At 71.1% G+C, this 55,504-nt stretch carries 56 protein-coding genes and 3 pseudogenes (2 of these 59 only partly in view); 25 read left to right on the top strand and 34 right to left on the bottom strand.

The features are described 5' to 3' along the window. The 6 genes from ligA to OG972_RS07685 all read right to left on the bottom strand — a co-directional run. Window positions 1-144, bottom strand: the 5' portion of a protein-coding gene (gene ligA / locus OG972_RS07660) for an NAD-dependent DNA ligase LigA (protein WP_266990330.1). The gene continues 1,971 nt to the left of window position 1, outside the view; the window shows 144 of its 2,115 coding nt (coding positions 1-144); the start codon lies at window positions 142-144; its stop codon lies beyond the left edge, outside the window. 27 nt (window positions 145-171) lie between these two features. Beyond that, the gene (locus tag OG972_RS07665) at window positions 172-2,292 is read right to left on the bottom strand and encodes an alkaline phosphatase family protein (RefSeq protein ID WP_266979475.1); all 2,121 of its coding nucleotides are present in this window, start codon (window positions 2,290-2,292) and stop codon (window positions 172-174) included. A 98-nt stretch (window positions 2,293-2,390) separates the two neighbouring features. Next, window positions 2,391-2,795, bottom strand: coding sequence for a hypothetical protein (locus OG972_RS07670; protein ID WP_266979476.1), 405 nt, complete (start codon window positions 2,793-2,795; stop codon window positions 2,391-2,393). Window positions 2,796-2,950: 155 nt separating this feature from the next. Continuing rightward, window positions 2,951-4,390, bottom strand: coding sequence for a gamma-aminobutyraldehyde dehydrogenase (locus tag OG972_RS07675; RefSeq protein WP_266979477.1), 1,440 nt, complete (start codon window positions 4,388-4,390; stop codon window positions 2,951-2,953). Window positions 4,391-4,480: 90 nt separating this feature from the next. After that, the gene (locus OG972_RS07680) at window positions 4,481-4,891 is read right to left on the bottom strand and encodes a nuclear transport factor 2 family protein (protein ID WP_266979479.1); all 411 of its coding nucleotides are present in this window, start codon (window positions 4,889-4,891) and stop codon (window positions 4,481-4,483) included. Between the two features lie 32 nt (window positions 4,892-4,923). Further along, window positions 4,924-6,462 carry a cytosine permease gene (locus OG972_RS07685; RefSeq protein ID WP_266979481.1) on the bottom strand — a complete coding sequence of 513 codons (1,539 nt, stop codon included), beginning with the start codon at window positions 6,460-6,462 and terminating at the stop codon, window positions 4,924-4,926. A 103-nt stretch (window positions 6,463-6,565) separates the two neighbouring features. Between OG972_RS07685 and OG972_RS07690 the strand changes: the two genes are divergently transcribed. The 3 genes from OG972_RS07690 to OG972_RS07700 all read left to right on the top strand — a co-directional run bounded on the left by OG972_RS07690 (window position 6,566) and on the right by OG972_RS07700 (window position 9,523). Further along, on the top strand, window positions 6,566-8,017 hold the full coding sequence (locus tag OG972_RS07690; RefSeq protein ID WP_266979482.1) for a PucR family transcriptional regulator: 1,452 nt from the start codon (window positions 6,566-6,568) through the stop codon (window positions 8,015-8,017). Between the two features lie 106 nt (window positions 8,018-8,123). After that, the gene (locus OG972_RS07695) at window positions 8,124-8,906 is read left to right on the top strand and encodes an MBL fold metallo-hydrolase (protein WP_266979484.1); all 783 of its coding nucleotides are present in this window, start codon (window positions 8,124-8,126) and stop codon (window positions 8,904-8,906) included. Further along, window positions 8,903-9,523 carry a DedA family protein gene (locus tag OG972_RS07700; protein ID WP_266979485.1) on the top strand — a complete coding sequence of 207 codons (621 nt, stop codon included), beginning with the start codon at window positions 8,903-8,905 and terminating at the stop codon, window positions 9,521-9,523. The genes OG972_RS07695 and OG972_RS07700 overlap by 4 nt, the downstream gene beginning before the upstream one ends. Here OG972_RS07700 and OG972_RS07705 read toward each other — a convergent pair. Continuing rightward, a complete protein-coding gene (locus OG972_RS07705; protein ID WP_266979487.1) occupies window positions 9,513-10,610 on the bottom strand; it encodes an MBL fold metallo-hydrolase in 1,098 nt (365 codons plus the stop codon). The genes OG972_RS07700 and OG972_RS07705 overlap by 11 nt on opposite strands. 101 nt (window positions 10,611-10,711) lie before the next feature. Beyond that, window positions 10,712-11,980, bottom strand: a complete 1,269-nt coding sequence (locus tag OG972_RS07710; RefSeq protein WP_266979489.1) for an aminotransferase class I/II-fold pyridoxal phosphate-dependent enzyme — start codon at window positions 11,978-11,980, stop codon at window positions 10,712-10,714. Window positions 11,981-12,276: 296 nt separating this feature from the next. Between OG972_RS07710 and OG972_RS07715 the strand changes: the two genes are divergently transcribed. From OG972_RS07715 to OG972_RS07725, 3 genes are all read left to right on the top strand, one after another. Beyond that, window positions 12,277-13,431, top strand: coding sequence for a mandelate racemase/muconate lactonizing enzyme family protein (locus tag OG972_RS07715; RefSeq protein WP_266979491.1), 1,155 nt, complete (start codon window positions 12,277-12,279; stop codon window positions 13,429-13,431). Beyond that, window positions 13,428-14,450 carry a zinc-binding dehydrogenase gene (locus tag OG972_RS07720; RefSeq protein ID WP_266979493.1) on the top strand — a complete coding sequence of 341 codons (1,023 nt, stop codon included), beginning with the start codon at window positions 13,428-13,430 and terminating at the stop codon, window positions 14,448-14,450. The genes OG972_RS07715 and OG972_RS07720 overlap by 4 nt, the downstream gene beginning before the upstream one ends. 79 nt (window positions 14,451-14,529) lie before the next feature. Further along, complete coding sequence (locus tag OG972_RS07725; protein WP_266979495.1) at window positions 14,530-15,489, top strand: hypothetical protein; 960 nt, start codon at window positions 14,530-14,532, stop codon at window positions 15,487-15,489. A gap of 104 nt (window positions 15,490-15,593) precedes the next feature. Here OG972_RS07725 and OG972_RS07730 read toward each other — a convergent pair whose 3' ends face one another. The 3 genes from OG972_RS07730 to OG972_RS07740 form a co-directional block, all read right to left on the bottom strand. Further along, window positions 15,594-16,445: an SMP-30/gluconolactonase/LRE family protein gene (locus OG972_RS07730; protein ID WP_266979497.1), complete on the bottom strand. Its 852-nt coding sequence runs from the start codon at window positions 16,443-16,445 to the stop codon at window positions 15,594-15,596. After that, window positions 16,445-17,218, bottom strand: a complete 774-nt coding sequence (locus tag OG972_RS07735; RefSeq protein WP_266979499.1) for an IclR family transcriptional regulator — start codon at window positions 17,216-17,218, stop codon at window positions 16,445-16,447. Before OG972_RS07735 ends, OG972_RS07730 begins: the two co-directional genes overlap by 1 nt. A gap of 150 nt (window positions 17,219-17,368) precedes the next feature. After that, window positions 17,369-17,959 carry a TIGR03086 family metal-binding protein gene (locus OG972_RS07740; protein WP_266979501.1) on the bottom strand — a complete coding sequence of 197 codons (591 nt, stop codon included), beginning with the start codon at window positions 17,957-17,959 and terminating at the stop codon, window positions 17,369-17,371. Between the two features lie 81 nt (window positions 17,960-18,040). On the opposite strand from OG972_RS07740, the gene OG972_RS07745 reads away from it, so the two are divergent. From OG972_RS07745 to OG972_RS07755, 3 genes are all read left to right on the top strand, one after another. Continuing rightward, complete coding sequence (locus OG972_RS07745; RefSeq protein ID WP_266979502.1) at window positions 18,041-19,546, top strand: bifunctional phosphatase PAP2/diacylglycerol kinase family protein; 1,506 nt, start codon at window positions 18,041-18,043, stop codon at window positions 19,544-19,546. A gap of 114 nt (window positions 19,547-19,660) precedes the next feature. Then, window positions 19,661-20,470 carry a methyltransferase domain-containing protein gene (locus OG972_RS07750; RefSeq protein WP_266979503.1) on the top strand — a complete coding sequence of 270 codons (810 nt, stop codon included), beginning with the start codon at window positions 19,661-19,663 and terminating at the stop codon, window positions 20,468-20,470. Window positions 20,471-20,535: 65 nt separating this feature from the next. Further along, window positions 20,536-20,889, top strand: a complete 354-nt coding sequence (locus tag OG972_RS07755; RefSeq protein WP_266979504.1) for a VOC family protein — start codon at window positions 20,536-20,538, stop codon at window positions 20,887-20,889. A 27-nt stretch (window positions 20,890-20,916) separates the two neighbouring features. On the opposite strand, the gene OG972_RS07760 is transcribed toward OG972_RS07755, so the two are convergent. From OG972_RS07760 to OG972_RS07770, 3 genes and pseudogenes are all read right to left on the bottom strand, one after another. Continuing rightward, entirely contained in the window at window positions 20,917-21,123 is a 207-nt protein-coding gene (locus tag OG972_RS07760; protein WP_266979505.1) for a hypothetical protein, read from the bottom strand. Between the two features lie 28 nt (window positions 21,124-21,151). Next, window positions 21,152-23,122, bottom strand: a complete 1,971-nt coding sequence (locus OG972_RS07765) for a DUF5107 domain-containing protein (RefSeq protein WP_266979507.1) — start codon at window positions 23,120-23,122, stop codon at window positions 21,152-21,154. 96 nt (window positions 23,123-23,218) lie between these two features. Continuing rightward, window positions 23,219-23,497 (bottom strand): annotated as a pseudogene (locus OG972_RS07770) (arginase family protein); the annotation flags it as partial. 131 nt (window positions 23,498-23,628) lie between these two features. On the opposite strand from OG972_RS07770, the gene OG972_RS07775 reads away from it, so the two are divergent. Further along, a complete protein-coding gene (locus tag OG972_RS07775; RefSeq protein ID WP_266979509.1) occupies window positions 23,629-23,982 on the top strand; it encodes a DUF6204 family protein in 354 nt (117 codons plus the stop codon). Window positions 23,983-24,041: 59 nt separating this feature from the next. On the opposite strand, the gene OG972_RS07780 is transcribed toward OG972_RS07775, so the two are convergent. Beyond that, window positions 24,042-24,770, bottom strand: a complete 729-nt coding sequence (locus OG972_RS07780) for a hypothetical protein (RefSeq protein WP_266979511.1) — start codon at window positions 24,768-24,770, stop codon at window positions 24,042-24,044. A gap of 113 nt (window positions 24,771-24,883) precedes the next feature. Here OG972_RS07780 and OG972_RS07785 point away from each other — a divergent pair, with 113 nt between their 5' ends. Continuing rightward, window positions 24,884-25,336 carry a hypothetical protein gene (locus OG972_RS07785; protein WP_266979512.1) on the top strand — a complete coding sequence of 151 codons (453 nt, stop codon included), beginning with the start codon at window positions 24,884-24,886 and terminating at the stop codon, window positions 25,334-25,336. A gap of 205 nt (window positions 25,337-25,541) precedes the next feature. Here OG972_RS07785 and OG972_RS07790 read toward each other — a convergent pair whose 3' ends face one another. The 3 genes from OG972_RS07790 to OG972_RS07800 form a co-directional block, all read right to left on the bottom strand. Further along, a complete protein-coding gene (locus tag OG972_RS07790) occupies window positions 25,542-26,468 on the bottom strand; it encodes a hypothetical protein (protein WP_266979513.1) in 927 nt (308 codons plus the stop codon). Window positions 26,469-26,569: 101 nt separating this feature from the next. Then, entirely contained in the window at window positions 26,570-27,007 is a 438-nt protein-coding gene (locus tag OG972_RS07795) for a hypothetical protein (protein ID WP_266979514.1), read from the bottom strand. A gap of 156 nt (window positions 27,008-27,163) precedes the next feature. Beyond that, a complete protein-coding gene (locus OG972_RS07800) occupies window positions 27,164-28,264 on the bottom strand; it encodes a cation diffusion facilitator family transporter (RefSeq protein WP_266979515.1) in 1,101 nt (366 codons plus the stop codon). 62 nt (window positions 28,265-28,326) lie between these two features. On the opposite strand from OG972_RS07800, the gene OG972_RS07805 reads away from it, so the two are divergent. Further along, complete coding sequence (locus OG972_RS07805) at window positions 28,327-28,686, top strand: metalloregulator ArsR/SmtB family transcription factor (protein WP_266979516.1); 360 nt, start codon at window positions 28,327-28,329, stop codon at window positions 28,684-28,686. 21 nt (window positions 28,687-28,707) lie between these two features. Here the strand turns inward: OG972_RS07805 and OG972_RS07810 are convergent, their stop codons facing one another. The 3 genes from OG972_RS07810 to OG972_RS07820 all read right to left on the bottom strand — a co-directional run bounded on the left by OG972_RS07810 (window position 28,708) and on the right by OG972_RS07820 (window position 31,684). Next, the gene (locus OG972_RS07810; protein WP_266979517.1) at window positions 28,708-29,988 is read right to left on the bottom strand and encodes an MFS transporter; all 1,281 of its coding nucleotides are present in this window, start codon (window positions 29,986-29,988) and stop codon (window positions 28,708-28,710) included. Beyond that, window positions 29,985-31,121, bottom strand: a complete 1,137-nt coding sequence (locus OG972_RS07815) for a PLP-dependent cysteine synthase family protein (RefSeq protein ID WP_266979520.1) — start codon at window positions 31,119-31,121, stop codon at window positions 29,985-29,987. The genes OG972_RS07810 and OG972_RS07815 overlap by 4 nt, the downstream gene beginning before the upstream one ends. A gap of 131 nt (window positions 31,122-31,252) precedes the next feature. Beyond that, window positions 31,253-31,684, bottom strand: coding sequence for a hypothetical protein (locus OG972_RS07820; RefSeq protein ID WP_266979521.1), 432 nt, complete (start codon window positions 31,682-31,684; stop codon window positions 31,253-31,255). Between the two features lie 370 nt (window positions 31,685-32,054). On the opposite strand from OG972_RS07820, the gene OG972_RS07825 reads away from it, so the two are divergent. From OG972_RS07825 to OG972_RS07845, 5 genes are all read left to right on the top strand, one after another. After that, the gene (locus tag OG972_RS07825; RefSeq protein ID WP_266979523.1) at window positions 32,055-33,605 is read left to right on the top strand and encodes an FG-GAP-like repeat-containing protein; all 1,551 of its coding nucleotides are present in this window, start codon (window positions 32,055-32,057) and stop codon (window positions 33,603-33,605) included. Window positions 33,606-33,709: 104 nt separating this feature from the next. Further along, window positions 33,710-34,063 carry a hypothetical protein gene (locus OG972_RS07830; RefSeq protein ID WP_266979525.1) on the top strand — a complete coding sequence of 118 codons (354 nt, stop codon included), beginning with the start codon at window positions 33,710-33,712 and terminating at the stop codon, window positions 34,061-34,063. Between the two features lie 57 nt (window positions 34,064-34,120). Next, on the top strand, window positions 34,121-34,852 hold the full coding sequence (locus OG972_RS07835) for a sulfite exporter TauE/SafE family protein (protein ID WP_266979527.1): 732 nt from the start codon (window positions 34,121-34,123) through the stop codon (window positions 34,850-34,852). A gap of 138 nt (window positions 34,853-34,990) precedes the next feature. Next, complete coding sequence (locus tag OG972_RS07840) at window positions 34,991-37,213, top strand: NADP-dependent isocitrate dehydrogenase (protein ID WP_266979529.1); 2,223 nt, start codon at window positions 34,991-34,993, stop codon at window positions 37,211-37,213. A 158-nt stretch (window positions 37,214-37,371) separates the two neighbouring features. Beyond that, the gene (locus OG972_RS07845; protein WP_266979531.1) at window positions 37,372-37,506 is read left to right on the top strand and encodes a hypothetical protein; all 135 of its coding nucleotides are present in this window, start codon (window positions 37,372-37,374) and stop codon (window positions 37,504-37,506) included. A 12-nt stretch (window positions 37,507-37,518) separates the two neighbouring features. Here the strand turns inward: OG972_RS07845 and OG972_RS07850 are convergent, their stop codons facing one another. Both OG972_RS07850 and OG972_RS07855 read right to left on the bottom strand, forming a co-directional pair. After that, entirely contained in the window at window positions 37,519-38,364 is an 846-nt protein-coding gene (locus tag OG972_RS07850; protein ID WP_266979533.1) for an ABC transporter permease, read from the bottom strand. Continuing rightward, complete coding sequence (locus tag OG972_RS07855) at window positions 38,361-39,272, bottom strand: ABC transporter ATP-binding protein (protein WP_266979535.1); 912 nt, start codon at window positions 39,270-39,272, stop codon at window positions 38,361-38,363. Before OG972_RS07855 ends, OG972_RS07850 begins: the two co-directional genes overlap by 4 nt. Window positions 39,273-39,404: 132 nt before the next feature. On the opposite strand from OG972_RS07855, the gene OG972_RS07860 reads away from it, so the two are divergent. Both OG972_RS07860 and OG972_RS07865 read left to right on the top strand, forming a co-directional pair. Beyond that, window positions 39,405-40,622, top strand: coding sequence for a sensor histidine kinase (locus tag OG972_RS07860; RefSeq protein WP_266979537.1), 1,218 nt, complete (start codon window positions 39,405-39,407; stop codon window positions 40,620-40,622). Further along, window positions 40,622-41,284, top strand: a complete 663-nt coding sequence (locus tag OG972_RS07865) for a response regulator transcription factor (protein ID WP_266990332.1) — start codon at window positions 40,622-40,624, stop codon at window positions 41,282-41,284. The genes OG972_RS07860 and OG972_RS07865 overlap by 1 nt, the downstream gene beginning before the upstream one ends. Before the next feature lie 233 nt (window positions 41,285-41,517). On the opposite strand, the gene OG972_RS07870 is transcribed toward OG972_RS07865, so the two are convergent. Next, the gene (locus OG972_RS07870; protein ID WP_266979538.1) at window positions 41,518-41,997 is read right to left on the bottom strand and encodes a DUF2000 domain-containing protein; all 480 of its coding nucleotides are present in this window, start codon (window positions 41,995-41,997) and stop codon (window positions 41,518-41,520) included. On the opposite strand from OG972_RS07870, the gene OG972_RS07875 reads away from it, so the two are divergent. Next, window positions 41,996-42,850, top strand: a complete 855-nt coding sequence (locus tag OG972_RS07875; protein WP_266979539.1) for an AraC family transcriptional regulator — start codon at window positions 41,996-41,998, stop codon at window positions 42,848-42,850. The genes OG972_RS07870 and OG972_RS07875 overlap by 2 nt on opposite strands. A gap of 341 nt (window positions 42,851-43,191) precedes the next feature. Here OG972_RS07875 and OG972_RS49220 read toward each other — a convergent pair whose 3' ends face one another. Together OG972_RS49220 and OG972_RS07885 are read right to left on the bottom strand one after the other, a co-directional pair. Continuing rightward, entirely contained in the window at window positions 43,192-43,479 is a 288-nt protein-coding gene (locus OG972_RS49220) for a hypothetical protein (protein WP_323135855.1), read from the bottom strand. 562 nt (window positions 43,480-44,041) lie between these two features. Then, window positions 44,042-44,335 (bottom strand): hypothetical protein, encoded by a 294-nt coding sequence (locus tag OG972_RS07885; protein WP_266979540.1) that lies wholly within the window; start codon window positions 44,333-44,335, stop codon window positions 44,042-44,044. Between the two features lie 77 nt (window positions 44,336-44,412). Here OG972_RS07885 and OG972_RS07890 point away from each other — a divergent pair. After that, window positions 44,413-44,853, top strand: a pseudogene (locus OG972_RS07890) (GNAT family N-acetyltransferase); the annotation flags it as partial. Between the two features lie 214 nt (window positions 44,854-45,067). On the opposite strand, the gene OG972_RS07895 reads toward OG972_RS07890, so the two are convergent. Further along, window positions 45,068-45,619 carry a YciI family protein gene (locus OG972_RS07895; protein WP_266990334.1) on the bottom strand — a complete coding sequence of 184 codons (552 nt, stop codon included), beginning with the start codon at window positions 45,617-45,619 and terminating at the stop codon, window positions 45,068-45,070. Between the two features lie 308 nt (window positions 45,620-45,927). Here OG972_RS07895 and OG972_RS07900 point away from each other — a divergent pair, with 308 nt between their 5' ends. The 3 genes from OG972_RS07900 (at window position 45,928) to OG972_RS07910 (ending at window position 47,895) form a co-directional block, all read left to right on the top strand. Further along, on the top strand, window positions 45,928-46,620 hold the full coding sequence (locus tag OG972_RS07900) for a DUF2975 domain-containing protein (RefSeq protein ID WP_266979541.1): 693 nt from the start codon (window positions 45,928-45,930) through the stop codon (window positions 46,618-46,620). Next, window positions 46,620-46,883, top strand: coding sequence for a helix-turn-helix transcriptional regulator (locus OG972_RS07905; RefSeq protein WP_266979542.1), 264 nt, complete (start codon window positions 46,620-46,622; stop codon window positions 46,881-46,883). Before OG972_RS07900 ends, OG972_RS07905 begins: the two co-directional genes overlap by 1 nt. 289 nt (window positions 46,884-47,172) lie before the next feature. Then, the gene (locus tag OG972_RS07910; protein ID WP_266979543.1) at window positions 47,173-47,895 is read left to right on the top strand and encodes a carbon-nitrogen hydrolase family protein; all 723 of its coding nucleotides are present in this window, start codon (window positions 47,173-47,175) and stop codon (window positions 47,893-47,895) included. A 54-nt stretch (window positions 47,896-47,949) separates the two neighbouring features. Here OG972_RS07910 and OG972_RS07915 read toward each other — a convergent pair whose 3' ends face one another. The 7 genes and pseudogenes from OG972_RS07915 to OG972_RS07945 all read right to left on the bottom strand — a co-directional run bounded on the left by OG972_RS07915 (window position 47,950) and on the right by OG972_RS07945 (window position 54,539). Continuing rightward, the gene (locus OG972_RS07915) at window positions 47,950-48,531 is read right to left on the bottom strand and encodes a GNAT family N-acetyltransferase (RefSeq protein ID WP_266979545.1); all 582 of its coding nucleotides are present in this window, start codon (window positions 48,529-48,531) and stop codon (window positions 47,950-47,952) included. A gap of 27 nt (window positions 48,532-48,558) precedes the next feature. Then, window positions 48,559-48,798, bottom strand: a complete 240-nt coding sequence (locus OG972_RS07920; protein WP_266979547.1) for a LapA family protein — start codon at window positions 48,796-48,798, stop codon at window positions 48,559-48,561. Between the two features lie 125 nt (window positions 48,799-48,923). Continuing rightward, window positions 48,924-49,385: pseudogene (locus OG972_RS07925) on the bottom strand (CocE/NonD family hydrolase C-terminal non-catalytic domain-containing protein); the annotation flags it as partial. A gap of 34 nt (window positions 49,386-49,419) precedes the next feature. Beyond that, complete coding sequence (locus OG972_RS07930; protein WP_266979549.1) at window positions 49,420-50,364, bottom strand: LD-carboxypeptidase; 945 nt, start codon at window positions 50,362-50,364, stop codon at window positions 49,420-49,422. After that, on the bottom strand, window positions 50,361-52,349 hold the full coding sequence (locus tag OG972_RS07935; protein ID WP_266979551.1) for a prolyl oligopeptidase family serine peptidase: 1,989 nt from the start codon (window positions 52,347-52,349) through the stop codon (window positions 50,361-50,363). The genes OG972_RS07930 and OG972_RS07935 overlap by 4 nt, the downstream gene beginning before the upstream one ends. Before the next feature lie 20 nt (window positions 52,350-52,369). Beyond that, the gene (locus tag OG972_RS07940) at window positions 52,370-53,713 is read right to left on the bottom strand and encodes a M20/M25/M40 family metallo-hydrolase (RefSeq protein ID WP_266979553.1); all 1,344 of its coding nucleotides are present in this window, start codon (window positions 53,711-53,713) and stop codon (window positions 52,370-52,372) included. Then, the gene (locus OG972_RS07945; protein WP_266979554.1) at window positions 53,706-54,539 is read right to left on the bottom strand and encodes a M55 family metallopeptidase; all 834 of its coding nucleotides are present in this window, start codon (window positions 54,537-54,539) and stop codon (window positions 53,706-53,708) included. Before OG972_RS07945 ends, OG972_RS07940 begins: the two co-directional genes overlap by 8 nt. Window positions 54,540-55,027: 488 nt before the next feature. Here OG972_RS07945 and OG972_RS07950 point away from each other — a divergent pair, with 488 nt between their 5' ends. Next, window positions 55,028-55,504 carry the start of a transposase gene (locus tag OG972_RS07950; protein WP_266979556.1) on the top strand. Its footprint extends 1,182 nt past the window's final position, so the window shows 477 of its 1,659 coding nt (coding positions 1-477); its start codon is at window positions 55,028-55,030; its stop codon lies off the right edge, out of view.

A 55,504-nucleotide genomic window follows, 5' to 3' on the forward strand; every position in this document is an offset into this window, starting at 1 on the left:
CACCAGCCGGTCGTACGCGTCGTCGTCGAGCGTGCTCTCGCCCCCGGCGTAGTACGCGGCGGCGGCCGCCGACGCTTCTTCTACCGCGGCGGCGTAGGAGGCGGCATCGGCGAGCACAACAGCTGAGTTCGTCATGGACACCATCCTGCCGTCCACCACTGACAATGCTCCTCAGCCGGCTGCCGCCGCCGTCCCGTCCGCCCCGCCGGACTCATCGGTGTCGTCCGAAGTCAGCGGTACCTGTGGTCCGGAACACTCCCGCAGCCAGCGCCGCAGCACCTCGTGCACCTGCTCGGCCCCCACCAGCTCACCGTCCGCACCCGGCCCCGCCGATATGCGGGAGGCCATCGGCTCCGACATGGTGCGCGGGTGGAGCAGGAACGGCCGGGACTGCTCACCTCCCAGCCCGCCGTGGGAGCCGATCTGTTCCTCGAAGGCGTGCACACAGCCCGTGGTGGGGTCGTACATCGAGTTGACCATGACATCGGCGACATGCGGGAAGGTGTCGGTGCGCCGCACCGCGTCCGCCGCGCCCGGGCCGAACGGTTCCAGCAGGCCTTCCCCGTCCGCCAGTTCCGACACCGGTGTCTGTGCACCGCCACGCCCCAGCACCACCGATCCGTGCAGCTCGCTGCGGACCAGCAGGAAGCCGATGCCGGGGTGGTTGGCGAGGGTGCTCAGCAGCGCGGGATGGCGGCGGTCGAGCTGTTCGCGGGTCGCGCGCCCGTCGATGTCGGGGAAGGAGATCAGGCCAAGATTGCCGGAGGCGAGGACGACCGGGTCGGACGGGGCCGCGGCGGTGTCCGTCCCGCCTTCCTCGACGGGCCGGTGCAGGGCTGTCCGTACCGCGTCCCGTGCCTCCGAGCCGCTCTTCGTACGCTGCGCCCGCCGGGGCACGGGCAGCCCGCAGCCCGCCCGCACCAGGTCCTTGAGCGTCAGCCCGTACGCCCCGGCGAAGGTCTCCCCAGGGCTCTGTCCGTGGTCGGAGAGCAGCACGATCCGGTAGCGGCGCGGGGTGTGTTCGGCGACCTTGACGATCAGGGCGAGCGAACGGTCCAGGCGCGCGAGGACCTTCTCCGCGTCGCGGCTGTGCGGCCCGGAGTGGTGCGCGACTTCGTCGTACGCGACGAGGTCGGCGTAGACGGCGGTGCGTCCGGCGAACATGTCCCCGATGACCGCCGCGACCACCACGTCACGCTCGACGACGGTCGCGAAGGCCCGGATGAAGGGGTAGAGCCCGCCGCGCTTGATCCGGGGCGCGTCCTTCCGGATCCGCGCCCGGGTCGACTGGCTGATTTCCCGGCCGACCTCGGCGACGAACGACAGGGCGGTACGGACGGCGTTGGCCGGGTCGGAGAAGTAGGCGAAGTAACCGGCCCGGGAGCGGCGCCCCTTGCCACGCCGGGCAGCCATCGACAGGACGAGGGCGAGCTGGTCGGCGCCGCCGCTGAACAGGTTTCCGCGGCTGGCGCCGTCGAGGGTGAGCAGCCCGCCGTCGTGGGTGCGGACGATGGCGCGGCGCTGCAGTTCGAGGGCGCTCGCGGGTCTGCTGGAGACCACGACGTCGCCGGTCTCCTTCTCGTACCAGCGGAAGGCGGGGATGTCGAAGTTGCTGCCGTGCAGGATGCCCAGCTGGCTGGCGCCGGTCTGACTGGACCAGTCGGTGCGCCACGGAGTGAGCCGGTGGCCCGACCCATCGGCGAGCCAGTGCGCGACGGTGGGCATCAGACCGCCCTCGGCGGCCCGCGCGAGGACGTCGTGGCCGACGCCGTCGAGCTGGATGAAGACCGTGCCGGGCGGTCCGCTGCGGCCGCCGTCCGCGCCGCTGCGGCGGCGCCGTCGGTCGGCGAGGCGGGAGAGCCTGCGGCGGTAGGCGTTGTCGTCGCGGACGGCGAGCGCGGTGGAGGTCGCGGAGGCGACGGCGGACATCACGGCGGCGACGACGACCGCGGTCTCCGGGTTGGCGGCGCCGCGCCCGTCCGGGATGAGCCGCAGGGCGACGAGCAGCAGCGAGCCGTTGAGGAAGAAGACCAGCATCCCGAGGACGAGGGCGGGCACGATGAGCAGTGCCCGCACGAGGGCCGGCCAGACCAGCGCGGAGAGCAGACCGAACGCGCCGGCGCCCCAGGCAGCGGTGAACGCGATCTTGGTGACGCTGTCGCCGTTGTCCGACTGGAGCTGGAAGTCGGGCAGAATCCCGGCGAGCACCAGCATGGTGAGGGTCGAGACGGCCCACACCACGATCACCCGCATCAGGGCGCTGCCGGCCGTACGCCATCGCCCGTCACCCACGCCGTTCCCACCTCACCCGTCCGGGCCCTGCCGTTCCGGACCCGGCCCCAGCCTTTCACAGCAGGTTCGCACGGCACGGAGCCCGGGGAGTGCGACGGTCAGCAGCCGTCGTATCCGGCGGTCGGCATGGAGAGCCTGCGGTGCACACTCGCCTTCGTGCGGGAGCTGTACGACGGCTCGTCGAGACCGGCGAACTCCAGGCGTACGCCTCGCCGCTCGCACTCCGCGACGAACTCCGGCACCGAGGTGAGTGCCCGCGCGAGCACCCGGTCGTTGGGCGCCACGAAGAGTTGGACGTCACCGTCGTCGACATCCGCCCACAGGGCGCGGTGGTCGGGGCGCAGCCCGTAGAACCGCAACTGCCGCGTGACGACATAGCCCTTGTCGGCGGCCCAGCGGGCGCACATGGCGTGCTGGCTGCGCGTGTCGACGAGGAACGGGTCGCTGTCGAGCTCCTCCAACGGCGTGAGACTGGCGATGGCCGCCACCCGTACGTCCTCCATGGGCGTTCCCCCCGTGCTCGGCGTACGGGCGACCCTACCTCTCCGACTCCCGCACAAAAAGGCGTATGTCAGGACGGAAGAACTACATACAGGCACACACATGCGCCCCGGCGCCGGGGCGGGACCCGGGGCGGGGGCGCATGGAGGAGCAGGTGTCAGAGCGAGGTCATGACGTGCTTGATGCGCGTGTAGTCCTCGAAGCCGTACGCGGAGAGGTCCTTGCCGTAGCCCGACTGCTTGTAGCCGCCGTGCGGCATCTCGGCGACGAGCGCCATGTGCGTGTTGATCCAGACGCAGCCGAAGTCGAGGTTCTTGGACATCCGCATCGCCCGTGCGTGGTCCTTGGTCCAGACGGAGGAGGCGAGGGCGTAGTCGACGCCGTTCGCGTACTCCACGGCCTGGGCCTCGTCCGTGAACGACTGGACGGTCATGACGGGTCCGAAGACCTCGTTCTGGACGATCTCGTCGTCCTGCCGCAGACCGGAGACGACGGTCGGGGCGTAGAAGTAGCCCTTCTCACCGACCCGGTGGCCGCCCGCCTCGACCCTGGCGTGGTCGGGGAGGCGGTCGATGAAGCCGCTGACCTGGGCGAGCTGACCCGCGTTGTTGAGCGGGCCGTAGAGCACGTCCTCGTCGTCCGGCTGCCCGGTCCTGGTGTCGGCCGCGGCCTTGGCGAGGGCGGCGACGAACGCGTCGTGGACGGACTCCTGGACCAGGACGCGGGTCGCGGCGGTGCAGTCCTGGCCGGCGTTGAAGAAGCCGCCGACGATCAGGTCCTCGACCGCCTTCTCCAGGTCGGCGTCCTCGAAGACGACGGCCGGGGCCTTGCCACCGAGCTCCAGGTGGACGCGCTTGACGTCCTTGGCGGCGCTCTGCGCGACCTGGATGCCGGCCCGGACCGAACCGGTGATGGAGGCCATCGCCGGGGTGGGGTGCTCGACCATCATCCGGCCGGTCTCACGGTCGCCGCAGATCACGTTGAAGATGCCGCGGGGCAGCTCCAGCTCCTCCAGAACGCCGCCGATGATCTCGGCGATGAGCACGGTGGAGGCCGGGGTGGTGTCCGAGGGCTTGAGGACCACGGCGTTGCCCGCGGCGAGCGCGGGCGCGAACTTCCAGACCGCCATGAGGAGCGGGTAGTTCCAGGGTGCTACCTGGGCGCAGACGCCGACCGGCTCGCGGCGGATGATCGAGGTCATCCCCTCCATGTACTCGCCGGCCGAGCGGCCTTCGAGCATCCGCGCCGCACCCGCGAAGAAGCGGACCTGGTCGATGGCGGGGGCCAGTTCCTCGCTGCGGGTGAGGTGGAGCGGCTTGCCGGTGTCCCGGCTCTCCGCGGCGACGAGTTCGTCGGCGCGCGCCTCCATCGCGTCGGCGATCTTCAGCAGGGCCAGCTGGCGCACGGACGGGGTGGTGTCGCGCCAGACGGGGAACGCGGCAGCGGCGGCCGCCATCGCCGCGTCGACGTCCGCGGCGCCGGAGAGCGGGGAGGTGGCGTAGACCTCGCCGGTGCTGGGGTCCACGACATCGAGCGTGCGGCCGTCCGAGGCATCCGCGAAGGCGCCGTCGATGTAGTTGCGGAACGTGATGCTCATGGAACCGGTCTTTCTCATGGTCGGGCGGCGGTACGGGTGGTGCTCGTGGTCACCCGGTGGTGCGGGCGAACGTTCGGCGCGACGGTGCCGTCAGCCGGTGGTGCGGGCGGACAGGTGCTCGTGGACGGCGGGCCAGCTGCCGTCCTCGGCGCGGGCGAAGATGATCGTCTCCCGCTCGTGGACGGTCTCCTCGCCGGCCCGCGTGGCGATCCTGGTCTCGACGTCGTGGCTGAAGACGGCGGTGGAGCCGAGGTGCTGGATCAGCTGTCCGGTGGAGGTGCAGGCCAGGATCCGGAAGTCGTCCTCGGCCACCCACTGCTGCCACAGCGCTCGGTACTCGGCCGTGGAGGCGAGCCGCTGCGGGGTGGAGTGGAAGACGAAGGTGGCGTCCGGCGCGAAGGCACCGAAGTAGTCGTCGAGGCGTCCCTCGGCGAAGGCGGCGACGAGCGCGTCGGCGGCGGCCCGGATCTCCTGGACGGGGGTGTTCTCGGTCGTGCTCATGGGTGGCTCCTGGTGACGGGCGGGGCGAGCGCTCAGTGAGCGGCGGCGGGTTCGGCGACGGGGGACTCCTCCGTACCGCCGGTGATCGGCGGGACCTCGGTGTCCGACGCCCGTACGATTCGGGGTCCGTCCGGCCCGTACACCCCGCGCGGCTCCGGGAACACGGTGAGCAGGGTGAGGTAGAGCACGGCCGCCAGGGCGAGGCCGACCGGCAGGGAGATGTCCGCGCCGTTCGCGAGGTTGCCGAGCGGGCCGACGAACTGGCCGGGCAGGTTGGTGAAGAGGAGCGCCACGACGGCCGAGATGACCCAGGTGGACATGCCGCGCCAGTTCCAGCCGTGGTTGAACCAGTAGCGTCCACCGGTCTGGCGGCGGTTGAAGACCTGGAGGGCGTCCGCGTCGTACCAGCCGCGCCGGGTGAAGTAGCCGAGGGCCATGACGATCATCCACGGGGCCGTGCACGTGATGATCAGGGTGGCGAAGGTGGAGATGGACTGCGCGAGGTTGAGCGCAAACCGGCCGACGAAGATGAAGGCGATCGACAGGGCCCCGATGAAGAACGTCGACTGGACCCGGCTGAAGCGCGTGAACACGCTGGAGACGTCGAGCCCGGTGCCGTACAGCGCGGTCGTGCCGGTGGAGAGGCCACCGATCAGGGCGATCAGGCAGAGCGGCAGGAAGTACCAGCCGGGCGAGATGGCGAGCAGTCCGCCGACGTAGTTGGGGGCGGCCGGGTCGACGTACTTCGCGGCCTTGGCGGCGATGATCGAGGCTGTGGCCAGGCCGAAGAGGAACGGCAGCAGGGTGGCGACCTGGGCGAGGAACGCGGCGCCCATCACCCGGCGGCGCGGCGTAGCGGTCGGGATGTAGCGCGACCAGTCGCCGAGGAAGGCGCCGAACGAGACCGGGTTGGACAGGACGATCAGCGCGGAGCCGATGAAGGCCGGCCAGAAGAGCGGGTCGGCGGTCGAGGCGAAGGCTCCCGCGTACCCCGGGTCGAAGTCTCCGGCGAAGGCGAAGGCGCCGAGGACGAAGAGCGCCGAGGCCGCGAGAACCGCGATCTTGTTGACCAGCAGCATGAACCGGAAGCCGTAGACACAGACGACGAGCACCAGTCCGGCGAAGATCGCGTAGGCGACGCCGTAGCTCACGTCGGACTCGGGGAGACCGGCGAGCCGGTGGGCTCCGCCGACGAGTGCGTCACCCGAGGACCACACGGAGATCGAGAAGAACGCGACCGCGGTGAGCAGCGAGAGGAAGGAGCCGACGATCCTGCCGTGGACGCCCAGGTGAGCGGAGGAGGAGACGGCGTTGTTGGTGCCGTTGGTCGGGCCGAACAGCGCCATCGGGGCGAGCAGCAGGGCGCCGACGAGCAGCCCCAGCACGGTCGCCGCCAGCCCCTGCCAGAAGGACAGCCCGAACAGGATCGGGAACGCGCCGAGCACACAGGTGGCGAAGGTGTTGGCACCGCCGAAGGCGAGCCGGAAGAGGTCGAGGGGACGGGCGGTGCGGTCCGCTTCGGGTATCCGCTCGACCCCGTTGGTCTCGACTTCGGTGATCGAGGAAGTCACGGGCGCTCCACCTACTGTTCATGCGCGGGGACTGGCCCCTCAGTTTGTGGTCCCGAACCGTGCGCGGCAATTGTGAAAGTCACAAAGGGATAGGCTGTTGTCTGTGGCCAGCGACAAACTCACCGTTGAGGATCTTCTCTCGTACCCCGCGCTCCAGCTCACGGTGAAGGCGGGCAGCAGCGGTCTGGGCCGCTCGGTCTCCTGGGCGCACGCGAGCGAACTGGCCGATCCGACACCCTGGTTGCTCGGCGCCGAGGTCATCATGACGACGGGCCTGGCGGTCCCCAGGACCGCCGCCGGGCAGCGCGCGTATCTGGAGCGGCTGGACGACGCCGGGGTCTCCGCGCTGGCCCTCTCGGCGCAGCTGCACATGCCCCCGCTGCACGACGCGTTCTTCCGGGCGGCCGAGGAGCGGGGCTTCCCGGTCCTCGAGGTCCCGCTCGCCGTCCCCTTCATCGCGGTGGCCCAGGAGGTCGCCGCATCGGTCCAGGAGGATGCCCGGCACCGGCTCGGCGCCCAGCTGCAGGTCTTCGGTTCGCTGCGCTGGCTGGTCGCCGAGGACCTCGACACGCCAACGCTGCTGCGCCGTCTCGAACGCCTCTCGGGGTACGACGTGTACCTCTGCACGCCGCAGGGGCGCCCCCTCCTGCCGGGCGTACCGGTGCCTGATCCGGGCGTCCTGCCCGACTCGGTCGACGCCCCGCCGACCGTCCCCGGCGGATTCGTGCTGCCCGTGCCGGCGCCGGGCGGTCCGGCCGGGTTCCTTGTCGCGTACGAGCGGGAGGGCGCCCAGCCCGCCGGACTCGCCGTCGTCCAGCACATCGCCACGGTGGCGGCGCTGCGGGTCGCGATGGTGCGCAACGAGCGCGAGACGCTGCGCCGCGAGGGCGCGGAGACCCTTGCCGAGCTGCTGCAGGAGGTCCTCGACCCGGAAGCGGCACGGCGCAGGCTCGCCCGGCATGCGATCGAGGGCGACACCGTGCTGCTCGTGGTCCGGCAGACGACGGACGAGGCGCTGCTGCGCTGCCTCCAGGACCATCCGCACCTGCTGCTCACCCGGGGCGAGGACCGCTATGTCCTCGGGGTGCCGCAGCTGGCCGTGGAGATCGGCGGGCTGCCGGGCGTGGCGGCCGGGATGAGCCGCCCGTTCCTGCCGGGCGCTGCGCTGCGGGTCGCGCAGCGCGAGGCGCTCTGGGCGGTCTCGAAGGCCGTCGAGTCGGGCCGCCCGGTGATCCGTTACGGGGACGATTCCATGGGCCGCTGGCTGCCCGACGACCCGGCGGTCCTGACCGCGCTGGTCGAGCATGTCCTCGGTGAGGTGCTGCGCTACGACAAGGCGCACGATTCGCAGCTGCTGGTCTCCGCCCGCACCTGGATGGAGCGCGACCGCCGCACGGATGCGGCCGCGGCCGCGCTCCACATCCATCCGAACACTCTGACGTACCGGCTGCGGCGATTCGGTGCGCTGGCCGACCGCGATCTGGCGTCGACGGGGGCGCTGGCGGAGGTCTGGCTGGCGATCCAGGCGGCGGGGGCGCTGGGGCTGACGGACTAAGAGGAGCTCCCCTTCGGGTCAGCGGCCGGACGCATCCGCCCGCACCCGCTCCGGCACTACGCTCGAGGGACCGGAACAGAGAGCCACGGCGGACGGGAGACAGACGGTGCCGGTGGAAGTCACCTGGTGGGGTCATGCCACCTGCACCATCGAGGACTCCGGAGTCCGCGTCCTGACCGACCCCCTCCTCGTACGCCGCTTCGCGCATCTGCGTCGTCGCCGGGGTGCGCTTCCGGGCCCCGAGGCCACCGTCGCGGACGTCGTCCTCGTCTCCCATCTGCACTCCGACCACCTGCATCTGCCGTCGCTGGCCCGTCTCGCCCCCGGCACCCGGCTGATCGTGCCGGTGGGCGCCGTCCGTTCCGTACCGGGACTGCGGATGCTGCGCCGCGTGCGCGGGCTGCGGATCACCGAGGTGGCGGCGGGGGACGAGGTACGCGTGGGTGAGGTTCTGGTACGGGCCGTCCCCGCGCAGCACGACGGCCGGCGGCTCCCGGTGGGCCCGCACCGTTCCCCCGCGCTGGGCTATGTCGTCGAGGGCGAGGCCCGTACGTACTTCGCCGGGGACACCGGGCTGTTCGACGACATGGCGGAGGCGGTCGGCCCGGTGGATGTCGCGCTGCTGCCGGTCGGCGGCTGGGGCCCGTATCTCGGCCACAGTCATCTGGACGCGGGCCGGGCCGCGCAGGCGCTGACCCGGCTGGCGCCGCGCTCGGCCGTGCCGGTGCACTACGGCACGTACTGGCCGATCGGGATGGACGGGGTCCGGCCGCACGAGTTCCACTCACCGGGTGACGAGTTCGTCCGGCAGGCGGCGCTGCTGGCGCCGGACGTGGCGGTGCACCGGCTGACCCACGGCGAGCATGTGCGGCCGGAGGCCGCCAGGTGATCCTGCAGGTCGTGGGGCAGCTGCCCCCTGAGTCGACGCAGCAGGCCGTCGGCTATCCGTCCCTGTTCCTGCTGGTGGCGCTGGGTGCACTGGTGCCGGTGGTGCCGACGGGGGCGCTGGTGAGTTCGGCGGCCGTGGTGGCGTTCCACCAGACGGACCCGTTCGCGCTGCTCGTGGTATTCGGGGTGGCGGCGTCGGCGGCGTTCCTCGGGGACATCTGTCTGTACTGGCTGGGGCAGCGCGGGGTGCGGTCGAAGAACGGCTCGAAGTGGCTGCGGGCGATCAGCGACCGGGCGGCACCGGAGCGGCTTGTGCAGGCGCAGCAGAAGCTGGACGAGCACGGCGCGGTGGTGCTGGTGCTGTCGCGGCTGGTGCCGGCCGGGCGGATTCCGGTGATGCTGGCCTGTCTGCTCGGGCGCATGCCGATGCGGAGGTTCGCGCGCGGTGACATACCGGCCTGTCTGGCGTGGGCGGCGACGTATCAGCTGATCGGCATTCTGGGCGGTTCGCTGTTCCCGGAGCCGTGGCAGGGTGTCGTCGCGGCGGTCGGTCTGACGCTGCTGATCAGCGGTGCTCCCGCGGTGTGGCGCAGGATACGGGCCCGGTTCAGCCACTGATGCCCCGGGGCGCCCGGGGAGTGTGCGGGGTGTGGAGTGCCTGCGGGGCATGGGTCCCGTCCAGCAGCCGGGAGCCACCGATCGGCAGGTCCCACAGGCGTTCGCGCGGATGTCCGGCGTGCTGCCAGGCGGTACGGAGCCGGGTGAGCGGTTCGAGAACGGGCTCCGCGGAGAGCAGGAACGTCGCCCAGTGCATCGGCGCCATCGCGCGGGCGCCGAGATCCTCGTACGCCTGCACGGCCTCTTCCGGGTCGATGTGCACGTCGCCGAGCCACCAGCGCGGTTCGTACGCCCCGATCGGCAGCAGGGCCAGATCGATCCCGGGGTGGCGGCGGCCGATCTCCGTGAACCAGTGCCCGTAGCCGCTGTCCCCTGCGAAGTAGACCCGCGGTCCGTCGCCGCCACCGATGGCCTTGACGACCCAGCCGCCCCACAGGGAGCGGCAGGTGTCGGTGAGGGTGCGCTTGGACCAGTGGTGGGAGGGCACGAAGTCGAAACGGACGCCGCGCAGCACCGCCGACTCCCACCAGTCGAGCTCGGTGACGCAGGAGAAGCCGCGGCGACGGCACCACGGGCCGAGCCCGGCGGGTACGAACAGCGGCGTGTCGCGCGGCAGCCTGCGCAGGGTGGGGGCGTCGAGATGGTCGTAGTGGTTGTGGCTGATGACGACCGCGTCGACGGGCGGCAGGTCCTCCCAGCGGACACCGACGGGCGTGATCCTGGCGGGTGTGCCGAGGATGCGGCGGGACCAGACGGGGTCGGTGAGGATGGTCAGCCCGCCGGTGCGGATGATCCAGCTGGCATGCCCGGCCCAGGTGACGGAGGTGGTGCCCGCGTCGGTGGCGGGCAGCGGTTCGGGGGCGTACGGCAGTCGGTGGATGCCGCGCAGCCCCTCCGCGTTGGGCCGCATGGCGCGCTCACGGGCCAGTCTGGGCATGCCCCTGACACCCGGGAGCGGGGCGGTGAGCCGCTCGGCGAAGTCGGCGGGCCAGACCCGCACCTCACCGAGGGGGCGCGGCGGGACGATCTCGCCGAGGGGGGGCGAATGCGTGGCCCCGGCACCGGAGCGCTCGGTCTGTTCCGTCATCGAAGGACTCCCGTCCCGGAAAGCGTCGTCGGTACGTCAGTGCTCACGTATGCCGGCGCGTCGTCGGCACGTCGGTGCGTACGTCATCGGAGTTCGGTTCCTCATCGGAGTTCGTCGAGGGCTGTTCCGAAAATGCTCAGCGCTCGGGCGACATGCGGCAATTTCAGGGGCTCCACCGCAGTGAGGGACTCCATCTGCTGTTCGGGGGTTGATCCGAGCAGCGGTCCGGTGCCCAGCCGCACCCGCAGCGCGCCCAGTTCGTCCCCGAAGCGGTGGCCGCCGGGAGTGGGCGCGCCGAGGCGTTCGGTGAGGTACTCCTCCAGTTCCAGGGAGTCCGTGACGCCGCGGGTGGCCAGCCGGGCCCGGAGCGGCCCCAGGTCGGCGTAGAGATGGCGGCCCGCCTGCGGGGGCCGGGCCAGCGCGCCCGAGGCGAGCACCGCCCGGTGGGCCGCGGCGGCGACCTGCGCCTGCAGGGCGGCAGCCCGGCGGACCCGGGCCGTGACGGCCTCCGGTTCGGTCAGCGCGTGGGCGGCCGCTGCGGCGACCGGGCCCGCGACAAGGGCGCCCAGAGCGGTGAGGATGTCGAGGGTCCTGGCGTGCCGCACCGCCGCCCGTTCGGTGTCCGGGAATCTGGCGACCGCGACCGGCCAGGCGGACGGGGTCAGCGCCCCGGCCAGATCGCAGACGACCGTGACGTCGTCGGGGCACATCTCGGCGGGGCTGAGCAGGACCGTGTCGTGGGGGCGGTGGAGGGTGTCGCGCCAGGTCTCGTCGCTCACGATGTGCATCCCCTCGGCGACCGCTGCCTCGCACGCCTCACGGACGAGCTCCGGTGGGGCGACGGTGGCGGTCGGGTCGTCGACCACGGAGATCAGCAGCAGCCGGGGCCGGCCGCCTTCGGCACGCACCCTTCGTACGGTCTCCAGCAGTGCGTACGGGTCGGGCACGCCGCCGCACTCGGCCGGGGTCGGCACATGGTAGGCGGGCCTGCCGAGCAGCCGGGCCTGCGGGATCCAGGTGGCGGGACAGGGGCGCGGCGTGAGGACATCACCTCCGTGCGCGGCGATCAGGGCGAGCAGCAGCGGCGAGGCGCCGGGGGCGGCGGCGATGTACTCAGGTCCGCCGCGCAGCCCGCGCCGGGTCCAGTAGGCGGCGGCCGCCTCGCGCAGGGGTTCGCCGCCACCGGTCGGTTCGGGCGCGCTGCGCCCGGCTGCCGCGGCGAGCACACCGGCCAGCTCGGGCAGCACGGGCAGCCCCGGATCGGGGGCGGGCGGCCCGTAGCGTACGGGCCCCCGATCCTCCCGAGGGGTCCACGCGGCACGCCCGGCATCCCCGCCCGGCCCAGCCCGCTCCGTCCGCTCCCGCGCCATCCCGGGTCTCCTTCGCTGCCGCTCCGTCACCTGTCCGGCTCCGGCTCGCCCTGCCTTGTACCGTCTCGCTCCCAGGGCCCTTTATACGGAGGTTTGAGCGACACCGCCCGCCCGGCAGAGGCGCCCGTGCGTCTCCCCGGGGGCGCGGCCGGACTGTCCGAGCAGGAGTTCGGCCCCGGCGGGGAACCGAACCCGGACCCTGCGGCCCCATTGACACTCGCCCCGCAGCGTCATTACGGTCACGCCAGGATTTCGAACGCATGACGAAATATCGAACAAGTCGAGGGGCAACTCCCGTGCGCATCACCGGAATCAGCACACATGTCGTCGGCACGCCCTGGCGCAATCTCACCTACGTCCAGGTCCATACCGACGAGGGTCTCACCGGCGTCGGCGAGACCAGGATGCTCGGCCGTACCGATGCTCTCGTCGGCTATCTGCGCGAGGCGGAGGCCAACCACATCGCCGGCTCCGACCCCTTCGCCGTGGAGGACCTCGTACGCCGGATGAAGTACGGCGACTACGGGCGGGCCGGGGAGATCGTGATGTCCGGCATCGCGGTCGTCGAGATGGCCTGCTGGGACATCAAGGGAAAGGCGCTCGGCGTCCCGGTCTGGCAACTGCTCGGCGGAAAGGTCACCGACCGGGTCAAGGCGTACGCGAACGGCTGGTACACCACCGAGCGGACCCCGGAGGCGTACCACAAGGCGGCTCGGGCAGTCGTCGAGCGCGGCTACCGCGCCCTGAAGATCGACCCGTTCGGGACCGGTCATTTCGAACTGGGGCAGCAGGAGACCCGGTACGCGGTGTCGCTGATCGAGGCCGTACGCGACGCCATCGGCCCCGACGCCGAACTGATGCTGGAGATGCACGGGCGGTTCAGCCCGTCCACCGCCGTGCGGATCGCACACGAGATGGCGCCGTTCCGGCCGGCCTGGCTGGAGGAGCCGGTGCCGCCCGAGAACCTCAAGGCGCTCGGCAAGGTGGCCGACAAGGTCGACCTGCCGATCGCGACCGGTGAACGCATCCACGACCGGATCGAGTTCCGCGAGCTGTTCGAGTCGCAGGCGGCCGACATCATCCAGCCGGACCTCGGCCACATCGGCGGCATCCTGGAGACGCGCAAGCTCGCCGCGACCGCCGAGACCCACTACACACTCATCGCACCGCACAATGTGGGTGGCTCGGTACTGACCGCGGCCAGCCTCCAACTGGCGGGCTGCACACCCAACTTCAAAATCCTTGAACACTTCAATGACTTCGCGGACGCCGACATCAAGAAGGTCGTCAAGGGCGCACCGCAGGTCGACCCCGAAACCGGCTGCTTCGAGCTCTCCCATGCTCCGGGTCTCGGAGTTGAGCTCGATGTGGACGCCGCAGCCGAATTCCCCCAGCAGCAGGCCCGGTTCGACCTGTGGGCGGACGGCTGGGAGAAGAGGCAGCCCAAGTGAGCTCCACCCACTCGCGGGCGATCACGGTCGAACGGCCCGGCGAGCACACCCTGACCACCGGCCCCCTTCCGGAGCCCGGCCCCGGCGAGGTCCGGGTACAGGTCGCCGCGGCCGGGATCTGCATGAGCGACCGCGAGGTGTACGACGGCCATCGCGACCCGGGCTATGTCCGCTACCCGGTGGTGCCCGGCCATGAGTGGTCGGGCGTGGTCGACGCCCTGGGTGCGGGCGTCGATCCGGCGCTGCTCGGACGGCGGACGGTCGCCGAGGGCTTCCGGTCCTGCGGCAGTTGCGAGCGGTGCCGGAGCGGCGAAACCTCGCTCTGCACATCGGGGTACGACGAGACGGGCTTCACCCGGCCCGGGGCATTCGCCGACCATGTCGTGGTCCCCGCACGGCTGTTGCACCCCCTGTCCGACGATGCGGATCTGCGCGCCGCCGCCCTGCTGGAACCGGCCGCGGTGGTGGCGGCGGCGGTGCGAGCCGGGGCCCCTGAGCCGGGCGAGCGGGTCGCCGTGGTGGGCGCCGGGACGCTCGGGCTGCTTGCCGTGCAGCTGCTGTCCGCACTGTCCCCAGGCGAGCTGACAGTGATCGACCCCCGGAGCGAACGGGCAGGCCAGGCACTGTCGTTCGGGGCAGGTGAGGCCCGCACCCCCGAGGAGGCCACGGAGGTGAACGGCCGCTACGACCTGGTCGTGGAGACGGCCGGCGCGCCGCCCACCGCCGCCGACGCCTGTCTGCTGGCGCGGCGCGGCGGCCGGGTGGTGCTCACCGGCATGTTCGCGCCGGGAGCCGTCGGTATCGATCCGGTTCATCTGTCGCTGAGCCAGCTCACCGTGCGCAGCGTGTTCGGCGCGTCGTCGGCGGCCTGGTCGTATGCGGTACGGGCGTTCACCGCCGGACTGCTGGATCCGGCGGCGCTGATCACGCACGAGTTCCCCCTGGACCGGTTCGCGGAAGCCGTGGCTCTGGTCGGGGGCGGCGATCCCGGGACGGGCAAGGTGCTTCTTCGCCCGTAATCCCCCGTCACCGACCGGCAGTTGGCGCGCACCCCGGAACTCGAACCACGTCCGACATATCGAACATGAAGGGTCACTCATGACCTCATCCGACTCGTCCGTCCGTCGCCCCGGCGAACCCGCGCTCACCGCGCTCGGGATGGATGCGCCCGCCGCCGACCCGGCCGACACCTCTTCGTACGCCTTCCCCGACGGGGGCACCTGGCGGACCGAGATCCCGTCCGTCGAGGGTCCCGAGGCGCTCGCCGTCGTCCTGAAGGAGTCCTCGCGGCTCGATGTGCCGGTCCACCGGATCAGCCAGGGCAGCGGCATCTGGATGCTGAGCGACGCCGAGATCACCGAGATGGTGGAGGGCTGCGCGGAACGCGACATCGAACTCTGTCTCTTCACCGGGCCACGCGGCAGCTGGGACACCGGCGCCTCCACGCGTACCGACTCGGGCGGAGCGGGGCTGCGCGCCCGCGGACATGACGCACTGTCCGGATGTGTCGAAGACGCCCTGCGGGCATCGGAGTTGGGCGTCAAGTGTCTGCTCGTCGCGGACGAAGGGGTGCTCTGGACGCTGCACAGGCTACGAGTACGGGGCGTGCTGCCCGCCGATACGACCCTCAAGGTGTCGGCGCTCATCGGCCCGGCGAACCCCGCCTCGTACGCGGTCCATGAACAGCTCGGCGCCGACTCGATCAATATCCCGTCCGATCTGACACTTGCTCATCTCACCGAGATCCGGCGGGTGTCGGGCGCTCCGATGGACCTGTACATCGAGGCGCCGGACGACCTGGGCGGCTATGTGCGGATGTACGAGGCGGCGGAGTTGATCCGTCGCGGCGCGCCGATCTATCTCAAGTTCGGCCTGTCCAGGGCGCCCGGTATCTATCCGTACGGTGCACAGCTGCGCGACGCCGCCCTGAACACGGCCCGCGAGCGGGTGCGCCGGGGGCGGCTGGCCCTCGATCTGCTGGCCCGGCACGGCGCCGGCGGGAACATGTCCCCGCTCGGCTCCCGGCTGCCGGGAGCACTGCGCCGTTTCGCGGGTTAGTGCCGCGACCGGCCGTGTTTGCCCCACGAGGTCGGCAAAGCTCGCCAGGAGGGGCACCAGTAGCCCGGGACGGGGCGATTCCTTCGGAGATCGCCCCCTCCGCTTCAGCCCGCGAAGGCAGTCCCGGGGATTCCCTGTCCCACATCCGGCAGCACCAGCAGCGAACCGGACAGCGGATGCGGGGAGTCGATCCCCGTCCTGGCCGTGGAGATGTACAGGTCGCGCAGGTCAGCACCGCCGAACGCGCAGGCGGTCGGGCGCCGTACCGGCAGTTCGACGGTCCGGTCCAGTGCGCCGTCCGCCGTGTAGCGGCGCAGCGCTGCGCCGTCCCAGAGGGCGACCCAGACGCCTCCCTCGGCATCGACCGTCAGCCCGTCCGGGAAGCCCGCTCCCCCCTCGACGGTGGCGAACGTCCGCCGGTTCACGGCGTGTTCACCGTCGAAGTCGAAGACGTCGATCCGGCCCGTCGGGGTGTCGATGTAGTACATGAGCCGCCCGTCGGGGCTCCATCCGGTGCCGTTGCTGCACGTCACCACAGGCAGCACCGGAGTGACCGTGCCGTCGGGCGAGACGCGGGTGAGGCTGCCGCCGGTCTCCGCTTCGTTGTAGCGCATGGTGCCCGCCCACAGCGCGCCGTCGGGCGCGACAGCGGCGTCGTTGCCTCGCCGTCCGGGCTCGGGGTCGTGGACCAGCCAGCGGAACGAACCGTCGGGGTCGTACAGGCCGATGCCGTCGCGCAGATTGACCACAAGACCGCCGCCGGCCCGCGGCTTCGCCGCTCCGACGTGCTGTTCGGTGGCCATGACCGTACGGCGGCCGCTCACCGGGTCGTAGGTGTGGACGCGGGCCGAGAGGATGTCGACCCAGATCAGTCGCCCGGTGGCCGGATCCCAGGTGGGGCCCTCACCGAGCTCGGCGTGCTCGCGCACCGCCACCTCGGGGCGCGGGCCGCGCATCACTTCCCTCTCGCGTGGTGCCCGAGCCGACCGGAGAGGGCATCGGCGCCGTCGGCCGCGAGGACCGCCAACTCCTCCTCGCGCTGCTCGGTCCAGCGGATCATCGGCACGGAGATGGACAGCGCGGCGACGACCCGACCCGACCGGTCCCGCACCGGAGCTGCCACACAGCTCACATCAGGGTTGGACTCACGGTGTTCCACCGCGATGCCCCGCTCCCGGACAGCTGCGAGGACGGTCCGCAGCTCGGCAGGATCCGTGATGCTGTTGGGAGTCATTCCGGTCAGTTCGCGGCCGTCGAGCCGGGCGTCGAGCTCCCGGTCGGGCAGCGCGGCGAGCAACATCTTGCCGACGGAGGTGCAGTGGGCGGGCAGCCTGCGTCCGGCCGCGGAAACCATCCGGACCGCATGGGTGGAGTCCACCTTGGCGATATAGATGACGTCGGCGTCCTCCAGGATCGCCACATGGACCGTCTCGCCGCACGTCTCGGCGACCTCCCGGGCCACCTGCTGCCCCTCGGCGGCGAGGTCGAGCTGCTCGGCGTACCGGCTGCCGAGCTGGTAGGTACGGACGCCGAGGCGGTAACGGCCGGGCTGCTCCGGGACCGCCACCAGGTAGGAGCGGGCGGCGAGGGTGGTGAGCAGTTCGTGGACGGTGGTGCGCGGCAGCTGGAGCCTGCGGGTGACCTCGGGCGCGGAGAGTGTTCCGTCCCCGTGGAGGAAGAGTTCGAGTACGTCCAGGGCCCGCGTCACCGCAGGGACGAGTCGCCCCATGGTCGTGCACCCACCTCTCATGTTCGACACTCCGACCAGTGATCGGAATCGCGAACACAGGCTAATCGCAGCACACTTGCCACGGCAATGCCGCCGACCCGGTCCGATACCCTGCCGGTACGCCGATATGACCCGTTTACCGCCTTTTTGTCACACCCGTCGTCCGAGGAGCGCGAGCAACTGGGTCTGCGGGTCGGCGTCCTCCTCGGTCCCGACGGCCGGGGCGAACAGACCGGTATGCGAAAGCCCCTTCGCATACGGTGCGACCTCGCGCCGCGTGAACGCGACCAGATCCTCCGGCAGCCCCTCGTCCGCCCCGATCGCCCGGGCCAGGTCCCAGGAGTGCACCACCGCGTCGCTCACCATCTGCGCACAGTACGCGTCGGCGGCGGTGTCCCCGTACGACAGGTTCACGGTCCGACCGAACGCCCCCGGTGCCGCGAAGGCCTCGCGCGCCCCTGCCGCCGCACGGTCCCAGACGGCAACGGGGTCGTCGCCCAGCACATCACCGTCGTAGGCGTCACCGACCTCGGCGACCGTAAGCCCTTCCGTGACCAGCGGCGGAACCCACAGCTGCTCGGACGTGAGATGGGCGACCAGGTCGCGGACGGACCACTCGGTGCACGGCGTCGGCGCGGACCACTGGTCGTCGCGCACGGCGTGCACCCGGTCGGTGAAGAGCTGGAGCGCCTCGGCGTGGCGGTCGAGCAGGTCGCGGTCGGAAGAGGAGCGAGATGCCATGGGACCACTGTCTCCGTCCGGAGAGCCGCGCGCGAGCGCGCCTGCTGCTTCGACCCTGCCGAAAGGGGTATCCGCACTCCCATGTCGTCACCGAGCAGCGCATCCTCCGCCCCCTCCCCCACTGGACTCCGCACCTGGCTGCACCGGCGCGATCTCGCCGTCTTCCGGAGCGTCGCCGGCCGGCACTGGCCGGGCGCCGGCCCCGTGCTGCCACGACTCAGCCGCAGCGCCGATCACGGGCTGCTGTGGTTCGGCGCCGCGGCGGGCATGGCGGCCTTCGGCAGCAGCGCCCGGGCCCGGCGCGCCGCGCTCCGCGGGGTGGCCTCGCTGGCCGTGGCCTCGGCCGCGATCAACACCGTGGGGAAAGGCGTGGTGCGCCGGGAACGGCCGGTACTGGACGCCGTTCCGGTGATACGTCGGCTCACCCGCCAGCCGTTCACCACCTCCTTCCCGTCCGGGCATGCCGCGTCGGCGGCGGCTTTCGCGACGGGCGTCGCCCTCGAATCGAAGGGCTGGGGCGCGGCGGTCGCCCCGCTCGCACTGGCCGTCGCCGCCTCCCGCGTCTATACGGGGGTCCACTATCCGAGTGATGTGCTGGCCGGTGCCGCGCTCGGCATAGGAGCCGCGTTCGCGCTGCGCGGTGTCGTGCCGACGCGTGGGCAGCTGCCCGCGCCGGGCAGACCGCCCGCCCACGCGCCGGCCCTGCCGGGCGGCCGGGGCCTGGTGGTCGTCGCCAATCAGGAGTCCGGCTCGGCGACGGCCACGGCCTCGCTGGTGCGGGACGCGCTGCCGCTCGCCGAGGTGGTGGAGTGCGCGCCCGGCGAGCTCTCCGACGAGCTGGAGAAGGCAGCCGGACAGGGCCGTGCGCTCGGGATCTGCGGGGGCGACGGCACGGTCAACAGCGCCGCTTCGGTCGCCGCCGCACACGGTGTGCCGCTCGCGGTGTTCCCCGGCGGGACCCTCAACCACTTCGCCTACGACCTGGGCATCGAGACGGTGGACGACGTGTGCGCCGCACTGGTCGCGGGCGATGCGGTACGGGTGGACCTGGGCCGCTTCCGTCCGGGCCCGGACGGGCCGGGCGGCGCACCCGGCTATTTCCTCAACGCTTTCAGTCTGGGCGCCTATCCGGAGCTGGTACGGACCCGCGAGCGCTGGGCGTCGCGCATCGGCGGCTGGCCTGCAGGCGTCGTGGCGGCGCTCCACGTGCTGCGCGGCGAACGCCCGCTGGAGGCCGAACTTCAGGGCAAGCGGCGCCCGTTGTGGCTGCTGTTCGTGGGAAACGGCCTGTTCCGGCGGGTGGGCCCGGCGCCGGGCCGGCGCCACAACCTCGCGGACGGACTGCTGGACGTCCGGGTGGTGCACGGCGGCCGCACGCCCGGCCTCCGTCTCCTCGCGGCTGCGGTCGCGGGCCCCTTGACCCGCTCCCCCATTCATGCGGCGGTACGACTTCGAAAGGTCCGGATCGCCGGCCTGACCCCGGGAACGCCTTATGCATACGACGGCGAAGTGGCGCACAGCCAAATGGAGTTGGTGATCGACAAACTGCCTGAGGCGCTGACCGTCTACTGCCCGATGCCTACGTGAGCCCGCGACATGGGTCCATATATCAAGATGCTTGTCTCACCATCCGACATCTCAGCGTACGGTTGGCGCATCGCTCAGCGGTTCGCATCACGCTCCGAGAGAGGACGCACAGCCATGCCGAAGGAGACCGCCGTCTACACCCACGGCCACCACGAATCGGTGCTGCGCTCGCACCGCTGGCGCACTGCCGCCAACTCCGCGGCCTATCTGATCGGCGAACTCCGGCCCGGCATGGCGGTGCTGGATGTCGGCTGCGGTCCCGGCACCATCACCGCGGACCTGGCGGCACTGGTCGCCCCCGGCAGGGTGACCGCCGTCGACACCGCCCCCGGGATCCTGGACCAGGCCGCCGAGGTCGCCGCCGAACGCGGCCTGGACAACGTCGAGTTCACCACCGCCGATGTGCACGCCCTGGACTTCCCCGACGACTCCTTCGATGTCGTGCACGCCCACCAGGTGCTGCAGCACGTGGGCGACCCGGTGCAGGCACTGCGCGAGATGCGGCGGGTCTGCCGTCCCGGCGGCATCGTCGCGGCCCGCGACAGCGACTACGCGGCGATGACCTGGTATCCCGAATCGCCCGTCATGGACGCGTGGCAGGAGCTGTACGGGCGGGTGGCCCGCGCCAACGGCGGCGAGCCGGACGCGGGCCGGCGACTGCTCTCCTGGGCCCGGCAGGCCGGCTTCACCGACATCACCCCGTCCGCCGCCACGTGGTGTTACGCCACACCGGAGAACCGCGCCTGGTGGAGCGACCTGTGGGCGGACCGCACGGTCGGCTCGGTGTACGCGAAGCTGGCCGTGGACGGCGGCCACGCCACCACCGAGCAGCTGACCGACATCGCGGCGGCCTGGCGCGCCTGGGGCGAGCAGGACGACGCATGGTTCATGGTCCCGCACGGCGAGGTGCTCTGCCGCGCCTGACACCGCCGAGGACCGGCGGGTGGAATCGATCACTTGGGTCCGACCCGCCAACTACCCTGTTTCGCATGGAAATTCTGGGAACCACGCTGCGTATCTGCGTCGATGACCTGGAGGCCGCGGTGGCCTTCTACGAGGACCTCACGGCCAGTTCGGCGCTGCGCTTCGAGCGCGGCGGGGTCTCGGTCGCCGCGATCAGCTGCTTTCTGCTGATGAGCGGCCCCGAGTCAGAGCTTGAGATCCTGCGCAAGGTGACGGCGACGATCGCGGTGAAGAATGTCGACGAAGCCCACGAGTCCCTCGTCCGGGTCGGCGCCCGGATCGTCGCGGGCCCGGTGCCGACGCCGGTCGGCCGGAATCTGATCGCCGTCCACCCGGACGGCTCGGTCTTCGAGTACGTCGACCGGAACCTGCCCGTCTGACCCGGCAGGTTCCGGTCACGGCACCCCCTACTGCGACTCCGTGCCCACGTGCGTCAGCACCTCGTCCGCCAGTTCGCGCGTGGGCCGCTCGCCGTCCAGGAGCACCGTCCCGGACCGCAGCGTGTCGACCGCGGCCACGCACTGCGTGATCTGCGCCTCGGGCCACCGCCGGTGCAGCTCGGCCACCAGTGTGGTCTTGCCGCTGCCGAACGCCCCGTTCGCCCAGACGATCACGCGCCGCTCCTCTCCTCGACGTGGCCGGTCAACTCTTCGGGCGCATCCGGTAGTTGTACGCATCGGGCAGTGGATCGTCGGTGAGCGCGGACCATACCTCGTCCAGGATCTCCGCCCCCTCCCGCAGGTCCGCGACCTCGAAGCCCTCGTCGAAGACGGCACGGGCGGCAGCGCGATCTCCCTCGGCCAGCAGAAGTCGGGCCTCCAGCAGGCGGAACCGGCCGCGCTGCTGGATCGCCGGGCTCAGCCCGGTCCAGACCGTCCGGGCGTCCTCGGTCCGCCCGGCCGACAGCAGCGCCTCGATCGCCTCGCGGCCGAGAGCGATGGTGGCTGCCGTCCAGGCATCGCCGTCGTCCCGGCGCTCCGCACACAGGTCGTCGAACGCCTCGCTGTAGAGGTCGGCGACCCGGTCGCGCTGGCCGCCCTCCTGGGCGGCGACGGCCAGGCAGCGCAGCAGCGGCCAGCGGGACGGAGCGAGGGCGAGACCGCGTTCCCAGCTGCGGACCGCCTGGGCGCGGTCGCCGGCGTGCCACTGGGCGATGCCGAGGTGGTACTCGGTGAGGGGTTCGGCGGCCGCCGTCTCCAGCATGTCGCGCCAGTGCGCGGAGACCAGCGACGCTCCTGGCGGCGCCACGCGGCGCGGTTCGGGGAAGCCGCCCCGGTCGAGCAGGTGCAGCCAGGGCGCCTGCTGTTCGCCCAGGGTGGACTCGGCGAACGGCGTGCCGGGGAGCTTGTATCCGGCGCGCCGGACTTCGAGGGCGCCCCAGCCGGAACCGGTGGCGAGGGACTCGCCCGGCTCTGTGTCGGCATACGGGCGCCAGGACGCGTACGCGGCATCGACGTCGGCCCGCGGCAGCGCCTCGGCCAGCCGTTGTTCGGTCTCGGCGCGGGCCGCGGTCCAGTCGTCGCCGTGCACGACCCCGGGGTCCGCGGACAGCGGACCGTAGGACTCCAGCCAGCTGAACTCGGCGCCGGGTTCGAGCGGGATGTGCTCCAGCTGGGTGCGGGCCAGTCCGGCCTGGATCTCCGCGTAGCCGACGGTGCCGGGTTCGGTGAGCCACTGCTGCCAGCGGCGTCCGCCGGGCCCGTTGCCCCAGACGAAGAGCTTGCGGCCCCGCAGCAGGTCGGTGGAGGTCTGCACGAGGCCCCGGCCCTCGGCGTCGAGGGAGGCGATCCAGCGACGGGCGCCGTCGGGCACTTCGTAGAAGTAGTCGGCGGGGAAGTCGCTGAGCAGCGGGTACGTACGGTCGACGGAACCGGTCTCCGGGACGGGGACCCGGGTCAGTGTCCGTTCGTAACCGAAGTGCCAGGCCTCGTCCGCAGGGGCCAGGACCCGGGTGCGTTCGCCTTCCGGGACGGCGATGTTGGACCACCAGTAGACGGGCGCGGTGTGCTCGTGCGGGTTGCGTATCCGTACGCCGACGTGGAGGAAGTCGGAGTCCGCCGGCAGCCACAGGTCCACCTGGAAGGGGAGGTCGCGCAACCGCTCCCACTCCCAGAGCCGGACCATCTCACCGCCGTCGGGGGCAGGGACACGGGCGGCATGCACCGGGGCGCAGGACAGCGTGGTGTGACCCGTGGCGCCGATGTTCCACTCGATGCCGCCGGAGAACCAGGCGCCGTTGAGCGCGAAGTCGGCGGGCTGCAGGACAGGGTTGGTGTAGAGCAGTTCGCGGCCGGTCGGCTTGTGGTGGAGGGAGTGGATCCGGCCACCGAGCCCCGGCAGGACGGTGGCCCGCAGCCGGTCGTTCTCGATGATGATCGCGTCCAGGCCGGTGGGCGTGCGCTCGCGCCCGTACCCGTCGAGGATGCGCACCGGCAGGACGGTGCCCAGCGGCTCGTAGCCGATCTGCCGTGCCATGTCACGCGGCAGTCCTGCCCGGGCCTGGTCGTCGACGACATGCATCTCGTCGAGCGGCCGCAGCGCCGGCAGCGGGTTCTCCGGGCCCAGCGGTGCGGCGGGCAGAGTCAGTACGGCACGTCGTACGGTCGTGGCCAAGGCAACCTCGCTCCCTCGCGCGGGCCGCCGCAGGTCCGGGCGCCCCCCGATGACCATGGAACACGCTGGAAGCCGCCCCGACCAGGGGCGCAGCCGTCAGACTTCGGCAAAAGCCGCCACCAGCAGGTCGGTGAGCAGCGCTCCGGCGGTGCCGTCGGGGTCGAGATCGGGGTCGTACACCGTGACGTCGAGGCCGACGCGGCGCGGCGAGCGGACGAGGACACGCAGCAGCGGGCCGAGCTCCTCGGGAAGCAGTCCGCCGTCGTCGGGGCTGTCGACGGCGGGCATCACGGCCGGGTCGAGCACATCGGCATCGAGGTGCACCCAGAAGCCGTCCAACACCTGGTGTTCCAGGCTCCGTACGGTGGCGGCGGCAGTGTCGGCCGCACCCCATGCAGCCCGAGATCGGACGGGGCGTCGACGACGACAATATTCCGCATGCCGCTCATCCTCGCCGTCGTAACCTTGATCCTCAACGACTTGTGCAATGAAGGCGGCAGGACACGATGAGCACCCAGCACACCTATCGAGTGATCGTGCGCGGCACCTTTGACGGCCTCACGGACGAGGCGCGCGCCCGGCTGCTGGCCGAGGTGGAGCAGCACGGCCTGACAGCGATGCAGTTCACCGAGGAGGGTTCACTCACCTACGACGCGGTGCTCAAGCACTTCAGTTTCCGGTACGTGATCGTGTCGGACGCCGAGGACGGCGAGGAGATGGCTTCGGCGATCGCCGAGGACCGGGCGGAGACGGCCCTGAAGGAGTACGGCTACGGCTTCCGCGAACTGCGGTCCACCGCGACGGGCATGGACACCATGAAGATCAATTACAAGGGGCGGCGCGCGGCGGGCTCGGTGTGACGCCGCGGCGAGAGCCACCGGACGGCCTCTGATCCGGAATTTCGCGTCTTCCGGCTCTGTCATGGGCTTTCCTTCTCGCGCACCGGATCGTCGCGCGCATGCGCCACGGAGCCGGTCGGGATCAGCCGTGCCTCACGGCCTGTGGGGGCCTGGCTGAGGAAACAGTGGGCAGCGATGCGACTGGTGGGAAACCCGAACCGCACGTCCGTGAGCAGGCCGACGAGATCCATGCCGAGAACGCCGGGGACGAGCAGTTCGAGATACCAGTCGAAGCTGCCTGGCCCGAACAGGTCCACGACCTCCTTGTAGTCGCTCGGCAGGGGCGTGCCCAGGGCGGCCTCGGTGGCGGGCCAGTCGACGGCCGGCCGCGGTATCGGCTCCCAGCCGGTGAGGAGGCGCAACTTCTCGGTCCACGAGGCACTGTCCGGGATCCCCGCGGTGGCCGGGTCCACGCGTTCGGCGACGACGACGACCGAATGGGTTTGCCCGGCGCGGTGCACCTGGCCGCACCCGATCCAGTGGGACCAGTAGGGCCACCCGTGCATGTCACGCAGTTCCTCCCCGAAGGGCTCGACGAGCGGCAGCCCGGTGCGCTCGGTGATCGCCGACACGGTGAGGCCTCCCGAGATCAGTTGCCGGGGTTGCCCTGCCCGGCAGCCCACTGCCTCGACGAGCTCGGCGAAGCCGGTGCCCTTCGGCGCCTCCAGGACGACCGGCGAACGGGGGCCGGGAGAGGAGTCGGGGTGGAGCATCTTCCAGACGGTGGCGATGAATTCGGAAATAGCCATGGCCCCAGTCAACTTCATGCCTCCGACATTCCTCGGCGGCCGGACTCCGCTGTCGTGGGGGTCAGCCTCGGAGCAGTTCGGCTGTCAGTGCTTTCGCCTACGCTGCGCCTCGGTTGAGCAAGGCGAGAGAGGAGCAGCGCGCAGTGGGCGGTAACGCGTGGGTGCAGACGGGGCCGTACCAGCAGGAACTGGGGGCAGCGTTCCGGAGAGCGCAGGAACAGGAGTTGGAGAAGGACGACCATGGCTTCGGGGGCCAGAGCCTCGATGAGCTGTGGGAGAACGAGGACTGGCACGAGTACATCTTCACCGGGGGCACCGGCACGGTCCTGGACCTGTACCAGCTCATCGACGCGGGGACCTCCGACGAGTTCGCCATGATGCGACCGCTGACCGAGGACCAGATACGTGCCTGGGCGCCGGACGGCCGTCCCACTTACAGTCAGTTGGCCGACGCCCTGCAGTCCGAACAGCTCGCATTCCCCGGACGCGGCTGCGGGAGGTGCACCGTGCTCTACCGCGACGGTGGGCCCGCGGAGATCGGCTACTGGGGGGTCACCGCGGACTGACTGATCGCCGGTCCGACAGGCGATGTCGATGGTCGACACGCCGACGCCCTGAGCTCGCACAGGAGGGCTCCGGCCCCGGACCCGGACGACGATGCGCTCCGCGGGCCGCCGCGGATGACGGCGTGCGGCCCATGGACACTCCCCTCGGGGCGTGTCCATGGGCCGGGACGAGGGGCGCCGCCGCTTGGGCGGCGCCCCTCCGGGTTCAGCCCACGGGCAGGGTCAGGGCAGCGGTGTGGAGCTTGCCGCCCGTCTGGAACTGCAGGAACAGCCGCCAGTTGCCCGAGGTGGGCAGTTCGGCGTGGAAGGACAGGTCGGGGCCGCCGTGCTCACCGTTCACCTCGGTGGTCGGGTGGAGGTGGGCGAATGCGGCGTCGCCCTCGTGGAAGGCCGTCAGATGGGCGTACGTGTCCAGGTAGGGCTGCAGATCGGTGACCGGCTCGCCGTCCTTGGACACGGTGACGGTCAGCGGGTGCGCCATGCCGGCCATCGGCTCGCCCTTGACGGTGACGGTGTAGCCGTCGACCTCCGCGCTGCCGGCCCCTGCGGGCAGCGGGGTCTTCGTGGGTGTCCCGGGGACGGTGACGGTGCGGCTCAGGACGAAGTCCTTGCCCTTCCCGGTGCCAGTGTCCGGGGTGAAGGAGGCGAACATGTGCCAGGAGCCGGGGGCGAGGGAGGTGAGGTCGGCGGTCCAGGTGCCGTCGGCGGCCATGACCGGGTGGATGTGCTGGAAGCCGGTCAGGTCCGAGCGGATGGCGTAGAAGTGCATCCGCTTGGTCTGGTCGACGGCGAAGTCGGTGACCGGCTTGCCGTCCGGGCCGTTGACCGTGAACCGGTACGCGGCCTGCTTGCCGGAAGGCATGGTCGCGTCGTGGGGGGTGAGGCGGTAGCCGTCCTTGTTGTCGGACAGGCCGTTGTCGGCGGCCATGTGGTCCATGCCGGGCATGTCACTCATCGAAGGCGACGCGCTGTGCGAAGAGGGAGCCGAGGCCTTCGCGCCGTGGTCCATGCCGGGCATGGACGAGGAGTCGTCGGAGGAGCCGCACGCGGCCAGGGTCAGCGCGAGGGCCGCTGCGGTGCCGGCCGCCGCGACAGCGCGGCGACGCAGGGCGAAACGGGAAGAGGCGAACATGAGAGAGGGTCTTTCCGGGTGGGCGCACCACGCCGGTGGCGCGCGGGAAGGGCAGGACACGGGGCCGGTCCGGTCAGTGACCGGGTTCGGCGCAGTGCCTGTCACGTCCGCGCGACGCACACCTGGATGAGGAGATCTCGCCCGCCGGCCGGCGGTCCGCGCCGCCGTGTCCAGCCGGTGGCCGCCCGCAAACCCGCCGGGAACCATGCGACCGGCAGTGCCCCGGCGGCGTAGAGGCCGGCCGTCGGCAGCGGATTCCGCTCGTGTGCGGGGGTGGAGACGCATGGCACCCCGTGCATCGCCGAACCGTCACCGGCCCGGGCGGCCTGAGCACTCTGTGCGGTGGTCGGCGGCGCCGTTGAGGCCATCGTCGGAGCGGCGTGGCCGTCGTGCATGGGCACGGTGACAGAGGGCATCGCACCGTGGCAGCCCTCGGCGGCGGTGGCCGGCGCGCCGTGCATGAGGAACAGGCCGAGCAGGACGGCACAGACCGCGATGAGCCGGGCGCTGCCCCGCTCGCTCGGTTGTCCGATGCTCACTATGCAGCTCCCTTCCTCCTCGTTGCTGCGCGCCCGTGGCCGCCGACCCGTACGACAATACCCCGGCCGGGTACCCGGCGCCCTTCAGCCCGTCGGATGCGGGCGATGAGTGCGCGCCGTTCGCCGCCGACCGGCCCGCCCCACGTGATGGCGAGGTCAGACGGCGGTGTGGTGGGCGAGGGCGGCGTGGGGGTCGCCGTGGTCGGCGGTGTGGTCGGTGTGCACAGTGGCGCCGGTCAGGCGGGGCACGGCATGGATGAGGGCGTGCTCGGCCGCGACGGCCAGGGCATGGGCCTGGACCACGGTGAGCCGCGGGTCCACGACGATGTCGGCCTCGGCGCGCAGCGCGTGGCCGATCCACCGCATGCGGACCTGCCCGATGTCGCGGACACCGTCCACGGCGCGCAGGGCGGTTTCGGCGAGGTCGACCAGGGTGGGGTCGACGGAGTCCATCAACCGCCGGTAGACCTCACGGGCGGCATCCTTCAGCACCATGAGGATCGCGACGGTGATGAGCAGCCCGACGATCGGGTCGGCGGCCCGCCATCCGAGTGCCGCGCCGCCGGCGCCGAGGAGAACGGCGAGCGAGGTGAAGCCGTCGGTGCGGGCGTGCAGTCCGTCGGCGACGAGGGCGGCGGAGCCGATCGCGCGGCCGGTGCGTATGCGATAGCGGGCCACCCATTCGTTGCCGACGAAGCCGACCACCGCGGCGGCTGCGACCGCCCACAGGTGGGTGATGTCGCGTGGGCTGAGGAGACGGTCGACCGTCTCGTACGCAGCGAGAGCGCAGGAGGCGGCGATGGTGAGCACGATGGCGACGCCGGCCAGGTCCTCGGCGCGTCCGTAGCCGTAGGTGTAGCGGCGGTTCGCCGCACGGCGGCCCAGGACGAACGCGATGCCCAGAGGGATGGCGGTCAGTGCGTCGGCGGCGTTGTGGATGGTGTCGCCCAGCAGCGCGACCGACCCCGACAGCACGACGACGATCGCCTGGATCACCGTGGTCGCCCCCAGGATGCCCAGGGACAGCCACAGGGTGCGCATCCCCTCCCGGGAGGTCTCCATCGCCGAGTCGACCTTGTCCATGGCCTCGTGACTGTGCGGCGTGACCACGTGGGAGACCTGGTGTCGCACCCGCGACCAGCGCGAGCCGTCGCGCTCGTGACTCTGCGGGTACCGGTGGTCGTGCGCGTCCTCGTGACCGTGGTCGTGCGCGTGCCCGGCGCCCGGCTCGTCAGGACCATGGTGGTGCTGGCTCACAGCACGCTCGCTTTCGTCAGGCGGCGGGGTGGACGGAGATCCCACCTGCCTATTATGTGCATATGAATGCACGCATGCATCTATCACCTGCGCAGGGTTCGCAGCCGCGAGAGGTGGGCACTGAGCACTTCCTGGTCGCGGCCGAGGTCCTGGGCCTGCTGGCGGACCGCACCCGCCTGGCGCTGCTGCATGTCCTGGCAGCGAATGAGGCGGACGTCACCTCGCTGGCGGAGGCCGTGGGGGCGGCCCGGCCGGCGGTCAGTCAGCATCTCGCCCGACTGCGCATGTCCGGGCTGGTGACGACCCGTAAGGAGGGCCGCCGGGTGATCTACACGCTGCCCGACGGGCATCTGCGACGCGTGGTGGCCGAAGCCCTCGAACTGGCCGACCACCGGCTGACCGGGCGCGCGCCCCACGCGTGAGGTGCACGCCCGGCCAGCGGCTCAGGCCACTGCCGGCGCCGGGACACCGGCGGCAGGGTCGAGGTGGCCCGTGCGGCGCAGTGCGGTCAGGGCCGTCGCGCAGCCGCCACCCACGGCGGCCAGCACGGCCCAGGGCAGCCACGGTGCGCCCAGGCGGGCGGCGAGGTCGAACAGGGCTCCCACACCCAGGTTCCCGACGGCCACCGCGATCCCGGAGACGGTGCTGTACGCGCCGTAGTACGTGGCGACCAGCCGCTCGCCGGACAGCCGGACCAGGGTGTCCATCTCGAACGGGTACAGCAGCGCCGAGCCGGCGGCCAGCAGGCCGGCGCACAGCACCAGGCCGGTCATCCCTCCCCCGGCCGACAGCCCGTCGGCCCGATGGTAGGGGCCGGGCAGCAGAGGCAGGAAGGCTGCGCCCATCAGGACGAGGCCGATCGCGATGGCTTGGGGGGCATCGAGGCGTTTTCCGGCCCAGGCCGTGAGTCGCAGTTGTCCGGCGACAGCGGTCAGGGCGGAGACCGCGAAAATCACGCCCATGGCGGTGCCGCTGTCCTCACCGAGAAGGGTGCGGGCCTGAAGGGGCAGGGCCAGGTAGGTCTGGAAGGCCAGGAGGTACGAGCCGGCCATCGCGGCGGAGAACAGCACGAAGGGCCGGTTCGTAGCGATGGTCCGCCAGTCCGCGGCGATCCCGCGCAGCCCGCCCGCGCGCTCGGTGTCGGCGGCCGGGTGGCGCGGGGGCAGGGCGCGGGCCTGCACGACGGCAAGGAGTGCGAAGACCGCGGCCGCGACCGTACACACGACGCGGAAGTCCCAGGCGAGCAGGGCAAGGCCCACCAAGGGGCCGAGCAGGATGCCGGCCTGGTAGAAGACGTTGAAGGCGGCGAATGCCTCCACTCGGCGCTCGCCCGCTCCGGCGGCGAGGTAGGCGCGGACGGCAGGGTTGAACAGGGCCCCGGCGAGCCCGGTGGCGGCGGACGCGATGACAAGCGCCGGGAGGGTGTCGGCGAGGGCCAGCAGGGCGAACGCCCCGGTGCGCAGGCCGCAGCCGGTCAGGATGAGGGCTTTGTAGCCGATCCGGTCGGCGAGGGTGCCGCCGAGCCAGAACATCCCCTGCTGGGAGAGGTTGCGCACGCCGAGCACCAGGCCGACCGCCCAGGCGGCCAGGCCCAGGCCGTGGGCCAGATGGTCGGCGAGGTAGGGCATCAGCATGTAGAAGCCGAGATTGATACCGAACTGGTTGAACATCAGCAGCTGGACACCGGGGTCGAAGGAGCGCACGCGCGCGCACAGTTGCTTCACCGCACACCCACCACGGCGCGAACGCCTGCGGGGTCGGTGCGATCCAGCGGGTCGGTCACGCGGGCGCAGCGCGTCCAGCGCCGCACGGTGTGTTCGGCCGGGTCGTCGATGGTGTCGGGTTCCTCGGGCGGAAGGTGGCCGAGCAACTGGTGCTCCTGGCACCAGGCGTCGTTGTAGATGGTTTCCAGGTAGCGGTGGGGGCCGTCGGGGAAGATCGCAGCGATGCGGGTGCCGGAGGGACAGGTGCGGGCCGCCCATCCGGCGACCCGGGCGACCGCGCCGACACTCCAGCCGCCCATGGCGTAGTGGTGGCGGGCGAGTTGGCGGCAGGCCCAGACCGCTTCGGCGGGGGCGACCCAGTGGACTTCGGTGAAAGCGCGGTAGTCGACGTTGCCCGGATGGATGCTGGAGCCGAGGCCGCGCATCAGGCGCGGGGCGGCCGGCTGGCCGAAGATCGTCGAGCCGGTCGCGTCGACCCCGATCAGCACCAGATCGGGGAAGCTCTCCCGAAGCACGGTGCTGATCCCTGCTGAGTGGCCGCCCGTGCCGACCGAGGCGACGAGTACGTCGATACGGCCGAGCTGGGCGATGAGTTCGGCGGCCAAGGGCGCGTACGCGGCGACGTTGTCGGGATTGTGGTACTGGTCCGGGCACCACGCTCCCGGGTTCGCGTCCAGCAGCTCGGCGACCTGTTCGCGGCGGGCCTGCTGCCAGCCGCCTGCCGGATGCGGGGCGGCCACCTGCTGCACTTCGGCGCCCAGCGTGGCGAGAAGGCGCAGCATCGCCGGTTCCATGCCGGGGTCGGTGACAACGGTGACCGGATGGTTGTGGGTCAGTCCGGCCAGGGCCAGGCCGAGCGCGAGGGTGCCGCTGGAGGACTCGACGATCGGGGCTCCGGGCCGGAGAGCGCCACGGCGACGGGCTTCCCGGACCATGTGCAGGCCGGGCCGGTCCTTGATGCCTCCAGGGTTGGCTCCCTCCAGTTTGGCGAAGAAGCCCCGTCGGGCAGGCGCGAAAGGCTCGCCCACCCACAGGACCGGGGTGTTGCCCACCAACTGGTGGGCGCCGCGGGCGACCGGCGGCGCGGGGGCGAGTGAGTTCGCGCAGAAGTTTTCGAGCAGGGGGACATGCATGATCGGCAACGCTCCTTGGTGCACACCGGATCAGGCCGGGTGTGCGAGGCAGACGGGTCACAGGCGCGCGAGCACACCTCCGGTCCCCCGGGTCCGAGCGGGCACGGGGGGAGAAGGCATGCGGGCGCGGCCTACTGCCGCAGGACGCAGAGCCGGGTCAGAGTCGCCTGGCCGCCGCCGGTATCGCCCCTCAAGGATTCCGCGCCCACCGGACCGGACGGGCCTGGCACCGCGCGGGGCGCGTAGGTGAGAGGCGCCGTGTCACCGGGATCGGTGATGGCGTGGTCCGCCGGGGAGCGAAGACGGTCCACGGCGTGGTCGACCACGTCCGCGTGGCCGCCACTGTGGCCGGGGGCTCGGTCCGCGCTGTGCACCGCCGCGGCGTGCGAACAGCCGTCGACGGCCGCATGCGCGGACGCAGTGGCGAACCCCGGCCCGTGCAGTGCGCCTACCAGATGACAGGCGACCAGCAGGAGCAGGGCGAACAGCAACGCTGCCCGCACCGGGCGCCTCACCGCCCCGCTGCTCACCCCCTGGACCACGTGCTCAAAGTAGTCGATCACTCACGCATAGTCACTTCTCTTTGCAACACCCTGTCCCCCTCCTTCGGCGGGCGAGGCCCCGGCACCTCGGGAAGGCGCCGGGTCGGCCCACGGCAGCACCGTCGACGTCACCGCAGGTGCGGTCGCCCGGGAACGTCCGCACAACCGGAGTCACCCGAGGTGGCACGGCCTTCGATCGATGCGCCAAACGTATGCGTACCACCCGTGAACGGCACCGAAGTGATCTTCTTCGGAAATCCGGGCACATCTTGCGTACAACCCTTGTGCCCCATGCGCTGTCAAACACGGCGCCGGACAAGGAACGGGCCCTTTCCGGATACCCCCCGTGCCCCCGAGCAAGCCCGGCCCTTCGTGAGCCAAGGAGCCGCTCATGCGCAAGCACCGCTCGGCCGCCGTTGCCGCGGCATCGTTTCTCCTCGTGACGGGGGCGGCCATCGCCGCCGCCCCGTCCGCGTACGCCGGAACCCCCGGCGGCACCCACGCCAACGACCGCAACACCGACTTCAACGGCGACGGCTACGACGACGTGCTCGTCGGCTCTCCCGGTGCGGCCGTCGGCGGGCACAAGGGGGCGGGCATGGTCACCGTGCAGTACGGCGGACCCAAGGGCATGGGCACCTCCCACGTCAGGGCCTTCAGCCAGAACACCTCGGGTGTGGCCGGCGCCGCCGAGGCCGGCGACGGCTTCGGCAAGACGCTCGCCACCGGCGACCTCGACGGCGACGGCTACGACGACGCGGTCGTCGGCATCCCCGGCGAGGACATCGGCACCGTCTCCAACGCGGGCGGCGTCGTCGTCCTGTGGGGCACGCCGAAGGGACTCATCGGGTCGGTGAGCAACTGGCTGCAGGCCGACGAGCCCACCGCGGGCGGCAAGTTCGGCACCTCGCTCGCCGCGGCGCGGTTCTCCGACACCACCCCGGGCGACCTGCTGGCGGTCATGGACTCGGTCGGACTGACCACGTATCAGTTCGAGCCGGCCACCGAGCCCAGCGCGAAGAGTGCCGGCCCGCAGATGCGGCAGCCCGTGCAGAAGTCGCGTGCGACGCTCTCCGCGCCGTCGAAGAAGGTGCGCACCGGGTCGGCCGCCGCCGAGGCGCCGGGCATCCGGCCCGCGTCGATGACGACCGGCGACTACGACAACAACGGCTACGCCGACCTGGTCGTCTCCGGAACCAGCGTCGGCGACGAGCCGGGGCACGGCTGGTCGTACATCCTCCCCGGCACCGCCTCCAACGACGAGCCGCTGCCGGTCACCGCGGTACGCGGCGGCCCGGTCGTCGCGTCCGGCGACATCAACGGCGACGGATACGACGATCTGGCCACCGGTGAGCCGCACAGCCCGGACGACGGCGGTGAGAGCATGACCGGCGGCCTGGTCGGCGTCTACTACGGCAGCGCGGCCGGCCCCGCAGGTCAGGAGGGCCCGGGCACCCCGCCCGTCTGGTGGACCCAGAACTCTCCCGGCGTACCGGGATCGAACGAGCGGGGCGACGGCTTCGGCACCGACCTCTCCATCGGCGACACGAACAAGGACGGATTCGCGGACCTGGCGATCGGCATCTCCGGCGAGGACGTCGGCAACGTCGCGGACGCGGGCGCCTTCACGGTGCTGCGCGGCTCGGCCCGGGGGCTGACCGCCACCGGCGCGCTGTCGGTGACACAGGGCACCGCGAAGGTCCCGGGCACCGTGGAGAAGGGCGACAAGTTCGGCGGCCAGGTCTCCTTCACCGACCCCAACGACGACGGCCGCTTCGGTCTGCTCGTCTCGGCGCCCGGCGAGAACACGAACGACGGCTACGTCTGGGTCTTCTCCGCGAGCACCGGCGGCGTGACAACCTCCGGTTCGTGGAACTACGGGGCGAGCGCCTTCGGCGGTCCGTCACTCGACGCGCTGTACGGGGCGGCGATCGACGACTGATACGACGCGGGCGGGCGCTCGTCCCGCCCGCGCCCGATTCACTGGTGCCCCGGCGGCCTCCGGGGCACCAGTGCGTTCACGGAAGGCCGGATAGTGTCGGACCCATGGATGCGTTCCTACCGCTCCTCACGGTCGTCGGCGGCCTCGCCGCGGTCATGGGCTTCTTCACCTGGCTGGCATTCCACGTCCGTCGCCGCGGTACCGCAGGCGCTGCGATCACCGCAGCCCTGGCCTCCTACGACGAGGCGTTCCGGGTGACTGCTCACGAAGCGCACCACGAGATCCGGGCGCAGGCCGAACGCAAGGCGCCGATCCTGTCGCCCGGCGATCACTGGCGGCGCAGCCCCGACGAAGGAAGCCGGCCCGGTGCGGGGAACCGCCGGCCGCGTCGGGCGCGCCCGCGCCGAGGGCTGTGGGGTCTCGGCCGCCGGGTCGGCCGCCCGAATCCCCGCCGCTGATCGTCAGCGCGTCGAAACTCTATGAGCTGACGCGGCACACCTGGCAGGATCCGGTCCGTGACGAGCAGTGGGACGGCCGAGCTGTTGCTGAGCGGCATCGTGCTGATCGGCGCCTCGGTGCAATGGCTCACGGGGATGGGGTTCGCGCTCATAGCCGTGCCCGCCCTGGTGCTGGTGCTGGGCCCGGCCGAGGGCGTGGTGCTCGCGAACTGCGCGGCCGGTGCGATCAGCCTGGTCGGGCTCGCGAGCGGCTGGCGGCAGGTGCGCCCGGCCTCGATGGTGCCCCTGGTCGTGGCCGCGGCGTGCACGGTGCCGGCCGGGAGCTGGGTGGCGGCCCGGTTGCCGGAGCCGGCGTTGCTGGCCGGCATGGGGGCGCTGGTGAGCGGGGCCGTGCTGCTGGTGCTGCGGGGCGTCCGGGTGCCCGCCCTGCGCGGGCCCGGAGGGGCGGTGGCCGCGGGTGCCGTGGGCGGGTTCATGAACTCGTCGGCGGGCGTCGGCGGCCCGGCGGTCTCCTTGTATGCCGTGAACGCGGGTTGGACAGTGCGGGAATTCGTGCCGAACGCCCAGTTCTACGGGGTGGTGGTGAACGCGTTCTCCGTCGCCGCCAATGGTGTTCCGCAGCTCAGCGCTCCCCTCTGGCTCCTCATCACTGTCGGCCTGGCGGCGGGCGCCCTGATCGGGAAGGCGCTCACCGAGCGGGTGCCGGAGAAGCGGGCCCGACTGCTCGTCCTGCTGCTCGCGCTCGGCGGTGGGATCATCACGCTGGCCAAGGGAGTGTGGGCACTCTGACGGTCGGGCCACTGCCCGGATCCACCCACGGATGATCTTCACGGACCGCCGCCCGGTCGGCAGGGCCCTGTCGAACAGGCGGCGGTCACGGGATATCTTGATATCAAGCAATGTTGCAGACGTGGAGCGGAGCACCCGGTGACTGACTCGACCATCATCTATACGCACACCGACGAGGCCCCGGCCCTGGCGACGTATTCGTTCTTGCCTGTGATCGAGGCGTACGCCTCGACGGCCGGGGTCACCGTGGAGAACCGCGACATCTCCCTGGCGGGGCGGATCATTGCCGTCTTCCCGGAGCACCTCGACGAGAACCAGCGCATCGATGATGCTCTCGCCGAGCTCGGTGAGCTGGCCAAGACGCCCAGCGCGAACATCATCAAGCTGCCGAACGTCTCGGCGTCGATCCCGCAGATGAAGGCGGCCATCGCCGAGCTTCAGCAGCAGGGTTACGCGCTGCCCGACTACCCGGACGACCCGCAGACGGACGCGGAGAAGGACGTCCGCGCGCGCTACGACAAGATCAAGGGCAGCGCGGTCAACCCGGTCCTGCGCGAGGGCAACTCCGACCGCCGTGCCCCCGCTTCGGTGAAGAACTACGCCAAGACGCACCCGCACCGCATGGGCGCCTGGACGGCCGACTCGAAGACGAACGTCGCGACGATGAACGCCGACGACTTCCGCTCCACCGAGAAGTCCGCCGTCATTGCCGAGCCCGGCTCCCTGCGGATCGAGCTCGCCGGTGACGACGGCACCACCACCGTCCTGCGCGAGTCGGTACCCGTGCTCGCGGGCGAGGTCGTCGACGCATCCGTGATGCGGGCGGCGGCCCTGCGCGAGTTCCTCGAGGCGCAGATCGCCCGCGCCAAGGCCGAGGGTGTGCTCTTCTCCGTACACCTGAAGGCCACGATGATGAAGGTCTCCGACCCGATCGTCTTCGGCCACGTGGTGCGCGCCTTCTTCCCGAAGACGTTCGCGAAGTACGGCCAGGCGCTGACCGCCGCCGGTCTGTCCCCGAACGACGGCCTCGGCACGATCCTGAACGGCCTGGACGGCGTGCCCCACCTGGGCGCCGAGATCAAGGCGTCCTTCGAGGCCGAGCTCGCCGAGGGTCCCGCCCTGGCGATGGTCGACTCCGACCGCGGCATCACCAACCTGCACGTGCCGAGCGATGTCATCGTCGACGCGTCCATGCCCGCCATGATCCGCACCTCCGGCCACATGTGGGGCCCGGACGGCAAGGAGGCCGACACCCTGGCCGTCCTGCCGGACAGCAGCTATTCGGGCGTCTACCAGGCCGTCATCGACGACTGCCGGGCGCACGGCGCGTTCGACCCGTCGACGATGGGCTCGGTGCCGAACGTCGGTCTGATGGCGCAGAAGGCCGAGGAGTACGGCAGCCACGACAAGACGTTCGAGATCGCCGCCCCGGGCACGGTCCGCGTCGTCGACGGTTCGGGCAACGTGGTGCTGGAGCAGACGGTCGCCGCCGGTGACATCTTCCGCATGTGCCAGACCAAGGACCTGCCGATCCAGGACTGGGTCAAGCTCGCCGTCACCCGCGCCCGCGCGACCGGCACCCCGGCCGTGTTCTGGCTGGACGAGGGCCGCGCGCACGACGCGACGCTCATCGCCAAGGTCAGGACGTACCTCGCCGACCACGACACCGAGGGTCTGCAGATCAAGATCCTGTCGCCGGTCGAGGCGACCGCGTTCTCGCTGGAGCGCATCCGCCGGGGCGAGGACACGATCTCGGTCACGGGCAACGTGCTGCGTGACTACCTGACCGACCTGTTCCCGATCCTGGAGCTCGGCACGAGCGCCAAGATGCTCTCGGTCGTCCCGCTGATGAACGGCGGCGGCCTGTTCGAGACCGGCGCCGGTGGCTCCGCTCCCAAGCACGTCCAGCAGCTGGTCAAGGAGAACTACCTGCGCTGGGACAGCCTGGGCGAGTTCCTCGCGCTCGCGGTCAGCTTCGAGCACCTGGCGCAGACGACGGGCAACGCGCGCGCCCAGGTGCTCGCCGACACCCTCGACCGCGCCACCGGCACCTTCCTCAACGAGGACAAGTCGCCGAGCCGCAAGCTGGGCGGCATCGACAACCGCGGCAGCCACTTCTACCTGGCCATGTACTGGGCCCAGGAGCTGGCGAAGCAGACCGCCGACGCGCAGCTCGCGGAGGCGTTCGCCGGTCTCGCCAAGACGCTGACCGAGCAGGAGCAGACGATCGTCGACGAGCTCATCGCGGTGCAGGGCTCGCCGGTCGACATCGGCGGCTACTACCGTCCGGACGCCGCCAAGGCGTCGGCCGTCATGCGCCCGTCGGCGACGTTCAACGAGGCCATCGCCTCCCTGGGCTAGTGCCGTGACCGGCAATGTCTGCCCGACGGGGCAAAGCTTGCCGGGAGGGGCACTGGCCCCTGGAAGTCGCCGGTCTCCGCGAAACCCGCGATGACTGTTCCGCCCCGGCCGCACATGCGGCCGGGGCGGTCCCGTCTGCGGGGAGCTCGGGCCCAACCGTGATCCCCGTACGCGCTGCCGGTGCGCTCGCGGACGAGGCGGACAGGGTCTCCACTGCAGCCTGGGGTGCCCTGCCGTTGTCGCCGGTCCAGCTGGACTTCCTCGGCCGCCGTTGCGGGCCCTCCCGGGTGTGACGGGTGTGGGTCTCACAGGTCTCGGCGGTGGACGGCGATCGTTGCGATCACCATCGAGACGAGAGGCCAGGCCGCGAAGGTGATCCACGCTCCGCCGAGCGTCGCCGGGTAGTGCGAGACGAAGACGTTCGTCATGTCGACCTGGGCCAGGCGTCGCCAGGCGGTGAGCGGCATGGCGTGCAAGACGTCGGCCGACCAGCGGTGGGTTTCGTTGAAGAACGAGGGGAGGAAGAAGAGCACCAGCACCGTGCCGACCACGGTGGCCGCGCTGTGCCGGATCAGGACGCCCATGCCCATGCCGATGAGGGCGCAGACCGGGGCGAACAGGGCGGCGGCCGCGATGAACCGCAGGGCGCCGGGGTGGGTGATCGAAAGGCCGATGTGCCGGCCGGACAGGATCGCCTGGCTGAGGCCGAACGACGTCCCGGCGACGAGGATGCCGTATCCGAACATGACCGCTGCCAGCACGCACGCCTTGGCTGCCAGCACCGCGCGGCGGTCGGGGACGGCCGCGACAGTGGTGCGGATCATCCCGGTGGCGTACTCGCTGACGATCACGATGGCGCCGACACTGCTCGCGACGAGCATCAGGATGTCGGCGGCAATCATGGTGAACGAGGCGTTCAGCGCTGTCTGCACGTACATGGACGCGGTGTCGCCGGCGGTGAAGTGGTCGTAGGTGTATTTCGCGGAATTGAGGTTGGCGCCGATGATGGCCAGGGCGCTGAGGCCGAGCACCCAGGGAGTGGAGCGCAGTGACCAGAGTTTGATCCACTCGGCGGCGAGCAGATCACGGAACCGGCCCCGGAGCTCGGCGGCGGTCCGGGGTGCGTCCGGGGCAAGGGTCAGGGTGGTCATCGGTGCTCTCCTGCGAGGTATTCGACGCTGTCGGCGGTGAGTTCCATGAACGCCTCCTCCAGGGAGGCGGTGCGAGGGGTCAACTCCTGCAGCAGGAGCCGGTGTTCGAGGGCGAGTTCACCGATCCGGGCCGCGTCGGTACCGGTCACGGTGAGCGTGTCGTCGTCGCCGGGGTGCACGACGGCGCCCGCGGCGGTCAACACGCCGGTCAGCGTGGCGGGTTCGGACGTACGGACGGTGACGCTCACCCGAGTGGCACGGGCGGCGAACTCCGCCACGCTCTCCGCGGCGATCAGCTTGCCGCGACCGATGACGATCAGCTGGTCCGCGGTGTTCTCCATCTCGCTCATCAGGTGGCTGGAGACGAACACCGTCCGGCCCTCGGCCGCGAGGCGGCGGAAAATGCCTCGCACCCACAGCACGCCCTCCGGGTCCAGCCCGTTGAGCGGCTCGTCGAACAGCATCACCGGCGGATCGCCGAGCAGCGCGGTCGCGATGCCGAGCCGCTGCTTCATACCGAGCGAGTACCCACCGATCCGCCGGCCGGCCGCGCCGGCCAGCCCGACCTCGTGCAGCACCTCCTCCACCCGGCTGCGCGGGATGGCGTTGCTGCGGGCCAGGGCGCGCAGGTGGGCGCGGCCGCTGCGTCCGCCGTGGACATCGCTCGCGTCGAGCAGTGCGCCGACGTGGCGCAGGCCGCGCGAGCGGTCCCGCAACGGGCGGCCGTCGACCGTGGTGGTGCCGCTGGTGGGGTCGTTGAGCCCCAGAACCATGCGCAGGGTGGTGCTCTTTCCGGCACCGTTCGGGCCGAGGAACCCGGTGACATGGCCCGGGCGGACGGTGAAGGTGAGGTTGTCGACCGCAGTGGTGCGGCCGTAACGCTTCGTCAGTTCGTTGACTTCGATCACGTGGCCAACGGTGCCGCGGCGGGGCCCGGCGGGCATCGGACCAGAACTGACACTCGGTCGCGGCGTCCGTCAACCCTGGTTGTACACCCCTGGTCCGATGCCCGAAGGCGAGCGCCTGGTTACGATCACCACATGTCCGTGAAACCGCCCGTGCTGAAGCGCGTGTCACCGGGCGCGTGGACGGCCCTGGCCTGGTGCGTTTCGGTGGCGTACCCCTCCGTCGTGCTCGGCGCACGACCTGACCACCCGCCGGTCACCTCCTCCGACGCGGGCCTCCTCCCGCAGCACCGGGACTGGGCGACCATCACGCTCGCCACGCTCGTCGCGTTCACCGCCGCCGCTCTGCTGCGCCGTCGGCCGCTGGTGGCGACCGGTCTGCTGATCGCCGCCACTGTCGCGGAGACGGAAGCGTGGCGCTCGAACGTGCAGCTCCCGCCGACCGCTCTGCCGGCGGTCGCTGTCGCCCTCTGCCTGGTCACGGCCACCTGCCCGCGCCGGACATCGCGCGCCGCCGCAGCCATGGTGGTCGGCGTTCTGTTCGGCCATCTGGCCATGCTGTCCGAGATGGGCGGCGGCCTGTTTCTCACCGGCACCACCATCGGCGCCTCGGACGGTGGCCTCCTGGTGGTCCTCATCGCCTGGCTGGTAGGCCGCTCGATGCGTCAGTCCCGGGAGCACGCCGAGACGTTGGGCGCTCAGACAGCCGCGCAGGCGGTCACCGCAGAACGGCTGCGGATTGCGCGCGAGATGCACGACACGGTGGCGCACAGCATCGGCATCGTCGCCCTGCAGGCCGGTGCGGCGCGGCGGGTCATCGACAGCCGGCCGGACCGGGCGCGCGACGCGTTGACCGAGATCGAGGCCGCCGGGCGGGAGACGCTGGCGGGGCTGCGCCGCATGCTCGGCGCCCTGCGCCAGGCCGATCAGGAAGCAGGCGCGGAGGTGACCGCGCTGCACCACATGTCAGGCCTGGCCGACCTCGACCGGCTGACCGCCGCGACGACGGCCGCCGGTGTGCGGGTCGATGTCCGGTGGCACGGCGAGCGGCCCCCGCTCCTGCCGGAGATCGACCTGGCGGCCTTCCGCATCATCCAGGAGTCGGTCACCAACGTGTTGCGTCACGCCGGCGCCCGCTCCTGCCAGGTGTCCATCGACTGCCGGAATGCGGACGAGGTGGCCATCGAGATCACCGACCGGGGCCGCGGCCACAGCAGCATCCCGGGCAGCGGTTACGGCCTCGCGGGACTGCGCGAGCGGGTCGCCCTGCTGCACGGGGAGTTCCACGCGGCACCCCGGGCCGACGGCGGCTTCCAGGTGTCGGCCCGGCTGCCCGTGGCGGGAGGAGCATGATGACCGTCCGCGTCGTGCTGGCCGACGACCAACCGCTGGTCCGGGCCGCCCTGGAGATGGTCATCTCCGAAACGCCCGACGTCGAGGTCGTCGGGGAGGCCGGAACCGGCGCCGAAGCGGTCCGGCTGGCCGAGGAGCTGGACCCCGACGTGGTGGTGATGGACATCCGCATGCCGGGCATGGACGGCATCGAGGCCACCCGCCTGGTCACCGCGGGCTCGGGAGATGCGCGTGTCGTGGTGCTCACCACCTTCGACGACGACGATTACGTCTACGCCGCACTGCGCGCGGGTGCGTCCGGTTTCCTCGTCAAGGACATGGCGCTGGACGACATCCTCGCCGCGATCCGGGTGGTCGCCGCCGGGGACGCCTTGATCGCGCCGAGCGTCACCCGTCGGCTGATCGCCGAGTTCGCCGGACGGCGAGAGCCCGCCCCCGCCCCCGCGACGCGGCAGCTCGGCGGCATCACCGACCGAGAACGGGAGATCCTCACCCTCGTCGGGCGCGGCCTGTCCAACACCGAGATCGCCGCCGAGCTGGTCATCAGCGTGGCCACCGTCAAGACGTACGTGACGCGGCTGCTCTCCAAGCTCGACGCCCGCGACCGCGTGCAGCTGGTCATCCTCGCGTACGAGACGGGCCTGGTGACGCTGCCCCGCTGAGCAGTACACCCATCGTCGTGCTCACCCAGAGCGCCGCGTCCTCCTGCTGCGCCCAGTCCTGCCACGCCGGCGCACAGTCCTCCTCCTCGAAGGCGACCTCACCAGGATCGGCGACCTTGACAGTGATCCCCATCGTGGCCGTGCCGTCCTGTGCGGGGGCGTCTACCGCGCTCTTCGGAAGGCGTTCGACCGCCCGGGTACCGATGATCGGGATCGCCGGGATGTGAAGTCGCTCAGGGGTGCATTCGCGCGCCCTTGAGGACCTTGTCCACCGCGTTGCGCGGCCCGTAGACGGCCATCCCCACCAGATCGAGCTGGTCCTTTCCCACGGCCCGTACCGCCGCCCGGTTGTCCCGGTCGTTGCCCGTGCTGAACAGATCCGAGGTGAACACGGCTCTCGGCAGCAAGCGCGACAGCGCACGGCCGTGCGCAGCGGTCAACGTCTCCTTCGTTCCTTCGAAGACCAGCACGGGCTGGCGGAACATCGGCAGATACGTGGTGTCGTCGGCGTCCGTGTACGGCTCGCCGATCACCTCGGGTGACGCCGTGCCGAGCCCGCTGAGCAGGAAGGCGGTCACATTCAGCCGCTGCCAGGACTCAAGATCCTCCCGCAACAGGACAGCGATCTTGGTGTCGAAGCGGACAGGCACGTTCTCATTCCCCGCACCGGTCGCAACCCCGGTTCCGGCCTCGGTCTCCTCGTCAGTTCTCATGCTTCGAGACTCCAGGGTCCGCGCCCTCTCCGTCTTGTACGTTCTTTGCGTGACGCCCCGGCAGGAGATCTCCGCTTGGCGCCCCCGAGTCGCGGGCGTCGTGGAGGTTTTCCACGCACACTTCACCGAGCACGCGTACCCCATGCACGTCCACGATGCCTGGACGTTGCTGATCGTCGATGACGGCGCGGTCCGCTACGACCTGGACCGTCACGAGCGCGGCACCCCGAACGACACCGTGAGCCTGCTCCCGCCGCAGATCCCGCACAACGGCTCACCCGCCACCCCTCACGGCTTCCGCAAACGCGTGCTCTACCTCGACACGACACAACTGGACGAGAGCCTCATCGGGCCGGCCGTGGACGGCCCGGACCTCACCGATCCCGTGCTGCGCAGACGCGTCGGACAGCTGCACACCACTCTCGCGAACCGGGGGGACGAGTTCGAGGCGGAGAGCCGTCTGGCCTTCATCGGTGAGCGACTGCGCACGCACCTGCGCCCCAGGCCGGCCCTCGGTAGCGCGGGGCCCCACCGCGACATCGCCCGGAGCCTGCGTGACCTCCTCGACGAGCGCCTGCTTGAAGGCATCACCCTGGAAGAGGCCGCGCGCCTGGTACACGCCCACCCCACGCATCTCGTACGAGCCTTCAGCGGCGCCTTCGGCATCGCCCCTCACCAGTACGTGATGTCCCGTCGCGTCGACCTGGCCCGCCGTCTGCTGCTCGACGCACAGCCGGCGGGCGAGGTAGCGACCGCTGCCGGCTTCTACGACCAGTCCCACCTCACCCGGCACTTCAAGCGGGTCGTGGGCATCACCCCGGGCCGGTACGCCCGAACCGGGACCATCCGCTGATGGTGGACCGCCCGCGCATGCCGCCACACCTGCACCCCAGCGGGAGAAGCGGCTTCGATGCGGTTGAGCCACGAGGAGTTCGTTCCACCCCGGGGTGGTCGCCGGGAGCGCGGTGGCCCCGGCCGCTCGCGCCAACAGTCCGAGGTGGGTGAGCTGGGAGGCCATGCCGAGGAGGCGGCGGACCTCCGCGACCGTCATCCGCGCGATGTAGCGGGCCCACTACCCACCGTCGCGCACCACACACCACGCCACGAACGGCAGAAGGTTCGTGCGCCCGTGCCCCCATGAAAACGGTCCCCTCGTTCGAGAGGACCGTCCAATCCACCTTTCCCGAAGTGGGCTCAGTAACCGCCGTAGCCGCCGTAGCCGCCGTAGCCGCCAGGTACGGTCACCAGGACGATGGCTACGGGGCCGTTGTCGTAGCCGTAGCCGTAGCCGTTGTCATAGCCGTACCCGTACCCGTAGCAGTTGTCCCACCAACCGCACCAGTCGTAGGAATTGCTGGCCACGGAGGTCGCGTGGGCAGGAGCCGCCGTGGCCGTACCCGCCGCCCCGACAGCGGCGCCACCAGCCAGCATCACACCGGCGGCGGCTACAGCGAGAGAACGCTTGATATGAGGTGCTCGCATGAGTCTTTACCTTTCCTTCCACCACTGAAGATCGAAGGTGGACGGGCACAGCGCACGCGGAACATGCGGCGCGGTTCGCAGAGGTCACAGCTCGAAGCGGGAGCACGTCTCGCGGATGATCGGTTCCCACCTTTCGGGAACCTTGCCGCCCAGGGCGCGCCCCGGTTGCGACTCTCACAACCATCACGCTAGTAGCACCTGCCCGGTCCAGCATCTTGAACAGAAATCTCCTCGAACCCACAGGTCAGCAGCCGACGGCCAGGACCGAGCCCGTGACGTCCGCCCTGACACCGTCTCTCTTCGACGGTGACGCCCCAAAGGCCCACACCACCCGCATGGAGCAATGGCAGAGAAATAGAGAGGCAATCTCGTTGCGGGCGGCAGAAGAGCCGCGCAGGCTGACGCAGCGGACCCGCCAGGCCGTCGCTGCAGGAGAATCCGTCACGTGGGCATCCTGCTTCGGCGTCGCCGTGCACCACCCTCCGTGCGCGTACCCAGACGCTCGTGTCCCGTGTCGGTGGACACTGACGCGCCATCGGCTTGGACGGTTCACCCGAGCATTTCACTCGCTGCCCGAGGACCCGCTCATACGACGGCGCTCGCGTACACGGCGATGACGCTCGGAGCGCCCGGTAACCCAGCGGGCGCACTCCGTGCCGAGCCCCAACGCCAGAAGCAGGGCGAGGGCGGCGGCGATCAGGGCCTGCGATACACGAGTCGCCGGCAGGCCGGCCCGGTAGGACCCGCAGCCGACCATCGTCAAGCCGGCAGGCCCGACCGTCAGCACCAGGCAGAGCCGCGCCGTCGCGCCGGAGAGGCGCCCACCTCCCGCGGCCCACTGTTTGAGGTTTTCCAAGAACCACAACGCGATAGGCGCCCCCCTCCAGTGCTACGAGCAACACTCCCAGGACAAGGTCAGGGGCCGATAGATTCCAGAGCATGAGCGTTGAGACCGAGGTCGTTCACGAGGCGACCGACGAAGTGGTGGAGGCGTTTGCTCGTCTCCTTCCGCAGCTGTCGTCCAAGGCAAAGCCCCTGAGCCATGAAGCAGTGGGCAGATTGACGGCTGCCAGTACCAACACGTTGCTGGTGGCCCGTGTCGAGGGCGTGATCGTCGGGACGTTGACGCTGGTGATGTCCCCCTTGCCGTCCGGTCTGCGGGCTCACATCGAGGACGTGGTGGTCGATGCCGCCGCACGTGGCCACGGGGTCGGCAGAGTCCTGATCGACAAGGCCCTCGGCCTGGCCGCGGACGCGGGAGCTCGAACCGTCGACCTCACATCGCGGCCTTCGCGAGAGGCTGCGAACCTCTTGTACGAGCGGGCGGGTTTCCAACGGAGAGAGTCGACTATCTATCGAGTCACCCTGGGCTGAAGCGCGGTGCGGGCTCACTCGCGATCAACATCCCTGACCCGTGTGTCACCGTTTTCGGATGCAGTGGCCCCGTCCGCGAGACCGGTCCATGCCCAAGGCGCGCGCGCCGGCCCCGCCGCGGGCTGACGCTGTCGGCGGCATCGGCCACCGACGGCGCCCCCTCGTCCGCGGCTTGGTCAGCTCGGCCCTTCAGTGCTGTCCGGACGCCCTCGGTTCATGAAGGTCGGCCGCCGAACTGCCAGTTGTGGACCTCGATGTCGGCATACCGGTCCGGGGTCAGGACGGCACGTGCCGTGTCCGGGTCCGGCGCCCGGACCAGCGCCGCCGTACCGAGCCAGGTGGTGCCGTCGTCGGACAGCAGCGGCCCGTACGCGATCAACTCGTCCCGGTCGGACGGCACGACGAGGTCGACGGCCTGCCCCATGCCGAGGCCGAGCACCAGGTACCGGTTGCCACCGATGCGGCCACCGGGGAACTCCCACATGGTGCGCCCCAGCATGTTGCGCCATCGGCGCAGCAGCACGTCCCGGTACACGCCGGCCTGGTAGCCGGGCTCGTCGAAGACGAACGCGCGGGCGGCGGCGGGATCCGGAAAGTCGACGATGTGCACGCTGCCGGTGGGCGCGTCACCGTCGCCGGTGAGGGTCGGGCCGCGGGCGATCATCTCTTTCTCGTACCGGTCCATGTAGGACCAGTGCCGTTCCAGCAGCTCGTTGCGCAACGCCACGGAGTCGGGGCGATCGCGGTGGTAGCAGAAGAACTCCATGCCCACAGTCTGGACGAGCACCCATCCACGCGAACATCGAATTAAGACCGACTGGTGGCAGCTTCCTTGACGACGAGCCGACTCCCCATCTGCGTCAGAAGGCGGAAACGGGCAGGTACTGCTCATGCCGTCGATGTCGAAGGTGCCGCCGTACGCGGCGATCCGGCGTGACCACCCCGCCCACGTCGGAGAGAGGTACGGGTCAGGAGTTGCGAGGCGTTGACGGGTGCTCAGAAGCGTTGACCACCCGAGCGGTTGCTCTTATCGCTCTTCGATAGCATCGATATTCGATATGGGGGCGGTTGCTGATGTCCGCTGAGGTACAGAGATCCAAGGGGCCCGAGCTGCCGGATGGACCGCCGCCTCAGGGCGACCGGGCCGAGGCCAGACTGCTGGAGCCATTCGCCACTGTGGTCCGGGGCATCTACCGACTGTTTCTCGTGGGCCTCGTCGTCGGCGCCGTGGGACCCCTGACCGGCACCAAGCTGGGCACCCAGCGGGGCGGTCCGTACGTGTGTGCCGAGGCGCGCTCGGAATTCAGCGCGGACGGATTCACCGGCATGTTCCGACCCCATGCAGGGGTCGAGGTCATGGCCCTGCCGTCGTACTGCACCGATCACGCCGACAGCACCCAGCGGCTGTTCGACCTCCTCAGCAGCTTCCCCTCGTGGCTGCTGGTCCTGGGCATCCTCTTCCTGCTCGACCGCTTGGTACACGGCGCGTCCCGCCAGGGCGTCTTCACCGCACGAACGGCGAAGCACGTGCGGCTCGCGGGCTGGTGGCTGCTGCTCGGCTGCCTGGTCGCCGACGTGGTGGAAGCCGGCGCGCACGCGGCTCTCCTGGCGACCCTGGCCCAGGACTCCACCTTCGATGCGGACAGCTGGCTGGGAGCCTGGCAGCCGCCCTACGCACTCGTCCTCACCGCTCTGGGCATCCTCACGTTTGCCCGTATCATGCGCGCCGGGGTGGCCATGCGGGAAGATCTGGAAGGGACTGTGTGATGGCGTCGGACGACCACGACAGCCACGCGATCGAGGTCCATCTCGACCGTATGCTCAGCGAGCGCGGCATGAGCCTCGCGGAGCTCGCGTCCCGGGTCGGGGTGACCAACGTGAACCTGTCCATCCTGAAGAACGGCCGGGCCCGCGCGATCCGCTTCACCACGCTGACCCGCATCTGCGAGGTCCTCGACTGCCAGCCGGGCGACCTGCTCACGTACCGGAGCACCGAACGCGAGCGCGGGCGCCCGCCGACAGCCCTGTGAGGCGGGCCGGGCCGACGCCGTGGTCTCGTAGAAGTCCAGCAGCAGCCCCCGCCATGATCCGTCGGCCCGGGTGACGGGCGTACGCCGCACCCCCGGAGCCCCGCGAACCGGACCAGCCACAGCGCTTCCCCCTCCGTTCCGTGCCGAGCAGCGTCTCCCGATCCTCTCGATACCGGCCCGTCCCGGCCCCCGGATACGGTGCGACCGCCGGTGAGCTGCGAGTATGTCGAGGGGCGGCCACCTCGGGACAGGTCCGCCGTCCGAGCAGCCGACCGATTCGGAGCAGCACATGCCCGCACCACTCACCGTCGCCGTCGCCCAGCCCGTCTGTGAGCATCTCGACGTTGCCGCGAACGCCGCAGCCCATGCCGAGGCGATCAGGGACGCGAGGGCTCGGCTGGTCGTCTTCCCGGAGCTGTCACTGACGGGCTACGACCTCGCTGCCCCGGCCGTCTCGCCCGACGACGCCCGCCTCCGGCCGATCGTCTCCGCGTGCCGCACCACCGGAGCGACGGCCCTGGTCGGGGCACCGGTACGCGAGGCGGACGGGCGTGAGTACATCGCCGTGCTGGCCGTCACGGAAGAGGGCGCGCGGGTCGTCTACCGGAAGATGTGGCTGCACGGCGAGGAGTTCGACCGCTTCGCTCCGGGCGAGAAGCCGCAGGTCCTGGTGATCGACGGCGTGCGGCTTGGCCTTGCGGTGTGTTACGACGCGGCCGTCCCGGAGCACGCCGCCAAGACCGCCGCGCTGGGCATCGACGCGTATGTGGCCGGCACGCTCTACGGTGCGGGTCCCGAGTCGGCGGCCCGGCGCGACGGGCACATGAGGGAGCGGGCGCTCGCTCATGGGGTGTGGGTGGTGCTGGCCACCTCGGCGGGGGCCAGCGGTACGTATCCGGAGACGTCCGGCGGTTCCGGTGTCTGGGGTCCTGACGGAGCCGTGGTCGTGCAGGCCGGGCCGGAGCCCGGCGCCGTGGTGTCCGCGGCGCTCGGGGGAGCCGTGCCTGCCTGAGGCGTGTCCGGCGGATCAGGACGGGACACCCCCTGGGGCCACCCTTCTTCCGGATCAAGGACCTGGGGCGAGCATCTCCGACGTGATCGCCCACCGTTCGTGGTCCCGCCACGCCCCGTCGATGAAGAGGAAGTCCGGCGAGAAGCCTTCGAGGCGGAAGCCGGCCCGGCGCACGAGGGCGATCGAGCCCTTGTTGCCGGGTTGGATGTTCGCTTCCAGGCGGTGCAGGGCGAGCGGGCCGAAGGCGTACCGCAGGACCAGGTCGAGGCCTTCGCTCATCAGACCGCGCCCGGCCGCATGGGCGAACGCTCCGTATCCCAGCGCGCCGCAGCGGAAGGCGCCGCCGACGATGTTGTTGATGTTGATGAAGCCTGCGATGGGGCCGCTTCCGGCCGCGGTCCCGTTCCCGTCATCGACAGCCGTGCGTTCGCAGACGAGGAAGCCCGCCTTTGCGGGGTCCTCGATCAGCCGGCCCGCGTAAGCGACGTACGCACGCGGGTCGTCGGGCGGGAACAGCCACGGTTGGTGCAGGCCGCCGCTCTCCTTGGCCCGGCTGGTGAACTCCTCGGCGTCCGCGGGGGTGAAGGGGCGGATCCCCACGCGCGGGCCCTCGGCCAGGTAGACGTTGTCAGACATCCGGACAGCGTAGACAGCGCGTCGGGCTCACTTGGGACGGCGGCGGAACAGATAGCCGCCGCACGCCATGCCGGCCGCGAACATCGCGAGCAGCACCACGTACAGGGGCAGCGTCACCAGCGGGATCACCAGACGGATGGTGACCTCGCCGGTGTTCTCGGCGATGAAGACGATCGACAGTACCGCGATGACGAGGACAATGATGCGGGACGGTGAGAACGGTCCGACGCCGCCCTTGCCGCCGCTCGATACGTCCTTCGGGCTCATGGCTGGGCCCCTTCCCTGGTCCTGATGCGCCACCGCCCCCGACTCCAGGATGCCCCCATCCCGCTCCCGGGGGGCGGTGGCGTGCGGCCGTACAGGTGACGGTCCGCTCCGGATCGGTTCACCGGTCCTGCGACCACCGGCAGCTCCAGAACACCGTTGTCCTGCGGGCTGCTGACGACGGTGACCGGCTTGATGCCGCTATTGCCGAAGTACGCGCTGTCGCCGGCCGCGATCACGAATTCGAGCCGGTGCCCCGCCTCGTACCGGTGCACGATGCCCGGCAGCTGTACGGTGAACGGCCGGGTGACGTCGGGCACCCGCACCGGTGAGACCAGCCGGTTCACCAGCGTTCTGGAGCCGTCGGGCGCCCCGTCGTACACCTTGGCGAACAGCACCGGTTTGTCTGCGGCGTCCCTGCTGTTCTGCACGCCCTCCGTCCGCGGCGAGACGACCTTCAGCGTGGCCTTCGGTGCGCCGACGACATCGACGGCGGAGGTCAGCGGGGCGCTGGTCCAGCCGAGATGGGTGCCCTTGGTGTCGTAGGGTTTCGGATCGGGCAGTGTCAACGCTCGCGACAGCGTTTCCTGAAGGACATTCAGCTTCTTCGCAGCCGGATTTCGTTCAGATCAGCGCGGGCACCTCGACGGTGAGCGTGCCGGGGCCGCCGTCCTCCGGCGCGTCCAGCACCGCGGGCACGCCGAGCGGAATCGTCAGCGCCGTCGGGCCGTGGCCGAAGCCCAGCTCCTCGACAACGGGCACGCCCAGCCCGCCGAGCCGGTCGGCCAGGACCGCACGCACCTCCTCGTACGGTTCGCAGCCCTGCCAGGAACCGCAGGCGACCCCGGATACCCCGGACAGCGCCCCGGCCCTCAGGAGTTGGGTGAAGATGCGGTCGAGGCGGTACGGATCCTCCGTCGTGTCCTCGATCATCAGCAGTCCGCCCCGGGCGGACGTCCGGGCGTACGGAGTGCCGATGTCGGCGGCGAGCAGGCTCACACAGCCGCCGTACGTGATGCCACGGGCCCGGCCGGGCGCCAGCACCCCGGCCGTACGAAGGCCGAGGGTCCGCACCGACTCCGGCTCGAACAGGGTGGCCCGCAGCGACTCCTGAGTGTCCGGGTCCTTGAGGAAGGTCTCCGCGGCGACCATCGGGCCGTGCAGCGTCGCGAGCCCCATGCGCTGGGCGAACGCCTCATGGAGCACGGTGATGTCGCTGTAGCCGACGAACACCTTGGGCCCGGCCGCGCGCATCGCCGCCCAGTCGACCAGGTCGACCATGCGGTGCCCCCCGTACCCGCCGCGGGCGCACAGCACCGCATCGAACGACGGGTCGCACCACGCCTGCTCGAGGTCGCGGGCGCGCGCCTCGTCCGTACCGGCGAGATAGCCCAACTCCGGGTGCAGATCACGGACATGGGGCATCTCGACAGGCTCCAGACCCCACCCGCGCAGCACGTCCAGGCCCGCCTCCAGGCGGTCGTCCGGCACCGGACCGCTGGGCGACACGACGGCGACCCTGGCACCCGGTCGCAGACGGGCGGCGCGGGTCAGAGGAGTCAGCGTCACTTCTTCAGCTCCAGTTGTGGTACGTCGGGGCGGTCGATGCCGAAGGCCTGGGCGTAGAGGGAGAGTTCGGCCTCCAGTGCGGCGATCATGGTGTCGGCACGCCGGAATCCATGGCTCTCCCCCTCGAACGTGAGATACGCGTGCGGGATGCCGCGCCCTTCGATGGCGGTCAGGAACCGCTCGCACTGGACCGGTGGGCAGATCACGTCGTCCAGCCCCTGGAGCAGCAGGAACGGGGTGGTCAGCCGGTCGGTGCGGTTGATCGGCGACCGCGCGCGGTAACGGTCCGGGACCTCGGCGAGCGGGCCGATCAGGGACTCCAGGTACTGCGACTCGAAGTCATGGGTCTCGTCGGTGCCCCAGCCGGTCAGGTCGAGGATGGGATAGATGACAGTGCCGCAGGCGTACACGTCGGTGCTGGTCAGGGAGGCGGCGGTGGTCCAGCCGCCGGCGCTGCCGCCGCGGATGGCGAGCCGGTCCGGGTCGGCCGTTCCCTCGGCTGCCAGCGCCCGGGCGACGGCGGCGCAGTCCTCCACGTCGACGATGCCCCACTGTTCGCGCAGCCGGTTGCGGTAGGCCCTGCCGTAACCGGTGGAGCCGCCGTAATTGACCTCGGCGACGCCGATGCCGCGCGAGGTGAAGTAGGCGATCTCCAGGTCGAGGACGAGCGCGGCATGCCCGGTGGGGCCACCGTGCGCCCACACCACATAGGGCGGCAACTCGCCTTCCGGGCCGCCCCGTTCGGGGTTGCGCGGCGGGTAGATGTGGGCGTGGATGTCGCGGCCGTCGGGCCCGGTGAAGGTGCGCTGGTGAGGTTCGGGGTAATAGGCGGGATCGACATCGTCGCGGTGCTGCGCGCCGATGATCCGGGTGCGGCCCGTCGCGGTGTCCAACTCCACTACTTCGTACGCGCTCTGCGGGCCCGCTGCGACGCCGACGACCCGGCTGCCGTGAACGGCGAGTGTCTCGGCCCACTCGGTCCAGGGACCGGCGGTGTCGGCGAGTTCGCCGGTCTCCGGGTCGAGGATGCCGAGGGTGGTGGTGCCCTTGCCGTGGATGGTGGCGATCAGTCCGTTCTCCAGCGGACGGAACCAGCTGAGCCCGATCTTCCAGAGCGGCCCGGCGAACTCCTGTTCCCGTGTACAGAGCGCCACCGTGCCCCGGTGCGGATCGGCGCGGTACAGGTTCCACCAGCCGCTGCGGTCGCTCGCGAAGAGGAGCTGTCCGTCGGTGGTCCATTCGATCTGCGGCACCGATTCCCCGGGTCCGCCGCCGAAGCTCCAGGCGCTCCGGAACGTACCGTCGTCGGTGACGTCGGCGAGCATCACCTCGGTGCCGTCCCACGGCATCCGCGGATGGTCCCAGGCGATCCACGCCACACGTCGCCCGTCGGGCGACAACTTCGGCCCGGTCACGAAGCGGTGCCGGCCGTCGGAGAGTTCGCGTACCGCGCCGCGGTCGTCGGCCGCCGATCCGTCCAGCGGTACGGCGGCGATCACCCGGCGCACCTCGGTGGGCGCCTCGCCGGTGAACTCCTCCAGGACGCACCACACTTCGCCCCGCTCTCCCCGATCGAGGTGCAGCTGCGGGTCGACCCAGCGCAGTCCGCCACCGACGGCGGAGACCGGGGTGAGCGGCCATGGTTCGTCGGGCCCGTCGGGCGCGTACGCGTACAGCCGCTGGTCGGTGAAGTTCACGAAGACGATCAGCGGTCCGGCGTCGGCACGCCCGGCCCCGGCCCAGGGCAGTCCGCCGTACTCGATGACGCGGCTGCGGACGTTCCACGGAACGGGCAGCACGGATTCGGTGGTCCCGTCCGCCCGGCGGCGGACCAGGGCGCGGCGGCCCGCTTCGGCCGGGCGCGGCTCCGTCCACCACACCTCGTCGCCGACCGCGCCGACGTACTCCGGGCGGCCGTCGTGCGAGGCGGCCAGCCGTGCGTCGATCGGCGACGGCCATGTTCCGTAGGCCTCTGTGGTCACCATGTTCAATCCCCCCGTGCGGGTCAGGCCGTGCGCAGATAGTGGTCGAGTACGCGGACGCCGAAGTGCAGTGCCTCGACGGGCACGCGTTCGTCGACGCCGTGGAAGAGCGCCTGGTAGTCGAAGCCGACCGGGAGCTTCAGCGGTGAGAAGCCGTAGCCGGTGATGCCGAGCCGGGAGAACTGCTTGGCGTCCGTGCCGCCCGACATGCAGTACGGCACGACGTGGCCGTCCGGGTCGAAGCGTTCGACGGCGGCGCGCAGCTTCGCGTACGTCGGTGAGTCGACCGGCGCCTGCAGAGCGACCTCGCGGTGGTGGAACTCCCAGTCGACGTCCGGTCCGGTCAGCCGGTCCAGGGTGGCGTGGAACTCGTCCTCGCCACCGGGCACCGTCCGGCCGTCGATGTAGGCGAGGGCATGGCCGGGGATCACATTCACCTTGTACCCGGCTTCGAGCATCGTCGGGTTGGAACTGTTCCTGACGGTCGGCTCGACCAGGGCCGCGGCCGGTCCGAGCTTTCCGAGCAGTTCGTCCACGTCGAACCCGGGGGCGTCGACATCGACGCGGATGCCGTGCAGGGCGGCGATCTCGGTGAGGGCGGCGCGTACGGTCGGGGTGAGCCGCACCGGCCATTCGTGCGTGCCGATCCGGGCGACGGCCGCGGCGAGTGCGGTGACCGCGTTCGCCCTGTTGACCTTGGAGCCGTGCCCGGCCTTGCCGTGGGCGGTGAGCTTCAGCCATCCGGTGCCGCGCTCGCCCGCGGCGATGGGGTAGAGCGGCATCCCCGGTCCGGCGTGAAAGGTGAAGGCGCCGGATTCGCTGATGCCCTCCGTGCACCCTTCGAAGAGTTCGGGGTGCCGGTCGGCGAGGAAGCCGGAGCCGTCCTCCGCGCTGGCCTCCTCGTCGGCGGTGTACGCGATCACGATGTCCCGGCGGGGCCGGACACCGGCCCGGGCCCAGGCACGGACGACGGCGAGGACCATCGCGTCCATGTTCTTCATGTCGATGGCGCCGCGGCCCCAGACGACGCCGTCGCGGACCTCCCCGGAGAAGGGGTGCACGGTCCAGTCGTCGGCCTCGGCGGGCACGACGTCGAGATGCCCGTGGACGAGGAGCGCGTCGGCGGACGGGTCGGTGCCCTCGATCCTCGCGACCACGTTGGTGCGGCCCGGGGTGCGTTCGAGCAGTTGGGGTTCCAGTTCGGCCGCGGCCAGCCGTTCGGCGACGTACTCGGCGGCCGGGCGCTCCCGGCAGTCGCCGCCGCCCCGGTTGGTCGTGTCGATCCGGATCAGTTCGGACGTGAACGTCACGGATTCGTCGAGGGCCAGGTCGTCGACGGATTCCTGGGGGGTGGTCGCCTCAGCCATACTGTTCCTCCACGGCGGACGACACGATCGTCGTCACCGCCTTGAACGTGCGAATACCTTCGTACATCGTCGCGCCGGTGTAGGCGACGCGCCGCTCACCACTGGTCGCCACGCCGGGAACGACGGTGGCCGCCGCGGCCAGATGCTCGGCATCGAACTCCAGCTCCACCGTGAACGGGCCGCCCTGCACCGGCTCGAGGCGTCCGGCGAGCGAGGTGGCCTCCTTGGCGGCCGCGCGGATATCGGCCGCGGTACGTGCGGGGGTCCGGCACACCGCGGCGTATCGCGACACATAGTCCTTCACCGCGACCTTGCGGGCGGCGGGGGCGTATCCTTCGGCGTCCACGCAGGTCAGGTCGTCGCCGGTGACGAGGACGACGGGCACGCCGCACTCCGCGGCGACATGCGCGTTGAGCAGCCCCTCGCTGGCGCGGACCCCGTTCAGCCAGACGCCGGTGATGGAGTTGGCCAGGTATGTGTGGGCGAGCACGCCCTCCGTACCGGCTCCCGTGTGGTAGCCGACGAAGGCGATCGCGTCGACGTCACCGTGCTGGATGCCCTCCACCATGCTGAGGGGCTTGTGCCTCCCGGTGAGCATCTGGACCCGCTCGTCGAGCCGCTCCAGCAGCAGGTTGCGCATGGACCAGTGGGCCTCGTTGATCAGCACCTCGTCGGCGCCTCCGTCGTAGAAGCCGAGGGCCGCCGCGTTCACATCGGAGGTGAACATCGATCGGCAGCGCTCCCACTGCGGCGTCCCGGGCAGCACATCGGCCGGCCAGGTCACGCCCGTGGCGCCTTCCATGTCCGCACTGATGAGGATCTTCACGGTGTATCGGTCCTCTCGCAGGTCAGCAGGCATGCGTGCCGGCCGTGACAGCGGTTGCCGGCCTCGGCCCCGGAGGAACGCCCGACAGGCTCCCGAAGCGGCCGTTCGCGAAGGGAGATCTTCATGCGGCAACACCGTACGCGGCGGCGGAGTCCCAGGCCAGAGGTGTTGTCAGCTCCAGAGGTCCAGTCCAGTGTGGGGTCAGTCGGACGGCCGGTCGGCGAGGGGGAGCCCGATGCCGGGCCTCCATCAGCCCGGATCCCGTGCCCGAGCCGCAACCGGCATGCCGCGGCCCGTCCGTGGGCGACACGAGGGTTGTGAGCTGCTGTCGGTTTGCTGAGTCGAAGTGAGTGGTGGTGAGCAGGAGTGAGTCCTGGCGGTGCATTCGCGGGGGTGGGAACGGGGGTTCCGGGGCCGAATGGGTGACCTTGGTGGCTGCTGCTCGTTGGGTCCGGTGGCAGGTGTCCGGCCGGGGAGGGGGTGATGTGGTGGGTGGTCTGCGGAAGTTGGCCGTGTCCTTCGTGGTGCCCGGGCCTTGCGGGGTGGCGGTCCGGGATCGTCTCAAGCACCTGACCGTCGAGGACGAGAGGGTGCTGCGTGCTGTCGGTGCGCATCAAGGCGCGCTGGCTTCCGGTGATCTCACGGCCCGCTGTGCGGATGGTCTGGAGCACGGTGCGGAGACCTGGGCGGCGCGTAAGCGGGAGCTGACCGGGGTGTCGTCGTCGCGGATCGCGGGGGCGATCACCAAGGCCACGCACGGTCAGTGGGCGCTCGCGCGCCGTTGCCAGGCGGCGCACATCCAGAAGCTGGCGGCCGGGATCAGGACGTTGCGGCACCGCCTGTCCCTCCCGCTCGGGGAGCCCGGAACGAGGCGGGCCGCGGGCGGCTACCGTTCCAAGGGCGAGTGGTTCCGCAAGTCCCGCCGCCTTGCGATGCTGGAAGCGCGGCACACGGCGGCTGTCGCC

Origin of the sequence: Streptomyces sp. NBC_01669, from assembly GCF_026339735.1 — a bacterium.
Taxonomy (GTDB): Bacteria; Actinomycetota; Actinomycetes; order Streptomycetales; family Streptomycetaceae; genus Streptomyces; species Streptomyces yanii.

Bases quoted from the DNA above. Each gene is read 5' to 3' on its own strand.
- OG972_RS07670 (WP_266979476.1), bottom strand. From the start codon at position 2,795: ATGGAGGACGTACGGGTGGCGGCCATCGCCAGTCTCACGCCGTTGGAG.
- OG972_RS07675 (WP_266979477.1), bottom strand. From the start codon at position 4,390: ATGAGCATCACGTTCCGCAACTACATCGACGGCGCCTTCGCGGATGCC.
- OG972_RS07680 (WP_266979479.1), bottom strand. From the start codon at position 4,891: ATGAGCACGACCGAGAACACCCCCGTCCAGGAGATCCGGGCCGCCGCC.
- OG972_RS07705 (WP_266979487.1), bottom strand. From the start codon at position 10,610: ATGACGGAACAGACCGAGCGCTCCGGTGCCGGGGCCACGCATTCGCCC.
- OG972_RS07710 (WP_266979489.1), bottom strand. From the start codon at position 11,980: ATGGCGCGGGAGCGGACGGAGCGGGCTGGGCCGGGCGGGGATGCCGGG.
- OG972_RS07725 (WP_266979495.1), top strand. From the start codon at position 14,530: ATGACCTCATCCGACTCGTCCGTCCGTCGCCCCGGCGAACCCGCGCTC.
- OG972_RS07730 (WP_266979497.1), bottom strand. From the start codon at position 16,445: ATGCGCGGCCCGCGCCCCGAGGTGGCGGTGCGCGAGCACGCCGAGCTC.
- OG972_RS07735 (WP_266979499.1), bottom strand. From the start codon at position 17,218: ATGGGGCGACTCGTCCCTGCGGTGACGCGGGCCCTGGACGTACTCGAA.
- OG972_RS07740 (WP_266979501.1), bottom strand. From the start codon at position 17,959: ATGGCATCTCGCTCCTCTTCCGACCGCGACCTGCTCGACCGCCACGCC.
- OG972_RS07745 (WP_266979502.1), top strand. From the start codon at position 18,041: ATGTCGTCACCGAGCAGCGCATCCTCCGCCCCCTCCCCCACTGGACTC.
- OG972_RS07750 (WP_266979503.1), top strand. From the start codon at position 19,661: ATGCCGAAGGAGACCGCCGTCTACACCCACGGCCACCACGAATCGGTG.
- OG972_RS07755 (WP_266979504.1), top strand. From the start codon at position 20,536: ATGGAAATTCTGGGAACCACGCTGCGTATCTGCGTCGATGACCTGGAG.
- OG972_RS07775 (WP_266979509.1), top strand. From the start codon at position 23,629: ATGAGCACCCAGCACACCTATCGAGTGATCGTGCGCGGCACCTTTGAC.
- OG972_RS07780 (WP_266979511.1), bottom strand. From the start codon at position 24,770: ATGGCTATTTCCGAATTCATCGCCACCGTCTGGAAGATGCTCCACCCC.
- OG972_RS07790 (WP_266979513.1), bottom strand. From the start codon at position 26,468: ATGTTCGCCTCTTCCCGTTTCGCCCTGCGTCGCCGCGCTGTCGCGGCG.
- OG972_RS07805 (WP_266979516.1), top strand. From the start codon at position 28,327: ATGAATGCACGCATGCATCTATCACCTGCGCAGGGTTCGCAGCCGCGA.
- OG972_RS07815 (WP_266979520.1), bottom strand. From the start codon at position 31,121: ATGCATGTCCCCCTGCTCGAAAACTTCTGCGCGAACTCACTCGCCCCC.
- OG972_RS07825 (WP_266979523.1), top strand. From the start codon at position 32,055: ATGCGCAAGCACCGCTCGGCCGCCGTTGCCGCGGCATCGTTTCTCCTC.
- OG972_RS07830 (WP_266979525.1), top strand. From the start codon at position 33,710: ATGGATGCGTTCCTACCGCTCCTCACGGTCGTCGGCGGCCTCGCCGCG.
- OG972_RS07850 (WP_266979533.1), bottom strand. From the start codon at position 38,364: ATGACCACCCTGACCCTTGCCCCGGACGCACCCCGGACCGCCGCCGAG.
- OG972_RS07860 (WP_266979537.1), top strand. From the start codon at position 39,405: ATGTCCGTGAAACCGCCCGTGCTGAAGCGCGTGTCACCGGGCGCGTGG.
- OG972_RS07865 (WP_266990332.1), top strand. From the start codon at position 40,622: ATGACCGTCCGCGTCGTGCTGGCCGACGACCAACCGCTGGTCCGGGCC.
- OG972_RS07875 (WP_266979539.1), top strand. From the start codon at position 41,996: ATGCTTCGAGACTCCAGGGTCCGCGCCCTCTCCGTCTTGTACGTTCTT.
- OG972_RS07870 (WP_266979538.1), bottom strand. From the start codon at position 41,997: ATGAGAACTGACGAGGAGACCGAGGCCGGAACCGGGGTTGCGACCGGT.
- OG972_RS49220 (WP_323135855.1), bottom strand. From the start codon at position 43,479: ATGCGAGCACCTCATATCAAGCGTTCTCTCGCTGTAGCCGCCGCCGGT.
- OG972_RS07895 (WP_266990334.1), bottom strand. From the start codon at position 45,619: ATGGAGTTCTTCTGCTACCACCGCGATCGCCCCGACTCCGTGGCGTTG.
- OG972_RS07900 (WP_266979541.1), top strand. From the start codon at position 45,928: ATGTCCGCTGAGGTACAGAGATCCAAGGGGCCCGAGCTGCCGGATGGA.
- OG972_RS07905 (WP_266979542.1), top strand. From the start codon at position 46,620: ATGGCGTCGGACGACCACGACAGCCACGCGATCGAGGTCCATCTCGAC.
- OG972_RS07910 (WP_266979543.1), top strand. From the start codon at position 47,173: ATGCCCGCACCACTCACCGTCGCCGTCGCCCAGCCCGTCTGTGAGCAT.
- OG972_RS07915 (WP_266979545.1), bottom strand. From the start codon at position 48,531: ATGTCTGACAACGTCTACCTGGCCGAGGGCCCGCGCGTGGGGATCCGC.
- OG972_RS07920 (WP_266979547.1), bottom strand. From the start codon at position 48,798: ATGAGCCCGAAGGACGTATCGAGCGGCGGCAAGGGCGGCGTCGGACCG.
- OG972_RS07935 (WP_266979551.1), bottom strand. From the start codon at position 52,349: ATGGTGACCACAGAGGCCTACGGAACATGGCCGTCGCCGATCGACGCA.
- OG972_RS07940 (WP_266979553.1), bottom strand. From the start codon at position 53,713: ATGGCTGAGGCGACCACCCCCCAGGAATCCGTCGACGACCTGGCCCTC.